The sequence below is a fragment of the Streptomyces sp. NRRL F-5122 genome, from assembly GCF_001507435.1.
Taxonomy (GTDB): Bacteria; Actinomycetota; Actinomycetes; order Streptomycetales; family Streptomycetaceae; genus Streptomyces; species Streptomyces lannensis.
This window is the reverse complement of the sequence record NZ_LMWH01000161.1, coordinates 1-55205: the sequence shown is the minus strand read 5'-3', so window position 1 is coordinate 55205 and position 55205 is coordinate 1. Positions and strand designations below refer to the sequence as shown.

At 71.3% G+C, this 55205-nt stretch carries 57 protein-coding genes (1 of these 57 running past the window's edge); 33 read left to right on the top strand and 24 right to left on the bottom strand.

Annotated features, from left to right (window positions below; all coding sequences use genetic code 11):
- The 3 genes from ADL25_RS17650 to ADL25_RS17640 all read left to right on the top strand — a co-directional run.
- Positions 1-110 carry the end of a class II aldolase/adducin family protein gene (locus ADL25_RS17650; protein ID WP_059128706.1) on the top strand. Its footprint begins 616 nt before the window's first position, so the window shows 110 of its 726 coding nt (coding positions 617-726); the start codon falls outside the window, past its left edge; it ends in the stop codon at positions 108-110.
- A gap of 105 nt (positions 111-215) precedes the next feature.
- A complete protein-coding gene (locus ADL25_RS17645) occupies positions 216-1343 on the top strand; it encodes an alpha/beta hydrolase family protein (RefSeq protein ID WP_059128705.1) in 1128 nt (375 codons plus the stop codon).
- Positions 1344-1543: 200 nt separating this feature from the next.
- The gene (locus ADL25_RS17640; RefSeq protein WP_181923017.1) at positions 1544-2953 is read left to right on the top strand and encodes a hypothetical protein; all 1410 of its coding nucleotides are present in this window, start codon (positions 1544-1546) and stop codon (positions 2951-2953) included.
- Positions 2954-2960: 7 nt separating this feature from the next.
- On the opposite strand, the gene ADL25_RS17635 is transcribed toward ADL25_RS17640, so the two are convergent.
- A complete protein-coding gene (locus ADL25_RS17635) occupies positions 2961-3374 on the bottom strand; it encodes a VOC family protein (protein WP_059128703.1) in 414 nt (137 codons plus the stop codon).
- A 427-nt stretch (positions 3375-3801) separates the two neighbouring features.
- Between ADL25_RS17635 and ADL25_RS17630 the strand changes: the two genes are divergently transcribed.
- The 8 genes from ADL25_RS17630 to amaP all read left to right on the top strand — a co-directional run bounded on the left by ADL25_RS17630 (position 3802) and on the right by amaP (position 9794).
- Positions 3802-5400 (top strand): ABC-F family ATP-binding cassette domain-containing protein, encoded by a 1599-nt coding sequence (locus ADL25_RS17630; RefSeq protein WP_059128702.1) that lies wholly within the window; start codon positions 3802-3804, stop codon positions 5398-5400.
- A gap of 370 nt (positions 5401-5770) precedes the next feature.
- On the top strand, positions 5771-5992 hold the full coding sequence (locus tag ADL25_RS17625) for a helix-turn-helix domain-containing protein (RefSeq protein ID WP_009337982.1): 222 nt from the start codon (positions 5771-5773) through the stop codon (positions 5990-5992).
- A gap of 131 nt (positions 5993-6123) precedes the next feature.
- Entirely contained in the window at positions 6124-6915 is a 792-nt protein-coding gene (locus tag ADL25_RS17620) for an enoyl-CoA hydratase/isomerase family protein (RefSeq protein WP_059128701.1), read from the top strand.
- 514 nt (positions 6916-7429) lie between these two features.
- On the top strand, positions 7430-7909 hold the full coding sequence (locus tag ADL25_RS17615) for an Asp23/Gls24 family envelope stress response protein (protein WP_059128700.1): 480 nt from the start codon (positions 7430-7432) through the stop codon (positions 7907-7909).
- A 29-nt stretch (positions 7910-7938) separates the two neighbouring features.
- A complete protein-coding gene (locus tag ADL25_RS17610; RefSeq protein WP_059128699.1) occupies positions 7939-8124 on the top strand; it encodes a hypothetical protein in 186 nt (61 codons plus the stop codon).
- Positions 8125-8127: 3 nt separating this feature from the next.
- Positions 8128-8547: an Asp23/Gls24 family envelope stress response protein gene (locus ADL25_RS17605; RefSeq protein ID WP_079050431.1), complete on the top strand. Its 420-nt coding sequence runs from the start codon at positions 8128-8130 to the stop codon at positions 8545-8547.
- Positions 8544-9209 carry a DUF6286 domain-containing protein gene (locus tag ADL25_RS17600; RefSeq protein WP_059128698.1) on the top strand — a complete coding sequence of 222 codons (666 nt, stop codon included), beginning with the start codon at positions 8544-8546 and terminating at the stop codon, positions 9207-9209. Before ADL25_RS17605 ends, ADL25_RS17600 begins: the two co-directional genes overlap by 4 nt.
- A gap of 6 nt (positions 9210-9215) precedes the next feature.
- Positions 9216-9794, top strand: a complete 579-nt coding sequence (gene amaP, locus ADL25_RS17595; protein WP_059128697.1) for an alkaline shock response membrane anchor protein AmaP — start codon at positions 9216-9218, stop codon at positions 9792-9794.
- A gap of 38 nt (positions 9795-9832) precedes the next feature.
- On the opposite strand, the gene ADL25_RS17590 is transcribed toward amaP, so the two are convergent.
- The 4 genes from ADL25_RS17590 to ADL25_RS17575 form a co-directional block, all read right to left on the bottom strand.
- Positions 9833-10588, bottom strand: coding sequence for an SDR family oxidoreductase (locus ADL25_RS17590; RefSeq protein ID WP_059128696.1), 756 nt, complete (start codon positions 10586-10588; stop codon positions 9833-9835).
- A 248-nt stretch (positions 10589-10836) separates the two neighbouring features.
- Positions 10837-11664, bottom strand: coding sequence for an SURF1 family protein (locus ADL25_RS17585; RefSeq protein WP_079050430.1), 828 nt, complete (start codon positions 11662-11664; stop codon positions 10837-10839).
- Between the two features lie 49 nt (positions 11665-11713).
- Positions 11714-11947, bottom strand: a complete 234-nt coding sequence (locus tag ADL25_RS17580; RefSeq protein WP_079050429.1) for a hypothetical protein — start codon at positions 11945-11947, stop codon at positions 11714-11716.
- Between the two features lie 120 nt (positions 11948-12067).
- Positions 12068-13042 (bottom strand): DEDDh family exonuclease, encoded by a 975-nt coding sequence (locus ADL25_RS17575; RefSeq protein WP_059128773.1) that lies wholly within the window; start codon positions 13040-13042, stop codon positions 12068-12070.
- 354 nt (positions 13043-13396) lie between these two features.
- On the opposite strand from ADL25_RS17575, the gene ADL25_RS17570 reads away from it, so the two are divergent.
- The 3 genes from ADL25_RS17570 (at position 13397) to ADL25_RS17560 (ending at position 16346) form a co-directional block, all read left to right on the top strand.
- Positions 13397-14107, top strand: a complete 711-nt coding sequence (locus ADL25_RS17570) for a VIT1/CCC1 transporter family protein (RefSeq protein WP_059128693.1) — start codon at positions 13397-13399, stop codon at positions 14105-14107.
- A 169-nt stretch (positions 14108-14276) separates the two neighbouring features.
- The gene (locus ADL25_RS17565; RefSeq protein WP_059128692.1) at positions 14277-15155 is read left to right on the top strand and encodes a sterol desaturase family protein; all 879 of its coding nucleotides are present in this window, start codon (positions 14277-14279) and stop codon (positions 15153-15155) included.
- A gap of 144 nt (positions 15156-15299) precedes the next feature.
- The gene (locus ADL25_RS17560; protein ID WP_059128691.1) at positions 15300-16346 is read left to right on the top strand and encodes a zinc-dependent alcohol dehydrogenase family protein; all 1047 of its coding nucleotides are present in this window, start codon (positions 15300-15302) and stop codon (positions 16344-16346) included.
- Here the strand turns inward: ADL25_RS17560 and ADL25_RS17555 are convergent, their stop codons facing one another.
- The 4 genes from ADL25_RS17555 to ADL25_RS17540 all read right to left on the bottom strand — a co-directional run bounded on the left by ADL25_RS17555 (position 16347) and on the right by ADL25_RS17540 (position 22110).
- Complete coding sequence (locus ADL25_RS17555) at positions 16347-17414, bottom strand: CopD family protein (RefSeq protein ID WP_079050428.1); 1068 nt, start codon at positions 17412-17414, stop codon at positions 16347-16349.
- A gap of 95 nt (positions 17415-17509) precedes the next feature.
- Entirely contained in the window at positions 17510-18907 is a 1398-nt protein-coding gene (locus tag ADL25_RS17550) for a CoA transferase (protein ID WP_059128690.1), read from the bottom strand.
- Between the two features lie 84 nt (positions 18908-18991).
- On the bottom strand, positions 18992-20512 hold the full coding sequence (locus tag ADL25_RS17545) for a S8 family peptidase (protein WP_059128689.1): 1521 nt from the start codon (positions 20510-20512) through the stop codon (positions 18992-18994).
- Positions 20513-20583: 71 nt separating this feature from the next.
- Positions 20584-22110 carry a S8 family serine peptidase gene (locus tag ADL25_RS17540; protein ID WP_059128688.1) on the bottom strand — a complete coding sequence of 509 codons (1527 nt, stop codon included), beginning with the start codon at positions 22108-22110 and terminating at the stop codon, positions 20584-20586.
- 302 nt (positions 22111-22412) lie between these two features.
- Between ADL25_RS17540 and ADL25_RS17535 the strand changes: the two genes are divergently transcribed.
- The 3 genes from ADL25_RS17535 to moaA all read left to right on the top strand — a co-directional run bounded on the left by ADL25_RS17535 (position 22413) and on the right by moaA (position 25520).
- A complete protein-coding gene (locus ADL25_RS17535) occupies positions 22413-22769 on the top strand; it encodes a DUF485 domain-containing protein (RefSeq protein ID WP_059128687.1) in 357 nt (118 codons plus the stop codon).
- On the top strand, positions 22766-24385 hold the full coding sequence (locus ADL25_RS17530; RefSeq protein ID WP_059128686.1) for a cation acetate symporter: 1620 nt from the start codon (positions 22766-22768) through the stop codon (positions 24383-24385). Before ADL25_RS17535 ends, ADL25_RS17530 begins: the two co-directional genes overlap by 4 nt.
- Positions 24386-24530: 145 nt before the next feature.
- A complete protein-coding gene (gene moaA, locus ADL25_RS17525) occupies positions 24531-25520 on the top strand; it encodes a GTP 3',8-cyclase MoaA (RefSeq protein ID WP_059128685.1) in 990 nt (329 codons plus the stop codon).
- Between the two features lies 1 nt (position 25521).
- Here moaA and ADL25_RS17520 read toward each other — a convergent pair whose 3' ends face one another.
- Both ADL25_RS17520 and ADL25_RS17515 read right to left on the bottom strand, forming a co-directional pair.
- Positions 25522-25734, bottom strand: coding sequence for a hypothetical protein (locus ADL25_RS17520; RefSeq protein ID WP_402524610.1), 213 nt, complete (start codon positions 25732-25734; stop codon positions 25522-25524).
- Positions 25735-25975: 241 nt separating this feature from the next.
- Complete coding sequence (locus ADL25_RS17515) at positions 25976-26407, bottom strand: DUF3099 domain-containing protein (RefSeq protein WP_059128683.1); 432 nt, start codon at positions 26405-26407, stop codon at positions 25976-25978.
- Positions 26408-26648: 241 nt separating this feature from the next.
- Between ADL25_RS17515 and ADL25_RS17510 the strand changes: the two genes are divergently transcribed.
- Entirely contained in the window at positions 26649-26930 is a 282-nt protein-coding gene (locus ADL25_RS17510) for a GlsB/YeaQ/YmgE family stress response membrane protein (RefSeq protein WP_059128682.1), read from the top strand.
- A 65-nt stretch (positions 26931-26995) separates the two neighbouring features.
- Here the strand turns inward: ADL25_RS17510 and tyrS are convergent, their stop codons facing one another.
- Genes tyrS through ADL25_RS17495 form a run of 3 tightly spaced genes read right to left on the bottom strand, consistent with a single transcriptional unit; the run spans position 26996 to position 31307 of the window.
- Positions 26996-28264 carry a tyrosine--tRNA ligase gene (gene tyrS, locus ADL25_RS17505; RefSeq protein ID WP_059128681.1) on the bottom strand — a complete coding sequence of 423 codons (1269 nt, stop codon included), beginning with the start codon at positions 28262-28264 and terminating at the stop codon, positions 26996-26998.
- A gap of 56 nt (positions 28265-28320) precedes the next feature.
- Positions 28321-29715 carry a TldD/PmbA family protein gene (locus ADL25_RS17500; protein WP_059128680.1) on the bottom strand — a complete coding sequence of 465 codons (1395 nt, stop codon included), beginning with the start codon at positions 29713-29715 and terminating at the stop codon, positions 28321-28323.
- Positions 29712-31307, bottom strand: a complete 1596-nt coding sequence (locus tag ADL25_RS17495; protein ID WP_416070685.1) for a TldD/PmbA family protein — start codon at positions 31305-31307, stop codon at positions 29712-29714. Before ADL25_RS17495 ends, ADL25_RS17500 begins: the two co-directional genes overlap by 4 nt.
- A gap of 229 nt (positions 31308-31536) precedes the next feature.
- Between ADL25_RS17495 and fabG the strand changes: the two genes are divergently transcribed.
- The 3 genes from fabG (at position 31537) to ADL25_RS17480 (ending at position 33593) form a co-directional block, all read left to right on the top strand.
- Positions 31537-32241, top strand: a complete 705-nt coding sequence (gene fabG, locus ADL25_RS17490) for a 3-oxoacyl-[acyl-carrier-protein] reductase (protein WP_059128679.1) — start codon at positions 31537-31539, stop codon at positions 32239-32241.
- A gap of 5 nt (positions 32242-32246) precedes the next feature.
- A complete protein-coding gene (gene fabI, locus ADL25_RS17485; protein ID WP_059128678.1) occupies positions 32247-33014 on the top strand; it encodes an enoyl-ACP reductase FabI in 768 nt (255 codons plus the stop codon).
- Positions 33015-33221: 207 nt separating this feature from the next.
- Complete coding sequence (locus ADL25_RS17480) at positions 33222-33593, top strand: hypothetical protein (RefSeq protein ID WP_059128677.1); 372 nt, start codon at positions 33222-33224, stop codon at positions 33591-33593.
- 7 nt (positions 33594-33600) lie between these two features.
- Here ADL25_RS17480 and ADL25_RS17475 read toward each other — a convergent pair whose 3' ends face one another.
- On the bottom strand, positions 33601-34290 hold the full coding sequence (locus ADL25_RS17475; RefSeq protein ID WP_059128676.1) for a FadR/GntR family transcriptional regulator: 690 nt from the start codon (positions 34288-34290) through the stop codon (positions 33601-33603).
- Positions 34291-34378: 88 nt separating this feature from the next.
- Between ADL25_RS17475 and ADL25_RS17470 the strand changes: the two genes are divergently transcribed.
- From ADL25_RS17470 to ADL25_RS17460, 4 genes are all read left to right on the top strand, one after another.
- A complete protein-coding gene (locus tag ADL25_RS17470; protein WP_079050427.1) occupies positions 34379-35719 on the top strand; it encodes a CynX/NimT family MFS transporter in 1341 nt (446 codons plus the stop codon).
- A gap of 61 nt (positions 35720-35780) precedes the next feature.
- Positions 35781-35897 (top strand): SGM_5486 family transporter-associated protein, encoded by a 117-nt coding sequence (locus ADL25_RS51550; protein ID WP_107116635.1) that lies wholly within the window; start codon positions 35781-35783, stop codon positions 35895-35897.
- A gap of 331 nt (positions 35898-36228) precedes the next feature.
- Positions 36229-36441 (top strand): hypothetical protein, encoded by a 213-nt coding sequence (locus tag ADL25_RS17465; RefSeq protein WP_059128674.1) that lies wholly within the window; start codon positions 36229-36231, stop codon positions 36439-36441.
- Between the two features lie 168 nt (positions 36442-36609).
- Complete coding sequence (locus ADL25_RS17460; protein WP_059128673.1) at positions 36610-37128, top strand: SixA phosphatase family protein; 519 nt, start codon at positions 36610-36612, stop codon at positions 37126-37128.
- An 89-nt stretch (positions 37129-37217) separates the two neighbouring features.
- Here the strand turns inward: ADL25_RS17460 and serB are convergent, their stop codons facing one another.
- On the bottom strand, positions 37218-38429 hold the full coding sequence (gene serB, locus ADL25_RS17455) for a phosphoserine phosphatase SerB (RefSeq protein ID WP_059128672.1): 1212 nt from the start codon (positions 38427-38429) through the stop codon (positions 37218-37220).
- 171 nt (positions 38430-38600) lie between these two features.
- The gene (locus ADL25_RS17450; RefSeq protein ID WP_059128671.1) at positions 38601-40358 is read right to left on the bottom strand and encodes a streptophobe family protein; all 1758 of its coding nucleotides are present in this window, start codon (positions 40356-40358) and stop codon (positions 38601-38603) included.
- 237 nt (positions 40359-40595) lie between these two features.
- Between ADL25_RS17450 and ADL25_RS17445 the strand changes: the two genes are divergently transcribed.
- Complete coding sequence (locus tag ADL25_RS17445; RefSeq protein WP_059128670.1) at positions 40596-43073, top strand: FHA domain-containing protein; 2478 nt, start codon at positions 40596-40598, stop codon at positions 43071-43073.
- 100 nt (positions 43074-43173) lie between these two features.
- Here ADL25_RS17445 and ADL25_RS17440 read toward each other — a convergent pair whose 3' ends face one another.
- The 3 genes from ADL25_RS17440 to ADL25_RS17430 form a co-directional block, all read right to left on the bottom strand.
- Complete coding sequence (locus ADL25_RS17440; protein ID WP_059128669.1) at positions 43174-43887, bottom strand: transglycosylase SLT domain-containing protein; 714 nt, start codon at positions 43885-43887, stop codon at positions 43174-43176.
- Between the two features lie 312 nt (positions 43888-44199).
- Positions 44200-45342: an S-adenosylmethionine:tRNA ribosyltransferase-isomerase gene (locus ADL25_RS17435; RefSeq protein ID WP_059128668.1), complete on the bottom strand. Its 1143-nt coding sequence runs from the start codon at positions 45340-45342 to the stop codon at positions 44200-44202.
- A complete protein-coding gene (locus ADL25_RS17430; protein WP_059128667.1) occupies positions 45339-46034 on the bottom strand; it encodes an SDR family NAD(P)-dependent oxidoreductase in 696 nt (231 codons plus the stop codon). Before ADL25_RS17430 ends, ADL25_RS17435 begins: the two co-directional genes overlap by 4 nt.
- Positions 46035-46221: 187 nt before the next feature.
- Here ADL25_RS17430 and ADL25_RS17425 point away from each other — a divergent pair, with 187 nt between their 5' ends.
- From ADL25_RS17425 to ADL25_RS17415, 3 genes are all read left to right on the top strand, one after another.
- Complete coding sequence (locus ADL25_RS17425; RefSeq protein ID WP_059128666.1) at positions 46222-47367, top strand: GAF domain-containing sensor histidine kinase; 1146 nt, start codon at positions 46222-46224, stop codon at positions 47365-47367.
- Positions 47360-48001 (top strand): response regulator, encoded by a 642-nt coding sequence (locus tag ADL25_RS17420; protein WP_059128665.1) that lies wholly within the window; start codon positions 47360-47362, stop codon positions 47999-48001. Before ADL25_RS17425 ends, ADL25_RS17420 begins: the two co-directional genes overlap by 8 nt.
- A 120-nt stretch (positions 48002-48121) precedes the next feature.
- Positions 48122-48367 carry a chaplin gene (locus tag ADL25_RS17415; RefSeq protein ID WP_059128664.1) on the top strand — a complete coding sequence of 82 codons (246 nt, stop codon included), beginning with the start codon at positions 48122-48124 and terminating at the stop codon, positions 48365-48367.
- A gap of 132 nt (positions 48368-48499) precedes the next feature.
- On the opposite strand, the gene ADL25_RS17410 is transcribed toward ADL25_RS17415, so the two are convergent.
- Positions 48500-49282, bottom strand: a complete 783-nt coding sequence (locus ADL25_RS17410; RefSeq protein ID WP_059128663.1) for a hypothetical protein — start codon at positions 49280-49282, stop codon at positions 48500-48502.
- Positions 49283-49434: 152 nt separating this feature from the next.
- Here ADL25_RS17410 and ADL25_RS17405 point away from each other — a divergent pair, with 152 nt between their 5' ends.
- The 3 genes from ADL25_RS17405 (at position 49435) to ADL25_RS17395 (ending at position 51857) form a co-directional block, all read left to right on the top strand.
- Positions 49435-50232 (top strand): ABC transporter ATP-binding protein, encoded by a 798-nt coding sequence (locus tag ADL25_RS17405; RefSeq protein WP_059128662.1) that lies wholly within the window; start codon positions 49435-49437, stop codon positions 50230-50232.
- Between the two features lie 81 nt (positions 50233-50313).
- Positions 50314-50742 carry an NfeD family protein gene (locus tag ADL25_RS17400; RefSeq protein ID WP_059128661.1) on the top strand — a complete coding sequence of 143 codons (429 nt, stop codon included), beginning with the start codon at positions 50314-50316 and terminating at the stop codon, positions 50740-50742.
- A gap of 155 nt (positions 50743-50897) precedes the next feature.
- Positions 50898-51857: an SPFH domain-containing protein gene (locus tag ADL25_RS17395; RefSeq protein ID WP_059128660.1), complete on the top strand. Its 960-nt coding sequence runs from the start codon at positions 50898-50900 to the stop codon at positions 51855-51857.
- Between the two features lie 108 nt (positions 51858-51965).
- Here the strand turns inward: ADL25_RS17395 and ADL25_RS17390 are convergent, their stop codons facing one another.
- From ADL25_RS17390 to ADL25_RS17380, 3 genes are all read right to left on the bottom strand, one after another.
- Complete coding sequence (locus ADL25_RS17390; protein WP_059128770.1) at positions 51966-52478, bottom strand: HNH endonuclease; 513 nt, start codon at positions 52476-52478, stop codon at positions 51966-51968.
- 163 nt (positions 52479-52641) lie between these two features.
- Positions 52642-53181, bottom strand: coding sequence for a YbhB/YbcL family Raf kinase inhibitor-like protein (locus tag ADL25_RS17385; protein WP_059128659.1), 540 nt, complete (start codon positions 53179-53181; stop codon positions 52642-52644).
- A gap of 45 nt (positions 53182-53226) precedes the next feature.
- Positions 53227-54012: a sporulation protein gene (locus ADL25_RS17380; protein WP_059128658.1), complete on the bottom strand. Its 786-nt coding sequence runs from the start codon at positions 54010-54012 to the stop codon at positions 53227-53229.
- Between the two features lie 206 nt (positions 54013-54218).
- Between ADL25_RS17380 and ADL25_RS17375 the strand changes: the two genes are divergently transcribed.
- Entirely contained in the window at positions 54219-54860 is a 642-nt protein-coding gene (locus tag ADL25_RS17375; RefSeq protein WP_059128657.1) for a DNA-3-methyladenine glycosylase, read from the top strand.
- Positions 54861-55205 lie beyond the last annotated feature (345 nt).

The window sequence follows — 55205 nt, the reverse complement described above, 5'->3', positions numbered from 1 at the left end:
TGTGGCTGACGGCGTCGTCGGTGCCGGGCCTGTCGCCCGCGCTGCTCACCCCCGAGCAGGTGTCCGAGGTGGCGGAGCGGTTGCGGGGGTACGGACAGGGCCGCGCGTAGCCGGCCCGGCTCGCAGTGCGGGTGCGGACCGCCGTGCGCCCCCTCGCCCACACGGGCGGAGCCGGTCCACTGGCCGGGCGTGGGCTCCACCGGGAGACTGGACGGGTGCGCACTGTCAAAGCGGCGGCCGCAGCCGTCACCGTAGCCATAGCAGCGGGCGCGGCAGGCGTCGTCGCGGGCCGCTTCGCCAGCGATGCCGCGCTCAAGGCGCCCCCGGGCCGCCCGCTGCCCACCGAACCCCGCCTCACCGTGCACTCCCTGGCGGCCGGCCGGATCGTGCTCACCCGCGATCTGGCCTCCCGGCGCCCCGGTACCTACGGCCTCTCCGGACACGACTCGCACGCGGTCGTGGGCCCCGTGCTCGAGACGGCGCCCCATTCGCCCGACAGCGTCGTCCGCCGCCTGGAACGGGTCACCCACGGCACGCTCGAACCCGGCGACAAGGCCTGGCTCACCCCGACCCTGCACATCGGCGATCCGAGGACCGCCCTCGGTCTCGATCACGCCGACGTCGACGTCCCCGGGGAACTCGGAGCCATGCCGGCCTGGTTCCTCTCGGGCATCCGGGACACGTGGGTGATCACCGTGCACGGGCTCGGTGCCACCCGGGAACACCCCATGAACGTCCTGGGATTCCTCCGGCGGCTCCGCTTCCCGGTCCTCGACATCACCTACCGCGGCGACCGCGGTGCGCCCCGGCCCCCGGACGGACTGAACCACCTCGGCGAGACCGAGTGGCGGGACGTGGACGCCGCCATCCGCTACGCCGTGCGCCACGGGGCCGAGCGCGTCGTCCTGCACGGCTGGTCCACCGGCGCCACCATGGCGCTGCGCGCCGCCACGCACTCGCCGCTGCGCGAGCGGATCTCCGGGCTCGTCCTCGACTCGCCGGTGCTCAGCTGGGAGGCCACGCTGCGCGCCCTCGCCGCGGCCCGCCGCACCCCCGGCGCCCTGCTGCCGCTGGCGGTACGCGCCGCCCAGGGCCGCACCGGTCTGTACGGCGACGGTGTCCGGGACGCCGCGGAAGCGGGCCTGCTGCGGGTGCCGACCCTGATCTTCCACGGCCCCGACGACACGGTCGCCCCCTGGGGTCCCTCACGGCGCCTCGCAGAGCGCCGCCGTGACCTGGTCACCCTGCACACCGTGCGGAACGCCCCGCACGGTGCGATGTGGAACGTGGACCCGAGGACCTACGAAGAGGCGATGCGGCGCTTCCTCACCCCGCTCATGTAGCGGGACGGCATCCGGGGCGGCCGGCTCGGCACCGTCGGGACGGCCCCGCGCCCCGCCCGCCCGGACCCTTCCGGTTAGCGCCTTTGACAAGCCCTTTCCGTATGCGCACGCCCTTTCCGGGACCCATTCGTCGGCCGGGCCTGTCGCCCGCCGTGACATTCCGTTTGGGTTTTCGGACCGTCAACCGGAAGACTGCACCCGTGACGTCCCGTACCCCGCGCGACTCCAGGCTCCGACTCGTCCGCCCGCGGCCGCTCGCCGCCGCTCCCCGGGCGGTGACCCAGCACCACTCGCGCCGCCCCGCGCCCAGGCCGCCCGAGGGCACACCTCCGCCCGCGGAACTGGCGAGGATGGCCCGCGCCCGACTGGCCGGCGCGGCCCGCGTGGCCCGCTGGGCCGACACCGCGCTCCGTCCGGGCCGCGACGGCGCGACCGCACAGGGCAGGGGCACGCTTGCGGACGCAACCGCCGAACAGGCGGCCGCCGACCTCGGTCTGACCGTCGCTCAGGCCCGTGCCGACTGGGACACCGCGCGGCTGGCGGGTCTCGTCGAGGTGCACGGCGACAGCGCCCGCCCCGGCTGGCGGCTGCGTGCCTGGAACCGCGACGACTCCGCCGTGCTGCGCGGCTGGGTCGCCCTCTTCGACGCATGGTCGCTCGCCTGTCCCGAGCCCGCGGACCGGGAGCACGCGGCCGTCGCCGAGGTCGTCTCGGCCATGCCGCAGGTGCTCTCCTTCCTGCAGCTGTCCGCGGGACCCGTCCCCGTCGAGCAGCTTCTCGACCTCCTCGGACAACGGGTCACCGAACTGCGTACCGAGCGCTGCGAGGTCCCCTACGGACCGCAGGCGGCCCCGGTGGAGGCCCCCGTCCACGCCGTCGCGGAGGACGCCGACCTCGCCCCCCTGCTCGACTGGGCCCTGGACGCGCTCGCCTATGTCGGCGCCCTCACCTGCGCCGACGGGCAGGCCACCCTCACCCCGATCGGCAGCTGGGCGGTCTGGGTCAAGCTCGAGCAGATCTGTGTCGCCGCGCAGAGCCCCGCCGGGAACATCGAGCAGAACGCCGAGGACATGCTCCGCGGCTGCGCCCAGCTCCGCCCGAACGCGGCGCGCGCGGAGTACCGCGCCTGGCTAGCGGCCCGCACCGTGGGCAGCGCCGTCACCGAACTGCTCGCGGCCGCCGGCGGTGAGGACGCCCTCCTGCGCGGCCTGGCCTTCGAGGCGCTGCGCGTGGTCGGCGCCGCCGCCGAGGCCGAGGTGCGGGCCGCGGCGGACGAGACCCCGCTGCGCCCCTATGCGCTGCTCTGGCTCGCCGAGCACGACGGCACCGATCCGGACGACGCCCACGAGGTGCTCACCCGCGAAGAGGCCACCTGGCTGTGGGTCGACACCGCCGCGGCCGTCGCCGACCACGGCGAAGCCCCGCTGCTCGTGCGCCATTTGGAGTCCGCCGTGCAGCCCACCATCCCGGCGCTCCTCGACGAGGTGCGCGCGGTCGGGCATCCCCGCACGGTGCAGGTGCTGGTCGCGCTCGCCGCCGCCCACCCGGACCCGGCGCTGGCCAAGGCCGTGCGCCGCGCCGCGTTCCAGGTCCACACGGGAGGCAGCTGACCGCCGGTCAGCCCGCTGTCTCGGGGGCGTACGTGCCGAAGCTCCAGATGTTGCCCTCGGCGTCCCGGGCCATGTAGTCCCGAGAGCCGTAGTCCTGGTCCGTCGGCGGCATCAGGATGTCCGCACCGTGCTCCACGGCCCGCTGGTGGTGTGCGTCGACATCGTCCACGACTATGTACACCCCGCAGGGGCCCGCGCCCTTCATCGCCTCGTCGAAGAGTCCTCCCCGGCCCTTGGAGCCGAGCATCACCGCGCCGTTGCCCTGGACGAGCTCGGCGTGCAGCACCGAGCCGTCCTCCCCCTCGTACACCGACAGCTCCGTGAAGCCGAACGCCTCCGTCAGCTGCCTGATCGCCGCCTTGGCGTCCGCGTACAGCAGCGTCGGGTAGATGCTCGGACGCCTGCCGTCCATGCCCGCCATTCCGATCACTCCCTCCGGTGTCCCGGCCGGAACCTCGGCCCGCCGTGCAGTCTCGCACCCGCCACGGACAACGGTCCCGGCACCGAGCGGACGGAACGAGGCACCACGGGGTCATGGGGCGCGGCCCCGGACACGTCGTGCGCCGTCCGCGAGAGACATCCTCGTACCGACCCGGGCCGCCGCGCCCGGGCGTTCCACGAACGAGGGACAGCCGGGCGGCGAACCGTTGCCACCACTGCGCTGCGCCGGACCGCACGGCCGGGCGACCGGTGAGGGCAACGAGCATCACAGTGCCGAACGTCCGCACATCGAAAAAGCGCTTGCACGACCCCGTTAGACTGGCTCCATGGCCATTCTCCTCGCGCATTAGACGGCGGGAACGCCCTCAGCCGTCCATCCCGCCCTTCCTCCGCCCTGGAGTCTGTCCGTGATCTCCGCCTCCGGTATCGAGCTGCGCGCCGGTGCCCGCATCCTCATCGAGAACGCCAGTTTCCGCGTCGCCAAGGGCGACCGCATCGGTCTGGTCGGCCGCAACGGCGCCGGCAAGACGACCCTCACGAAGGTCCTTGCCGGCGAGGGCATGCCCGCCGCGGGCACCGTCACCCGCTCCGGCGAGGTCGGCTACCTCCCGCAGGACCCGCGCACCGGCGATCTGGACGTGCTCGCCCGCGACCGCGTCCTGTCCGCGCGCGGCCTGGACGTCCTGATCCGCAAGATGCGCGAGAACGAACAGCGCATCGCCACCGGCAAGGGCTCCACCCGTGACAAGGCGATGAAGCAGTACGAGCGCCAGGAGACGGAGTTCCTCACCAAGGGCGGATACGCCGCCGAGGCCGAGGCCGCCACCATCGCCGCCGCGCTCAACCTGCCCGACCGGGTGCTGGGCCAGCCCCTGCACACGCTCTCCGGCGGTCAGCGCCGCCGTATCGAGCTGGCCCGCATCCTCTTCTCCGACGCGGACACCCTGCTGCTCGACGAGCCGACCAACCACCTCGACGCCGACTCGATCGTCTGGCTGCGCGACTACCTCAAGTCCTACCGCGGCGGCTTCATCGTCATCTCGCACGACGTCGACCTGGTCGACACGGTCGTCAACAAGGTGTTCTACCTGGACGCGAACCGATCCGCGATCGACATCTACAACATGAGCTGGCGGCTTTACCAGCAGCAGCGCGAGGCCGACGAGAAGCGCCGCAAGCGGGAGCGCGCCAACGCCGAGAAGAAGGCCGCCGCGCTCAACGCCCAGGCCGACAAGATGCGCGCCAAGGCCACCAAGACGGTCGCGGCGCAGAACATGGCCCGCCGTGCCGAGAAGCTGCTCTCCGGCCTGGACGCGGTGCGCCAGTCCGACAAGGTCGCCAAGCTTCGCTTCCCGCAGCCCGCGCCCTGCGGCAAGACCCCACTGACGGCCGAGGGCCTGTCGAAGTCGTACGGCTCCCTGGAGATCTTCACCGACGTCGACCTGGCCATCGACAAGGGCTCGAGGGTCGTCATCCTCGGCCTCAACGGCGCCGGCAAGACCACCCTGCTGCGGCTGCTGGCGGGCGCCGAGCAGCCCGACACCGGCTCCGTCGTCCCCGGTCACGGCCTCAAGCTCGGCTACTACGCGCAGGAGCACGAGACCCTCGACCCGGACCGCACGGTCCTGGAGAACATGCGCTCCGCGGCGCCCGACATGGACCTGGTCGAGGTCCGCAAGGTGCTCGGCTCGTTCCTGTTCTCCGGGGACGACGCGGACAAGCCGGCCGGTGTGCTGTCCGGCGGTGAGAAGACCCGTCTCGCCCTCGCCACCCTCGTGGTGTCGTCCGCGAACGTGCTGCTGCTGGACGAGCCGACCAACAACCTCGACCCGGCCAGCCGCGAGGAGATCCTCGGCGCGCTGCGCACCTACACCGGTGCGGTCGTCCTGGTCACGCACGACGAGGGCGCGGTCGAGGCGCTCCAGCCGGAGCGGATCATCCTGCTGCCCGACGGCGTCGAGGACCTGTGGGGCGCGGACTACGCGGACCTCGTCACCCTCGCCTGAGCACTCCCGCGCGCTGAGCCGTCAGCGCCGGTTGATCGAATGACTGATCCACTGCGTATGGATCATTCGGCCGATCCGTGATCCATCATCTGTGTGAGATCTCCTCGTACCGGGGTGTGTCATACACCGATTTCCCGGCCGAGCCCTTTCGCCTCAAGGGCTCGGCCGTTGTGCGTCGCTGACCTGGCCCTTCCCGGAAGAACCCGTTCGGCCGTACGGGCGGCGCAGGGCGGAATCCGGAATTCCACTCGTGGGGATGTGCTCCCGTCGTCAGAACCGTGTCGCACGGACCTTGCCGAATGGGTGGCCATCGCGCCTCCGAGGGGTGATCATGAGGAGACCAGAGCGCACTTCCCATGAGGAGGCACGGGTGGCCGAGACTCTGAAGAAGGGCAGCCGGGTGACCGGCGCCGCGCGCGACAAGCTCGCGGCAGACCTGAAGAAGAAGTACGACTCCGGTGCGAGCATCCGGGCGCTGGCCGAGGAGACCGGCCGCTCGTATGGCTTCGTCCACCGGATGCTCAGCGAGTCGGGCGTCACGCTTCGAGGGCGTGGCGGGGCGACGCGGGGCAAGAAGGCCACGTCGGCCTGACGCCGGGCGGCCCCTCGGATTCGATGTGGCCACCCGGTCGGTCGGTTGACCGGCTGGGTGGTTACTGTGCAGTCACTTACGGATGCCGTCGCACGGTGTCCTTTTCTGACCGCACCTATCGGAGGCGCCCCATGGCTTCGCTCGACCCGGTACTCGACAAGGACGGCGTACGGCTCACCGTAGACGAGACGATCGCCACGGTGACGCTGACCAACCCGGCCAAGCTCAACGCCCAGAGCCCCGCTCTGTGGCGGGCGTTGGCGGAGGCCGGGAGCGCGCTGCCCGGTTCGGTCCGTGTGGTCGTGCTGCGTGCCGAGGGCAAGTCGTTCTCGGCGGGGCTCGACCGACAGATGTTCACGCCCGAGGGCATCGAAGGCGAACCGTCCTTCACCGACCTCGCGCGTGGCAGCGATGCGAAGCTGGATGCCGCCATCGCCGGATTCCAGGAGGCGTTCACCTGGTGGCGGCGCAACGACATCGTGTCCATCGCCGCCGTCCAAGGGCATGCGATCGGAGCCGGGTTCCAGCTCGCCCTCGCCTGTGATCTGCGCGTCGTCGCGGACGACGTGCAGTTCGCCATGCGTGAGACGAGCCTCGGCCTGGTACCGGACCTGGCCGGCACGCATCCGCTGGTGGGCCTCGTCGGCTGTGCCCGCGCACTGGAGATCTGTGCGACGGGCCGGTTCGTGGCGGCCGAGGAGGCCGTGAGCACCGGGCTCGCGAACATCTCCGTGCCGCGCGAGCAACTCGACGACACGGTGCGGGACCTGGCGTCCGCGTTGCTGGCCGCCCCCCGGGACGCCGTGATCGAGACCAAGGCACTGCTGGTCGGGGCGTCGGGGCGGACGTACGACGAGCAGCGTGCCGCGGAGCGGGCCGCCCAGGCCCGCCGGATCCGGGACTTGGCCGGAGTGGGCGAGTAGCGGACGTCCGGGCCGTCGGGACCCGGATCGGCGCTCGGCGGCCGTCACGGGGACGGCGACCGACGGACGGCCGCACCCGGACAGCGCGGCGGGGCAGGGACGTGCCGCCCCGCTGCTCCTGGCGTGCCCGGCACACCCCTGGGTGCCCGCTCCTTGCGCGGACCGGACCACGCCCGACTCGTCGTCTGCGAGGAGCGGATCGGGTTCCAGCCGTGGCTCCGCAATTGGGCGGAGGCGGGCGGCTGCCGGGTGACCGGTTCGGCGTCCCGCGCGGTGGGGTGCCACGACCGCGCACTCCATAACGGTCCGCAACGGCCCGGCGGCAGCGTGCATTCGTACGCCGCCGGAGCCATGAGCGTGATCCGGGCCCGTCGCACGGCGGCCGCGCCGGGGCTCCCCGTCGTCACGTCCGTGCGTCCGCCGCATTGATCCAACCCGTCCCGTCCACGGGCGCAGCCGTGTCCGCGCCCTTACGGTGGGTGAGGGGAGGGCGACCGAAAGGGCACATGCGGCGATGACCGAGATGACCGAGCGTAACAGGTCGGCGGCGGCCTCCGAGGGTGCGGAGCCGATACAGACCCGCAAGCCCGCCCGGTGGGGCGGCGGCGATCCCGCCACGCGGGGAAGGACGACCATCGCCGATGGCGTGGTCGAGAAGATCGCCGCACTCGCGGCGCGCGACATGCCCGGCGTGCACGACCTGGGCGGCGGCCTGAGCCGCACCTTCGGTGCCGTCCGCGACCGGGTCCCCGGCGGCTCGAAGGCGACCCGGGGAGTGAAGGCCGAGGTCGGCGAGGTGCAGACCGCGCTCGACCTGGAGATCGTCGTCGAGTACGGGGTGTCCATCGCGGATGTGGCGCGCGCCGTGCGCGAGAACGTCATCGTGGCGGTCGAGCGGATGACCGGGCTGGAGGTCGTCGAGGTCAACATCGCGGTCGGCGATGTGAAGCTGCCCGACGAACGGGACGACGAGCTGAAGGCGCGGCTCCAGTAGCCGGGTCGCCGTGAGCTGAGGAGCGCAGCATGGGGTTGGCCGTGATCGGCATGATCGCCGGGATGGCGCTGGGCTTCGCCGGGTACTTCGGAGGCTTCGGCGCGTTCCTGCTCGTGGCGGCCCTCGGTGCCGTCGGCTTTGTCGTCGGCCGCTTCCTGGAAGGGGATCTGGACGTCGACGACTTCTTCCGCACCCGCGATGACCGGGAGCGGTGACGCGTGAGCGACCGGACCGTGGAGGGTGAGCGGAGCGGCGGGAGCCGGAGGGCGGCAAGAGCGGTGGCTCCGGCCGAGCGCGGCGCCACCGTGATCGGCGACCTGGTCGTCGCGAAGATCGCCGCACAGGCGGCGCAGGAGGCGCTCGGCACGCTGCCGCCGGAGGCCGCACCGCCGCACGCGACGGTCGTCGTACTGCACCACGCCACCGACACCGCCGGGGGAGGGGCGAGCCCGATCGGTACGGCGCGCGTCGGCATCAGCCTCGAACTGGGCTACCCCTGCGACATCGGCGGCCGGTGCGGTGCGGTGCGTCGCCGGGTCGTCGAGCGGGTAGGCGCCTTGGCGGGGATGGAGGTGCACGAGGTCGCCGTCCAGGTGGAGCGGCTGCATCCGGGCCCGGCACAGGGGAGGACGCAATGAGCGAGGCACAGGGCCGCGAGAGTACGCAGGGACTCCCGGTCATCGAGAAGGCCGCGGACGGCGGGCTGGGCCAGTCCGCGTCCGCCGCGGCGTACGAGCCCGTGGACGGTGCGCATGGAAGCGGCGGCCGCTTCTGGTCCTCGCGCCGTTTCCCGGCGGGCGTCGTGGCGCTGGTCGTACTGACCGGCGCGGTCCTGCTGCTGTACGACATCACGGCAGTGAGGGCCGACAGGTCCGCCCTGCACGCGCGCAAGGTCCTCGTACGGGAGCTCGCCGGACGGCCCCTCGACGACATCTGGGTGCTGGCCTGCGCCGCCGTGGCCGTGGTCCTCGGCCTGTGGCTGCTGGCACTCGCCGTGACGCCCGGTCTGCGCGGCGTGCTGACGATGCGTCCGCCCCACGCCGACGTGCAGGCCGGGCTGCACCGCGCCGCCGCCGCGACGGTGCTGCGCGACCGTGCCATGGAGGTGCCCGGTGTGCAGTCGGTGCGCGTCCGTGTGGGACGCGGGAGGGCGGACGTGCGGGCGGTCTCGCACTTCCGGGAGCTCGACGAGGTGCGGGCCGACCTGGACGCCGCCCTCGCCGACGCCGTGCGGGGCCTCGGGCTCGACCGCCGGCCCGGTCTGTCGGTGCATGTGCGGCGGACCGGACGGAAGGGGTGAGGCGCGGTGCTGCGGATCGTCAACCGTGTACTGATCGGGCTGGCCGGACTCGGCCTCGTCGTCCTCGGCGGTTCCGTCCTCGCCGTCGGCCTCGGGACGGCTCCGCCGTCGTGGTGGGTCCACCAGGGGCCGCACGACGTCCTGCTCAGCGATGCCGAACGGACCCGGTGGCGTCAGGAGGGCTGGTGGTGGCCGACCGTCATCGGCGCCCTCACCGTCCTTGTGCTGCTCGCCGTGTGGTGGCTGTCGGCAGTGCTCAGACGACGCCGGCTCAGCGAGGTCCTCGTCGACACCGGGGACGGTGCGGGCGCCCTGTTGCGCGGGCGGGCGATGGAGGGCGTCCTCGCCGAGGACGCGGGGCGGCTGGACGGCGTCCAGGAGGCACGGGTGCTGCTGACCGGGCGACGCAGCGCGCCTCAGGCACGGGTACGGCTCCTGCTCGAACCGTACGTGGATCCCGCGGACGCGCTGCACCGGCTCACCACCGGGTCCCTGGCCCATGCCCGCGAGTCGGCAGGACTTGCCGCACTGCCCACCGAGGTACGGCTGCGTGGAGCCAAGTACCGTGCGGGGCGCGTGAGCTGATGCCGTGAGCGGACGGGCCCAGGGACCGTGCACAGGGCTCAGAACCCGTGCAGGGCCCCGCCGTCCACCGGAACCATGATCCCGGTCAGATACGACGCCGCCGGTGAGAGCAGGAACGCGGCCGTGCGGCCGAACTCCTCCGGGGTGCCGTAGCGGCGCAGCGGGATGGAGGCCTCGTTGGCCGTCCGGGCCGCGTCCGGATCGGCGGCCAGGGCGTCCAGCTCGCGCACCCGGTCCGTGTCGATTCGGGCCGGGAGGAGCCCGACGGTGCGAATGCCGCGCGGGCCCAGCTCGTTCGCGAGGGACTTGGCGAAGCCCGCGAGTCCGGGCCGCAGACCGTTGGAGATGGTCAGGCCCTGGATGGGCTCGTACACGGAGCCGGACAGGACGAAGCCGATGACACCGCCCTCGGGCAGTTCCGCGGCGGCGGCGCGGGCCAGCCGTACCGCACCGAGGAAGACGGACTGGAAGGCGGCCGTCCACTGCTCGTCCGTGTTGTCGGCGAGCCGGCCCGGCGGCGGGCCGCCGACGCTGATCAGGACGCCGTCGAAACCGCCGAAGTGCTCACGTGCCGTGGCGATCAGCCGGGCAGGCGCCCCGGGGTCGGAGTTGTCGACGGCCACGCCCACGGCGTTGGCACCCAGTTCGGCGGCGGCATCGGCGGTCCGCTTCTCGTCGCGGCCGGTGACGACCACCTTCGCCCCGTCGGCGACGAGTTCCCGCGCGGCAGCGTTGCCCAGCCCGCGAGTGGCGCCGGTGACGACGTACACACGGTCCTTCAGTCCAAGATCCATGGCCCCTATCCTGCCGTCTCGTCACCCGGGAGGGCGAGTGCGGTACCCGACGGGCCGTGCCGGCCGGAGGACCGGGGGCGGTCCCGCAGTCCGGCACGGGGGCCGCGGGACGGGCGCGTCGCCCAGCCCCGACGTCCGCGCCCGCCCCGCAGGTTGTCCGTCTTCCCTGTTTTGTGCGTCTCGCACATCCTCCCGTCGCCCGGACCGTGTTCCTCCGGGTCGGCGGCCGGTGGCGCGCCGGGTCGAGGTCAGCCCACCGCGGCCGGTGCCGGTTCCTCGTGCCGCTCCTCGGTGCGCTTCGCCCGCTCCCCGGCCTCACGGCGGACCAGGATCGCCCAGCCGATCGGGACCGCCGCCGCGAACAGCCACCACTGGACCGCGTACGGCAGGTTGATGTCGCCGAGGCCGATCCAGCTGCTGTCCTCCTTGGGCGACGGGATCAGCTCCGGGCTGCCGCCCTTGGGGGCGGGGGAGGTCAGTTCGATGTAGCCGCCGAGCACGTCCTTGGCGGAGCCGTCGCCCTCGCCGCGCAGGAGCGTGGCGATCTGCCCGCTGTTGATCAGCATGATCTGGCGGTCCGGCAGCCCCTTGACGTTCTTGATGCCGCTCGCGGCCGTCGTCTCGTCCTGCATCAGCCGGCCGGTGACGGTGATCTCGCCCTCGGCGGGCGCGGGGATCTTCGGGAAGGCGGTCTGCGAGCCGGGGGAGGGGATCCAGCCCCGGTTGACGAGCAGAGTCCTGCCGTTGTCCAGCACGAACGGCGTCAGGACGTGGTAGCCGACCTGGTCGTCCGTGCTCGTGCGACGGCGCACCACCAGTTCGTGCGCCGTGTCGAAGCGGCCCTTCGCGGTCACCCGGCGGTAGAGGTCCTCGTGCCGGACCGAGCCGCCGACCGAGGTGAGGGACTCCGCGGACACGGGCTGCGCCGCCAGCGAGTCGTCGATCACCTTGTTCAGCGCTTGCCTGTGGTCATGGCGGTGCAGCTGCCAGACACCCAGCCTGATCATCGTCGGGATGAGCAGGAGGGCCACGAGGGTGAGGATCACCCACTGGCGGGTCAACAGGAAGCGGTACACCCCACGACCGTACAACTCGGTCGCGGGGTGCATTCAGGCGGGTACCGGCTCACACGTTGTCGACGATCCCCACCCTCCCCTCGGCGCGGGAGCAGTGGGCTCCGCAGTACCAGTGACCGTCGACCTCGACTCCCTGGCCGATGATCTGGACACGGCAGTGTTCGCAGATGGGCGCCATACGGTGGATGGCGCAGGAGAAGCAGTCGAAGACGTGCACCGCGCCCTGTGCGTGCACCTCGAAGGTCATTCCGTAGTCGTTGCCGCAAACTTCACATCTCGCCATGCGCCACAGCGTGTGCCGTCGCCGCCGTGCGGGCGAGCGGGTGCGAGGCGAGTCGCCCGGCAATCACCCGTACGTCCGTCAGCGCCGCTCCGGCGCCGGGGACCCCGCTCTCCCCGCCGTCTACGGGGCCGCGGGTTCCACGTCCCGCAGCAGCTGTCCGAAGGCGGCCTCGTCCACCACCGGCGTCCCGTACTGGCGGGCCTTGACCGTCTTCGAGGTGCCCGAGTCGGGGTCGTTGGTGACCAGCAGACTGGTGAGCCGGGACAGGCTCGTGGCCACGTGCAGGCCCGCCTCGACGGCCCGGTCCTCCAGCAGGTCCCGCTCGACCGAGGTGTCGCCGGAGAACGCCACCCGCATGCCCTGCTTGAGGCGTTCGCCGTCCTCGTAGCGCCCCGGATTGGGATAGGGGCAGGCCGGGCGCCTGCGGGAGGGGCGCCATGTGCCGGGCCGGTAGCCCACCGAGGACTGCCTGCCGATCGTCGGGGAGGCGGACCACTCGGTGAGCGGGCGGCACTCCAGCAGTGGCAGCCGAACGCCGCCCCGCGCGGCGGCGTGCAGGCTGGGCCGGAACGCCTCGGCCAGCACGCGCGCGTCGTCCAGCGCGTGGTGGGCGCGCTGCTGGACGACACCGAAGTGCGCTGCCAGCGTCTCCAGCTTGTGGTTGGCCAGCGGCAGGCCCAGCTCCTTGGAGAGCGCGATGGTGCACAGCCGCTGACGGACCGGCGCCTCGCGCTCGGCGCGCGCGTACTCGCGGGCGATCATCGACCAGTCGAAGACCGCGTTGTGCGCGACGAGGACCCGGCCGGCGAGCCGGTCGGTGAACTCGTCCGCGATGTCCCCGAAGAGCGGCGCCCCTTCGAGTGCTTCGCTGTCAAGGCCGTGGATCCACACGGGGCCCGGGTCGCGCTCCGGGTTGACCAGGGTGTACCAGTGGTCCTCGACCTCACCGCGTGCGTCCACCCGGTAGATGGCGGCCGAGATGATCCGGTCGTGCCGGGCCAGGCCGGTGGTCTCCACGTCCACGACCGCGTACCCCTCGGGATACGCGGCCGGCCAAGGGGCCGGGAACGCTGTGGTCGTACGGTCTTCGAGCATGGTCACTGAGGATACGGGGCGTGACCGACAGTCCCGAGCGCGCCCGGGTCCGGCAGTCGTGAGCGCGGCGCCCTCGCTCGGGGGCGTGCACAACGCGGCGTGCCCCCAGGTGAGTTCGCCGGGGCGTGCGACGTCGTCCGTGCCCCGCCGTGTGCGTCTCGCGCACGTTCGCCCCCCCGGGCGCGCACGAACACGGGTTCCGGTATGCCCTGTTCACGGACCCTGCCGGGGACGGCCCGGCGCTCCCGCGGGCCCCCGAGCCTGCCACGGTCTCAGGCGGGTGCGGCGAGCGGGGAGTTCCGGCGGGGAGGGTCGGTGCGGCTCGGGCCGTGCCGCAGGTGCCATCCTCCCGGTGTGACGGAACCCACGCATGACGAGGCCCACGCGGGCGCCCTCGGCTCCCGCCTGAACTGGCTGCGGGCCGCGGTCCTCGGCGCGAACGACGGCATCGTCTCCACGGCGGGGCTCGTGGTCGGCGTGGCCGGCGCGACGACGGCCCGCTCGACCCTTCTGACGGCCGGTCTGGCCGGTCTGCTGGCCGGGTCGATGTCGATGGCGGCCGGCGAGTACGTGTCGGTGTCGACCCAACGCGACTCGGAGAAGGCGGCGCTGGCCATGGAGAGGCGGGAGCTGCGTGAGCAGCCGGAGGCCGAGTTGGAGGAGCTGACGGGGCTGCTGGAGGACCGGGGCCTGTCCCGGGAGGTGGCCCGCGAGGCGGCGGTCCAGCTGACGGCGCGGGACGCGCTGCGCGCCCACGCCCGGGTGGAGCTCGGCATCGACCCCGACGCGCTCACCAACCCCTGGCACGCGGCGTCGGCGAGCTTCCTGGCGTTCACGGTGGGCGCACTGCTGCCGCTGCTGGCGATCGTGCTTCCTCCCGCCTCGCTGCGGCTCTGGGTGACGGTGCTCTCCGTCCTCGCGGCCCTGGTCGTCACCGGCTGGACCAGTGCCCGCCTCGGCGCGGCCGCGCCGAGGCGGGCCGTACTGCGGAACGTGGTGGGCGGGGCGCTGGCCATGGGGGTCACCTATGCCGCCGGGACGCTGCTGGGGGCGGCGGGGGTGTGAGGGGCACCGGGCCGAGGGCATGACGCTCCCGACAGGAGGGGACCGGTTCCCGCGATCCGCCTGTGCCCGGCCCGTGGGCGGCGGCACCGGCGGACGGCCGCGCGGATTCGCCGATACTTGTCGGTAACAACCCCTGGCCGTAGGCGGCGCGCGGTTCTACGGTGCACCCATGCCGAACCTGCCCGATGTCGTGATGTGGTCGATACCCGCCTTCGTGCTGCTCACCGCGATCGAGATGGTGAGCGTACGCATCCATCCCGACGAGGACGCGGCGGGCTATGACGCCAAGGACGCGGCGACCAGCATCGGCATGGGACTGGGCAGTCTCTTCTTCGACTTCCTGTGGAAGATACCGATCGTCGCGGTCTACGCGGCGGTCTACGCACTCACGCCGCTGCGCGTCCCCCTGCTGTGGTGGACCGTCCTCCTCATGCTCCTCGCGCAGGACTTCTTCTACTACTGGTCCCATCGCGGGCACCACGTCATCCGGATCCTGTGGGCCTGTCACGTCGTCCACCACTCGAGCCGGAAGTTCAACCTCAGCACCGCGCTGCGCCAGCCCTGGACGTCCGTCACCTCCTGGCCCTTCTACCTGCCCCTGATCGCGGCCGGAGTGCATCCGGCCGCGCTGGCGTTCTGCTCCTCCGTGAACCTGGTCTACCAGTTCTGGATCCACACCGAGCGGATCGACAGGATGCCCCGGTGGTTCGAGTTCGTGTTCAACACGCCGTCGCACCACCGGGTGCACCACGCATCCCAGGGCGGCTACCTGGACCGCAACTTCGGCGGCATCCTGATCCTCTGGGACCGGATGTTCGGCTCGTTCGTCGCCGAGACCGAGCGGCCCGTGTACGGGCTGACGAAGAACATCGGCACCCACAACCCGCTGAAGGTCGCCACCCACGAGTACGCGGCCATCGCCAGGGACGTCAGGGCGGCGGGCAGCTGGGGCGAGCGCGCCGGACGGATGTTCCGCGGGCCGGGCTGGCAGCCGGTGGCCGCGGCGCCGCTCGCGGCGGCGCGGCCCGCCGAGGAGCCCGCCGCCTGAGAGCCCGCGGCGGGCGCCGGAGCTGCGCAGACGGCGTCGGCCGGGGCCCCTCGACGAGTGACGCGCCGGCGGCGACGTACGGTGAGGTGTGCTCGACCACCCCCTGAGCACTCGTACGACCGTTCGCAGGAGAAGGACCCTCACATGCGCGCCACCACCATCCACGCCCCCTTCGACATGCGGGTGGAGGACGTGCCCGACCCCGTCGTCCAGGTGCCCACCGACGCGGTCGTGCGGGTGGTGAAGGCCTGTATCTGCGGCAGCGACCTGTGGGCGTACCGCGGTGAGTCGTCCCGGAAGCCCGGGCAGCGCATCGGGCACGAGTTCCTCGGCACGGTCGAGGAGACCGGCTCCGAGGTGACCGGCGTCCGGCGCGGCGACCTGGTCGTCGCGCCCTTCGTGTGGTCGGACGGCGTCTGCGACTACTGCCGCGAGGGGCTCACCACCTCCTGCGAGCACGGCGGCTTCTGGGGCTCGGTCGGCTCCGACGGCGGGCAGGGCGAGGCGGTGCGCGTGCCCTTCGCCGACGCCACCCTGGTCCGGCTGCCGAAGGAGGCACTCTCCGACGGCCGTCTGCTGTCCGCGCTGCTGACGCTCTCCGACGTGCTGGGCACCGGTCACCACGCCGCCCTCGGCGCGGGAGTCCGCCCCGGCGCCACCGTGGCCGTGGTCGGTGACGGGGCCGTCGGACTGTGCGCCGTCCTGGCCGCCAAGCGGCTCGGCGCCGAGCGGATCATCGCCCTGGGGCGCCATGAGGCCCGTACGGACATCGCCCGGCTCTTCGGGGCCACGGACGTCGTCGCGGAGCGCGGGGACGCGGCCGTCGAGGCCGTCCGCGAACTCACCCGCGGCCAGGGCGCGCACGCCGTCGTCGAGGCCGTCGGCACCGAGCAGTCCATGCGCACCGCAGTGAACGTCACCCGGGACGGCGGCGCCATCGGTTTTGTCGGTGTCCCGCACGGCAGCAGCACCGGACTCGACCTCGGCGTCATGTTCGACCGGAACATCGCCCTGCACGGCGGCGTGGCCCCGGTGCGCACGTACATCCCGGAGCTGCTGCCCGACATCCTCGACGGCACCATCGACCCCTCGCCGGTCTTCGACCGCACGGTCGGCCTCGAGGGCGTGCCCGACGGATACCGGGCGATGGACGAGCGCACGGCCCTCAAGGTGCTCGTCACCCAGGACTGATCAGGACCAGCGGATCGGCAACGGCAGCGCCGTCAGCAGCCCCGACACGGCGACGACCAGCCCCAGCAGCGCCACCTCGGCGCGGGCGGGGGCACAGGCGGCGAGCGGGTCGGCGGCGCGCCGCAGCCGTGTTCGCGCGATCAGTGCGAGCAGGGCGACGACGGCCACGAGCAGCACCTTGGCGAGCAGGGTGCGGCCGTAGGCCGTCGTGGTCAGCTGGTCCAGGACCGTGTGCGCGGGCATGCGGCGCAGCGAGCTCCACAGCCCCGTGGCGGTGATCAGGGCCAGCAGCACGGCCGCCCCGCGCGCATACAGTCCCAGCAGCGCTCCGCCCGCCCGGGGGGCCGCGCGCCAGTGCCGCACTGTGCGCAGGACGTGCAGCAGCCCGCCCGCCCACAGCGAGGCGCAGACGAGGTGCACGAGCGTCAGAGCCGAGCCGAGCGCGGGGGAGTGCTCCGTCGCGGGGTGGGCGCGCAGCGCCTCCGCGACGGCCACCGTGGCCGGTGGCCACATCCGGCAGGCGGGACGGCGGGAGAGAGCACACACTCCGGCCGCGAGGAACGCGTTGACCTCCAGGAGGGCCAGCAGGCCGTCACGGGTTCGGTACAGCCCGCCCGGGTCGATCTCGGAGAGCCGGTGAGGGACCAGATTGCCGGTGGCCACGACCGCGGCGAGCACCAGCGCGGCGACGAGGCCCGCGCCCGCCGCATGGGGCCCCAGGCTGCGCGGAAGGTCCGTGACCGGGGCGCCCGGCACCCTGCGGACGAGCCGGGCCACGAAGAACTCGCCGGCGGGTATGCACAGCGCCGCGAACAGCGCGGCACGCATCAGGCCGATGCCCCCGGCCCCCGGCGCGGCCGCCTCACCCGTGCCGTGCAGCGTGGCCGGGGCGCCGAGCGAAGGGATCAGGGCGGCGGCCGTCACAAGGGCGAGCAGGGCGACGGCCCGGCGGGCCGAGGGGCCGCGGGGCGGGGCGACCGCCAAGGGTATGCGGGCAGCGTCCGCCGCGTCGCCGTCCGTCCCGGCCGTGGATCCGCTCGAACTCACCTCACGATCCTCGCCAGTCATGACAGAACGGGCAACCACCCGAAAACAACTGAGGGAGCGGCATTCCGCCCCCGGTGCAGCATCACGCCACGGGCCGAGCGCACCCGGCGAGCGGCTCAGCCCCTGCCGGCAACCGGCGCCCAACGTGCCGGATCACCGCCCCACCGCCCCGGCGGTCGCGCCCAGTCCACGGGTCCGCCCGCGAACCGGATCGGCGGCAGGGCGTACCGCAGCCGGCCGAGTGCGCCGGTGGTCTCGGTCAGCCAGGGGTCCGGGCCCTCGTACGGAGCGTGCGCGTGCCCGGCCTCCCGTGCGGTCCCGCCCGTCAGCCAGGCCGCCGTCCGGGCCAGCGCCAGCCGCACGACGCGGCTGCCGCCCTGCTCCGTCTGCTCGGTGAGGGACCTCAGCACCGCCGCGGCCAGCAGATACCCCGTGCCGTGGTCCAGGGCCTGGGCGGGCAACGCCCCGGGTCGTTCGGCCTCCCCCTCGGCCGCCGCGATCCCGGTGGCGACCTGGACCAGGCTGTCGAAGCCCCGCCGCTCACCCCATGGCCCGTAGGCGCCCCACGCGGACAACTGCGCCACCACAAGACCGGGCCGCCGCCCGGCCAGTTCCTCGGCGGCCAGCCCCCAGCGGTCCAGCGCGCCGGGCCGATAGCCCGTGACCACCACGTCCGCTGTCGCCAGCAGATCCTCGAGGGTCCGCCGGTCCGCGGCCGCCGTCAGGTCGAGCGTGGCGGACCGCTTTCCGAAGTCCATGTCGGCGTGCTGGTCGGGGAGTTCGGGCAGACGCGGGCTGTCGATCCGCAGCACGTCGGCGCCCAGCAGCGCCAGGGTGCGGGTGGCGACGGGGCCTGCGATGACCCGGGTGAGGTCCAGGACGCGGATGCCCGCCGCGGCCCGCAGGGGTTCACCGGCGAGTGGCAGAAGCGGACGGCCGGGCGCCGTGCCGAGCCGTTCGCGCTCCACCAGCGGGTGTGCGGCGAGGGCGCGTCCCTGCCGGTGGGCGGCCCACTCCTCGGGCGTGCGCAGCGCGACGGCGAGCCCTCCGGCCGCGTACACGCTCTCCTCCACCTCCACGGCCGACCGCTCGCCGAGCGCGGCGGCCACGCTGTCCGCGGAGGCCCCGGCCGTCAGGCCGAGGGCGGCGAGCAGCCTCTTTCGGTGGTGGGGATAGTTCGCGTGGGTGCGCACCCAGCCGTCCGCGGTGCGCCAGAAACGGGAGAGCGGTGCGAAGGAGACCGGTTCGCGGCCGTCCACCCGAAGGTGCCGTTCGCTGCGGAAGGCGGTGGCGACCGCGCCGTCGTCCACCCGGACCTCGGGCACGGAGGACAGTCCGGCCCGCCGTGCCCCCCACTCGGCCGCGGCCAGCGCACACGCCCCGACACAGGCCCGTGCCACCTCCCGCACGGGCAGGCGCGAGGGCAGCGCCCCGTCCCGCACGACGGCCGAGACCTTCGGCACCAGTGCGGGGTCGCCGCCCAGCGCCGCCCATGCCACGTCCATGTCCGTCATGGGGGCACTATGCAGCGTGTACCGGATCAACATGGGGGAGGGGCCCGGCGGAGCCCCTCCCTGTGCGGCCTCACACCGGAACGGCTACCGGGTCACGGCCTTCAGCGCGTTGACGGTGCCCCACCCGTAGAACCCGTTGTGGTTCTTCGACCCCTTGCACACGGCGTCGATCTTGCCGTCCGAGTCGATGTCGTACGGGTCCGTGCACGGCGTGGCGTCGGCCTCGGCGTACAGCAGCGCCTTGACGAGGGCGGCGGGTGCGTGCGGGTGTGTCGACTTGATGAGGGCTGCCACCCCCACGACGTGCGGGGTCGCCATCGACGTACCCGCCATGTAGCCCCACTTGCCACCCGGCAGCGGGCCGAGGATCAGACCACTGGTGGCCGGCGGGGCGGGGGTCTGGTAGGCCGTGGAGTCGCCGCCTGGAGCGGCCACGTCAATGACGCCGAGGCCGTAGTTGGAGAACGAGGACTTGATGCCCTTCGCCCCGGTCGCGGAGACGGTGACCACGCCCGGCAGCTGGGTCGGGATGTCGAAGCACTCGTGCGGGTCGACCACCCGGTCGCTGGGCGTTCCGTCGTTCGGGGAGACCGGGTCGGTGATCGAGTCCGCGTCCAGGTCGTAGCTCTCGTTGCCCGCGGCGGCGACATTGACGGTGCCCTTGCGCTCCGCGTACTGCGAGGCGCGGGTGATGGCGTCGACGAGCGCCCTCTGGTCCGGGTCGCCGGTGCAGTTGAAGTACCAGGGGTCGGTGTAGTAGCTGTTGTTGGTGACGTCGACGTGGTGCTCGGCCGCCCAGACGAAACCGCAGACCACGGCCTCGGTGTAGAAGTAGCCCGCCGTCGTGGCGACCTTGATGCCGGCGACCTTCACGCCGGGCGCGACACCGGTGATGCCGACGCCGTTCTTGGCGCCCGCGATCTCACCGGCGACATGTGTGCCGTGCGGGCTCTCCGCCGCGCTCGGCCGCCAGGCTCCGTCGGCCGTGTCGGGCTTGCCGGACACGCAGTTGACCGAGGCGCCGCGGTCGAAGTTGGGTGCTATGTCCGGGTGGGTGTCGTCCACCCCCGTGTCGATGACGGCCACGGTGACGTCGCGGCTGCCGAGCGTCTTCTCGTGCGCCTTGTCCGCCTTGATGGCGGGCAGGTCCCACTGCAACGGCTCCAGCGGGTCCTGTCCGCCGGCCGCCCGGGCGCCCGCCACCTCCTCGGAGGTGAGCACCTTGGGCGTTCCGACATCGGTGGTCGACTGCGCGGGAAGGGGCGCGTTGCGGGTGGCACCCGCCGACTGCACTCCGGGCACCCTGCGCAGGGTCCTGGCGAAGTCGGGGTTCGAGGAGTGGACCACGATCACGCCGATCTTGTCGTACGCGACCACGATCGTGCCGCCCGCCTCGGCGACGGCCCGCTTCACATGCGACGAGACGCCGTGCCCGGGGCGGACGTTGACGACATAGCTGAGCGGGACGGTCTCGGCCGCCGTGGCTCTGGGGGCCGTCTCCGCAGCGGACGCGGTGACGTTGGGCAGGAAGGCAAGGGCGGTCGCCGTAGCCATCCCGAGGGGAAGGGCGACCAGACGGCGGGAGCGCTTCAGAGGTGCGGTCATGATGTCTCCAATTCCGTTCGCGGTATGAGCGGTTCGATCCGGGCCGTGCGTCAACAGGCGGTTCAGAACGGCTACTTGACCGCTCGCAGCGCGTTGACGATGCCGAAGCCGTAGAAGCCGTTCACACGCTTGCCGCCCACACAGGTAGCGTCCGCGACCCCGTCGCCGTCACCGTCGTAGGGAGCCGTGGGGCAGCCGGGGTTGTCCGCCTGCGCCTTCAGCAGCGCCGTGAGGACGGCGGGGCCGGCCCAGGGGTGCGCGGACTTCAGCAGCGCCGCCACGCCGGCGACGTGCGGGGACGCCATGGATGTGCCCTGCAGGAAGCCGTACTGGCCGTTCGGCATCGTGGACAGGACGCGGCCGTTCTTCGAGGGCGTGTCCGGGATCTGGAACTTGTCGCCGCCCGGCGCCACGACGTCGATCACGCCGTCGCCATAGCTGGAGTAGTACGACTTGGCCTTGGTGACGCCGGTCGCGCCGACCGTCACGACGCCCGGCAACTGCGTCGGTACGTCGAAGCACTCGTGCGGGTCGACGGTGCGGGTGACCGCGGTCGAGTCGTCGGGACTGGAGGCGTCGACGAGGGCGTGGGAGTCGAGGTCGTCGTTGGAGTTGCCCGCCGACGCGACGTTGAGGGTCCCCTTGCGCTGGGCGTACCGCTGGGCCCGGTCGACCGCGTCGACGATGGCCCGCTGGTCGGGGTCGTCCATGCAGTTGTACAGCCACGGGTCCACGTAGTAGCTGTTGTTCGTGACCTCCACGCCGTGGTCGGCGGCGAACACGAACGCACAGACGACGCTCTCGGGGTAGAAGAGCTCGCTGACCGGGTCGGCGACCTTGATGGCGGAGACCTTGACGCCCGGGGCGACGCCGGCGACGCCGATCCCGTTGCGGGCCGCGGCGATCTCTCCGGCGACATGGGTGCCGTGGTAGTGGTCCGGGTTCGCGGGGCGCCAGGCGCCGTACGAGGTGTCCGCCTTGCCGCCGACGCAGTTCGCGGACTGCGCCGCGGAGAAGTTCGGGGCGAGATCGGGGTGGGTGTCGTCGACGCCCGTGTCGATGACGGCGACCGTGACGCTCCGGCTGCCCGGGTCGATCTTCGCGGCCCTGTCGGCGCCGATCGCCCGCAGGTCCCACTGGTCGGCCTCGAGGGGCTCGCCCTCGCCCGCGGCAGCCGAGGTACTCCGGGCCTTCGCCGCCTGGGCCTTCGTCAGATACTGCGCGGCGCCCTCTTCCGTCGTTCCCGCCGGGGTCAGCGGCGCGGTCCGGGTCGCACCCGCGGACTGCACCCCGCGGACCGCGCGCAGGGTCTGTGCGAACTCGGGGTTCGAGGAGTGGACGACGATCACGCCGATCCTGTCGTACGTCACCACGACCGTGCCGCCGGCCGCGGTGATGGCCCGCTGTACCGCGGAGATCGTGTGACGGTCCGTCCTGGTGTTGACGACGTAGGCGAGTTCGGGGCCGGCGGCGGCCCGCACGGTGGTGGTGCGCGGGGCGGCCGACGCGGCACCCGGCAGGAAGCCCAGTGAGGCGGTGAGCGACAGCACGACCGGTACGGCGAGTGCGAGCCGGCGTCTGGAACGCAGATGAGCCATGGGATCTCCACATCATCCGGAACGTGAACATGCCGGGACACGGGTGGTGTCCGGCAGGTACATGACGGGTGGTGCAGTGGCGAAGCTATCCGCCGTCGCGGCTCGTCAGCAATGACTTCCGGGAACGAGGTACGAAAGAAGTAAAGAGAAGTTGAACCGGCCCACCCCCGGCGCCGTGAGCCTGTGCAGGGAGCTCCAGGACGATCGGCGCCCCCTGCCGGATCACGAGACGGAGCGCTACGGTCGCACTCGGCTATGTGATCCACATCACTGTGATCGCACCCGTAACGCGAGGAGACTCCGTGGCCACAGACGCACCTCCCCCCTCGAGGGCCGGACACGAACTGCCGTCCACCGAGGAGTTCAGGGCGGTCCAGGAAGGCGCCGAGTTCGGCGAACTGCGCCGCTCCCACCGCTCGTTCGCCTTCCCGCTGACCGTGGCGTTCATCGCCTGGTACCTGGTCTACGTCCTGCTGTCCAACTACGCGGGCGGATTCATGGGCACCAAGCTCTTCGGCAACATCAACGTCGCCCTGGTGCTCGGCCTCGCCCAGTTCCTCACCACGTTCCTGATCGCGTGGTGGTACTCGCGGCACGCCGCCGCCAAGCTCGACCCCAAGGCCGCGGCCATCAAGTCCCGGATGGAGCACGACGCATGAGCCCCACACTCGTCATGGCCGCCGGTGAGGCGAGCGAGCACCGGCCGCTGATCATCACCCTGTTCGCGGTGTTCGTCGCCGCGACCCTCGTCATCACCGTGTGGGCGGGCCGCCAGACCAAGAACGCCGTCGACTTCTACGCGGGCGGCCGCCAGTTCACCGCCTTCCAGAACGGCCTGGCCGTCTCCGGCGACTACATGTCCGCCGCGTCCTTCCTCGGTATCGCGGGCGCGATCGCCCTCGCCGGCTACGACGGCTTCCTGTACTCCATCGGGTTCCTGGTCGCCTGGCTGGTGGCCCTGCTCCTGGTCGCCGAGCCGCTGCGCAACTCCGGCCGCTACACCATGGGCGACGTACTGGCCTACCGCATGCGGCAGCGTCCGGTCCGCACCGCGGCCGGCACCTCCACGATCGTCGTGTCGATCTTCTATCTGCTGGCCCAGATGGCGGGTGCGGGCGTCCTGGTCTCGCTGCTGCTCGGCATCACCAGCGACGGCGGCAAGGTCGGCATCGTCGCACTCGTCGGCGTCCTGATGATCGTGTACGTCACCATCGGCGGCATGAAGGGCACCACCTGGGTGCAGATGGTCAAGGCGGTCCTGCTGATCGCGGGCGCGCTGCTGCTGACCTTCCTGGTGCTGCTGAAGTTCAACTTCAACCTCTCGGACCTGCTCGGCAAGGCCGCCAGCAACAGCGGCAAGGGCGCGGCCTTCCTGGAGCCCGGTCTCAAATACGGTGCCACCGGCACGACCAAGCTCGACTTCATCTCCCTGGGCATCGCCCTGGTCCTCGGCACCGCCGGCCTGCCGCACATCCTGATCCGCTTCTACACGGTGCCCACCGCCAAGGCCGCCCGGAAGTCGGTGAACTGGGCGATCGGCCTCATCGGCGCCTTCTACCTGATGACGCTCGCCCTCGGCTTCGGGGCCGCGGCCCTGATCAAGCCGGACGAGATCATCGCCTCCAACAAGGCGGGCAACACGGCCGCGCCCCTGCTCGCCCTGCATCTGGGCGGCGTCGACTCCAGTTGGGGCGCGATCCTGCTGGCCAGCATCTCCGCGGTCGCCTTCGCCACGATCCTCGCAGTCGTCGCGGGACTGACCCTGGCCTCGTCCTCGTCGTTCGCGCACGACATCTACGCCAACGTCATCAAGAAGGGGAAGGCCGACGAGAAGCAGGAGTTGAACGCGGCGCGCTGGGCGACGGTCGGCATCGGCGCCGTGTCCATCGTCCTCGGTGCCCTCGCCCGCGATCTGAACGTGGCGGGACTGGTCGCCCTGGCCTTCGCCGTCGCCGCCTCCGCCAACCTCCCGACCATCCTCTACAGCCTGTTCTGGAAGCGCTTCACCACCAGCGGCGCCCTGTGGTCGATCTACGGCGGCCTGGTCACCGCCGTCGGCCTGGTGCTGTTCTCGCCGGTGGTGTCCGGCAAGGAGACGTCGATGTTCCCGGACGTCGACTTCCATTGGTTCCCGCTGGAGAACCCGGGCATCATCTCGATCCCGGTCGGCTTCCTGCTGGGCATTCTCGGCACGTATCTGTCGAAGGAGGAGCCGGACGCGGGCAAGTACGCGGAGTTGGAGGTCCGCTCCCTGACCGGCACCGGAGCGCACTGACCGCACCGTGACGCGGCCGCGTCGTAGGGATCTACGACGCGGCCGCGTCATGTCCGGTGAATCCGGTCGCTGCTGATGTCGGCGGGGTCACGTAGGCTCGCATGTAACGAGAAGTGTGTGATCCGCGACGAGGGAGGGGGCTCACGTGCTCATCGACACCTACGGCCGGGTTGCCACCGATCTGCGGGTCTCGCTGACCGACCGGTGCAATCTGAGGTGCACGTACTGCATGCCCGAGGAGGGCCTGCAGTGGCTGGCCAAGCCCGACCTGCTCAGTGACGACGAGATCGTGCGCCTGATCGACATCGCGGTCACCTCCCTCGGTATCGAGGAGGTCCGCTTCACGGGTGGCGAGCCGCTGCTGCGCCCCGGGCTGGTCGGCATCGTGGAGAGGATCGCCGGGCTGGCCTCCCGCCCCCGGATGTCCCTCACCACGAACGGCATCGGCCTCAAGCGCACGGCCGCGGCACTGAAGGCGGCGGGCCTGGACCGGGTGAACGTCTCCCTGGACACCCTGCGCCCCGATGTCTTCAAGGCCCTCACACGCCGGGACCGGCACAAGGACGTCATCGAGGGGCTGCGGGCCGCCCATGACGCGGGCCTGACCCCGGTCAAGGTCAACACCGTCCTGATGCCCGGGCTGAACCACGACGAGGCCCCGGACCTGCTGGCCTGGGCGGTCGAACACGGCTATGAACTGCGCTTCATCGAGCAGATGCCGCTGGACGCCCAGCACGGATGGAAGCGCGAGGGCATGGTCACCGCGGCCGACATCCTGGCCTCGCTCCGCACCCGCTTCGAACTGACCCCCGAGGGCGACCGGGAGCGCGGTTCCGCCCCGGCCGAGCGCTGGATCGTGGACGGCGGCCCGCACCGTGTCGGTGTGATCGCCTCGGTCACGCGCCCGTTCTGCGCGGCCTGCGACCGTACCCGGCTGACGGCCGACGGCCAGATACGGACATGCCTGTTCGCCACCGAGGAGACCGACCTGCGGGAGGCCCTGCGCTCCGGGGCCCCCGACGAGGAGATCGCCCGTGTCTGGCGGCTCGCGATGTGGGGCAAGAAGGCCGGTTCCGGGCTGGACGACCCGTCGTTCCTGCAGCCCGAGCGGCCGATGTCGGCGATCGGCGGCTGATTCAGCCCGCGTGCGAGTCGGTGTTGTGGGACTCCCAGTCCTCGAGTCGCACAACGTCCTTCAGGAATCCCCGTACGCCGAGGAATTGCGACAGGTGCTCGCGGTGCTCGTCGCACGCGAGCCATGTCTTGCGGCGCTCGGGCGTGTGCAGCTTCGGGTTGTTCCAGGCGAGCACCCATACGGCGTCCGCACGGCAGCCCTTGGCGGAACACATGGGCGAATCGGGGTCAGGTCCCATCACACCCATGACCCTAGCGCGCCGGGAAAAGGCGACGCCGAGCAGCCACGGGGGGAGCTGCCCGGCGTCGGTCCGTCGCTCCGACGGGGGATGCGGAGCGCATAGGGAGTATGTCACGGGTGACCCGCCGCCCGGCACTGGAACTACATGATTGATCTGAGCTTTTCCTGAGCTTGGCAGGGGGTGCGATTCCGCCCGGGAAGGGCCCTCCGGCGGCTCAGGCCCGCTCGTGCGGCTCGCTTCGGACACCCGCTGTGAAGTCGGCCTCGACGCCATCCTGGAGAGGGTCTGCGGCGTCGTGCCCACGACCGGAATCCTCCGGTTGCGAGGATTCCTCGTTCTGCGAGGGGGCGATCATCGGACGCATGGGCGCACTGACGAAAGTCGACGGGAGCGACGGTGCGTTCTCCCGTCCGGCGTTGGCGATGACGACGGCGACATAGGGGAGGACGGCCCCCAGGATCAGCGCGACGACGGCGACCGGCCTGGAGACGTTCCACAGCGTGGCCGCGAGGATCACCGACACCGTGCGCACGCTCATCGAGATGATGTAGCGGCGCTGCCGGGCGCGCACGTCGTCCGCAAGACCCTGCCGGGCACCGGTGATCCGGAATACCGGGGCGTGACCGCCGTTGTTCAGCTTCCGCATGTTCCACCACCCGCCTGCCCCGGGCTCTCCCCGGCCCGAACCTGGTCCGCCCCGGGCCAGCGGCCGGGTCCGGACACCGACAACGTTACGCCGCGGCTGCGTCGCATTCGAGACCGGGGCGCCTGCTGTCCCGCTGACGGCACCGCGCAGTCCCGCGGACGGGGGTATCCGACATGCGCCGTACGGCGCACGGTCCGACACTGGGCGTAATGCTCACGTCGAGCCGTACGAGGAGGCAGCCATGGGCTGGTTGTGGGCGATCATCGTCGGATTCGTGCTGGGCCTGCTGGCCAAGCTCATCCTGCCGGGCAAACAGCACAGCCCGCTGTGGCTGACCACCCTCATGGGCCTGATCGGCGGCATCATCGGCAACGCGATCGCCCGGTCCATCGGCATCGCGGAGACCCGCGGCATCGACTGGGGCCGCCACGGCCTCCAGCTCGCAGCGGCGATCGTCCTCGTGTTCCTGGGCGAGATGGCGTACACCACGATGAAGGGGAGCCGGCACAGGGAGCGGGCCTGACGCCACCGGGGGAGGGGGCGGTCCCGACGGGACCGCCCCCTCCCCCCGTGGCGTACGGGCGCGGATCAGGCGCTCGTGACCTCCACCGCGGCGAGGTTCTTCTTGCCGCGCCGCAGCACCAGCCAGCGGCCGTGGAGCAGGTCCTCCCCGGCGGGGACGGCGTCCTCGGCGGCCACCTTGACGTTGTTCACGTAGGCGCCGCCCTCCTTCACCGTGCGCCGCGCGGCCGACTTGCTGGCCACCAGGCCGACCTCGGCGAACAGGTCCACGACCGGCCCGAGCTCGGCGACCCGGACGTACGGCAGCTCGGACAGGGCCGCGGCCAGCGTGCTCTCGTCGAGCTCGGCCAGCTCGCCCTGCCCGAAGAGGGCCTTGGACGCCGCGATGACGGCGTCCGTCTGATCGGCACCGTGCACCAGCGTGGTCAGCTCCTCGGCCAGCGCACGCTGCGCGGCACGGGCCTGGGGCCGCTCCAGGGTCTGCTGCTCCAGTTCCTCGATCTCGGCGTGGGACCTGAAGCTGAAGATGCGCAGGAACTTCGAGATGTCCCGGTCGTCGGCGTTCAGCCAGAACTGGTAGAAGGCGTACGGCGTGGTCAGCTCCGGGTCGAGCCAGACCGTGCCGGACTCCGTCTTGCCGAACTTGGTGCCGTCCGCCTTGGTGATCAGCGGGGTGGCCAGGGCGTGCACCGCGACGTGCGGCTCGACCTTGTGGATCAGGTCAGCACCCGCGGTGAGGTTGCCCCACTGGTCGCTGCCGCCGGTCTGCAGCGTGCAGCCGTACCGGCGGTACAGCTCCAGGAAGTCCATGCCCTGCAGGATCTGGTAGCTGAACTCCGTGTAGCTGATGCCCGCGTCCGAGTGCAGCCGCCGGGCGACGGCCTCCTTCGTGATCATCTTGTTGACCCGGAAGTGCTTGCCGATGTCCCGCAGGAAGTCGATGGCCGACAGCCCCTGCGTCCAGTCGAGGTTGTTCACCATGGTCGCGGCGTTCGGCCCCTCGAAGTCGAGGAACTTCTCGATCTGGCCGCGCAGCCGCGCCACCCAGCCGGCCACCACCTCGGGGTCGTTCAGCGTGCGCTCCGCGGTCGGCTTGGGGTCGCCGATCAGGCCCGTCGCACCCCCGACCAGGCCCAGCGGGCGGTTGCCGGCCTGCTGGATGCGGCGCATCGTCAGGATCTGCACGAGGTTGCCGAGGTGCAGGCTGGGCGCGGTCGGGTCGAAGCCGCAATAGAACGTGACGGGACCGTCCGCGAACGCCTTGCGCAATGCGTCCTCGTCCGTGGAGAGGGCGATCAGCCCGCGCCACTTCAGTTCGTCGACGATGTCCGTCACGGTTCTCGTGTCTCCTTGGATGATCCTCGGCGGTCTGGTGACAGCCGAATACGAGGTTATACGCCCTGACTGACTGAACTCATGTTGAAATCGGGCACCCGCACCGGGGGCATCGCGGCGCGGGTGAACCAGTCGCTCCATTCGCGCGGCAGGGTCTTCTCCGTGCGCCCCGCCTCCGTCGCCCGGCCCAGCAGGTCGACCGGGGACTCGTTGAAGCGGAAGTTGTTGACCTCGCCCGCGACCTCGCCGTTCTCCACGAGGTAGACGCCGTCCCGGGTCAGGCCGGTGAGCAGCAGCGTCGCCGGGTCCACCTCGCGGATGTACCACAGGCAGGTCAGCAGCAGCCCGCGCTCGGTGTTCGCGACCATCTCCTCCAGGGACCGGTCGGAGCCCCCGTCGAGGATCAGGTTCCCGATCGACGGTGTGACCGGAAGGCCGGTCAGGCCCGCGCTGTGCCGCGTGGCCGTCAGGTGCTTCAGCTCGCCGCCGCGGATCCACTCGGTGGCCTCGAGCGGCAGTCCGTTGTCGAACACCGATGCGTCGTCGCCGGAGGCGTGCGCGACGACGAAGGGCGCCGTCTCCAGGCCGGGCTCATGGGGATCGCTGCGCAGCGTCAGCGGCAGCTCGGAGAGCCTCTCGCCGACGCGTGTGCCGCCACCGGTCCGGCTGAACACCGTGCGGCCCTCGGCCGCGTCCCGGGCCGCCGCGGACCACATCTGGTAGATCAGCAGGTCGGCGACGGCGGTCGGGGGCAGCAGCGTCTCGTACCGGCCCGCGGGCAGCTCGATCCTGCGCTCCGCCCACCCCAGCCGCCGGGCCAGCTCCGCGTCCATCGCCGCCGGGTCGACGTCCTTGAAGTCGCGGGTCGAGCGGCCGGCCCAGGCCGAGCGCGTACGGTCCGGGGACTTGGCGTTGAGCTCCAGGGTGCCGTTGGGCTGGTCGTGGCGCAGGCGCAGTCCGGCAGACGTGGCGAGGTAGGTGGAGACGAGCTCGTGGTTGGCGAAGCCGTACAGCTCACGGCCGCCGGCACGCGCGCGTGCGAACGACTCGCCCAGCGCCGGGGCGAAGTCGGTGAAGACGGCGGACGAGGTCTCGGCGGGGGCGTCCGTGAAGTCCGGGGACTCGGGCACCCCCGTCACCAGCGGATTCGCGTCCTCCGCCGGTCCGGCGCCGTGTGCGGCGGCCTCCGCGGCCCGTACCAGGGACTCCAGCTCGCCCGCGGTGACGGCGGAACGGGAGACGACACCGGACGCGGTGCCCTCCTTGCCGTCGACGGTCGCGATGACGGTGAGGGTGCGTCCGCGGGTCACCCCGTTCGTGGTGAGCGCGTTGCCCGCCCAGCGCAGATTGGCGGTGGAGTGCTCGTCGGCGATGACGACGCACCCGTCCGCGCGGGACAGTTCGAGGGTGCGCTCGACGATCTCGTGCGGCTTGTCGGTACGGGCGGTCATCGTCCGGCCTCCTGCGTGGTGTTCAGAATGTTGACGCCCTTGAAGAGGGCCGACGGGCAGCCGTGCGAGACGGCCGCGACCTGGCCGGGCTGGGCCTTGCCGCAGTTGAAGGCACCGCCGAGGACATAGGTCTGCGGACCGCCGACGGCCGTCATGGAACCCCAGAAGTCGGTGGTCGTCGCCTGGTAGGCGACGTCGCGCAGCTGACCCGTGATGCGACCGTTCTCGATCTTGAAGAACCGCTGACCGGTGAACTGGAAGTTGTAGCGCTGCATGTCGATGGACCAGGAGCGGTCCCCGACGACGTAGATGCCGCGGTCCACGCCACCGATCAGATCCTCGGTGGACAGCCCGCCCGGATCCGGCTGAAGCGAGACGTTGGCCATGCGCTGTACCGGCACGTGCCCGGGCGAGTCGGCGTACGCGCAGCCGTTGGACCGCTCGAACCCGGTCAGCCTCGCGATGCGGCGGTCCAGCTGGTACCCCACCAGCGTCCCGTCCTTGACCAGGTCCCAGGACTGTCCCTCGACGCCCTCGTCGTCGTATCCGATCGTCGCGAGGCCGTGCTCGGCGGTGCGGTCACCGGTGACGTTCATCAGCTCGGAGCCGTACTTGAGCTTGCCCAGCTTGTCGAACGTGGCGAAGGAGGTGCCCGCGTAGGCGGCCTCGTAGCCGAGCGCCCGGTCCAGCTCGGTGGCGTGCCCGATGGACTCGTGAATGGTCAGCCACAGGTTGGACGGGTCGACCACCAGGTCGTACACACCCGCCTCGACGCTCGGCGCACGCATCTTCTCGGCGAGCAGCGCGGGGATCCGCTCCAGTTCCGAGTCCCAGTCCCAGCCGGTGCCCGTCAGGTACTCCCAGCCGCGGCCGACCGGCGGCGCGAGGGTGCGCATGGAGTCGAACTCGCCGGTCGACTCGTCGACCGAGACCGCGGTGAGCTGCGGATGCAGCCGTACGCGCTGCTGTGTGGTCACGGTCCCGGCGGTGTCGGCATAGAACTTGTTCTCATGGACGGTGAGCAGCGAGGCGTCGACGTGGTTGACGCCGTCGGCCGCCAGCAGGCGTGCGCTGAACTCCGCCAGCAGCCCGGTCTTCTCCTCGTCGGGCACGGTGAAGGGGTCGATGTCGTACGACGAGACCCATGTCTTCTCGGCGTGCACGGGCTCCGCCGCCAGCTCCACCCTCCCCCACTGCCCGGAAGGCGTGGGCGGTGCCCCCGAGCCGGACCCCGCCGCCCTGATCACCTGGGCCGACAGCTTCGCCATCGCCACCGCCTGGGAGGCGACCTTGGCCGCCGCGTCCGGCGTCAGATCCACACCCGAGGCGAAGCCCCAGGTCCCGCCGTGCACGACCCGTACCGCGTAGCCCAGGTCGGTGGTGTCCGACGACCCGGAGGGCCTGCCGTCCCGCAACCGCCAGGCGGCGCTGCGCACCCGCTCGAACCGGAAGTCCGCGTGCTCGGCCCCGAGCGAGCGCGCACGTGCCAGCGCGGCGTCGGCCAGGGCCCGCAGCGGCAGTGCCGTGAAGGCTTCGTCGATGGAATGAGGCACCGAGGTCTCCCTGCTGTCGTGGCCTGTCGGTCCGATCATGTCGCGCGAGCGGGCGCCCGGACCACACTTTTCCGCCGCGCGGCCGGACCTTTGCGGTCGGCGACGGGTCCCGGGCGGCCCGGCGGCCCCGCTTCTGTAGGGATCCGACAGCGACTCCCGTATGTCACTGTCGGTGCCCGCTTCTCCGCACGGCGGCCCGGCCAGATAGGTTTTCGACGAAGGCGCATGTCTTTCAGGGGTTACAGACCGCTATCGAAAGGGTGATCCGTTGAGCCGCTCGGTTCTCGTCACTGGAGGCAACCGGGGCATCGGCCTCGCCATCGCCCGCGCGTTCGCCGACGCCGGCGACAAGGTCGCGATCACATACCGCTCGGGGGAGCCGCCGGCCGGCTTCCTGGCGGTCAAGTGCGACATCACCGACACCGAGCAGGTGGAGCAGGCCTACAAGGAGATCGAGGCCGAGCACGGCCCGGTCGAGGTCCTGGTCGCCAACGCCGGTGTCACCAAGGACCAGCTTCTGATGCGGATGTCGGAGGAGGACTTCACCTCGGTCCTCGACACCAACCTCACCGGCACCTTCCGTGTCGTCAAGCGCGCCAACCGCGCCATGCTGCGGGCCAAGAAGGGCCGCGTGGTGCTCGTCTCGTCGGTCGTGGGGCTGCTGGGCTCCGCCGGGCAGGCGAACTACGCCGCCTCAAAGGCCGGCCTGGTCGGATTCGCCCGTTCCCTCGCCCGTGAACTGGGCTCGCGCAACATCACCTTCAACGTCGTCGCTCCCGGCTTCGTCGACACGGACATGACCAAGGTGCTCACCGACGAGCAGCGCCAGAACATCGTGTCGCAGGTGCCGCTCGGCCGGTACGCGAAGCCGGAGGAGATCGCCGCGACGGTGCGGTTCCTCGCCTCCGACGACGCCTCGTACATCACTGGAGCCGTCATCCCCGTTGACGGCGGACTGGGAATGGGTCACTGATCACCATGAGCGGAATTCTCGAGGGCAAGCGCGTCCTGATCTCCGGTGTGCTGATGGAGTCCTCCATCGCCTTCCACGCCGCGAAGCTGGCCCAGGAGCAGGGCGCCGAGATCATCCTGACCGCGTTCCCGCGGCCGACGCTGACCGAGCGCATCGCCAAGAAGCTCCCGAAGCCCACCAAGGTCATCGAGCTGGACGTGACCAACGACGAGCACCTCGGCCGCCTGGCCGACATCGTCGGCGAGGAGCTGGGCGGTCTCGACGGCGTCGTGCACTCCATCGGCTTCGCCCCGCAGGACGCCCTCGGCGGCAACTTCCTGAACACGCCGTTCGAGTCCGTGGCCACCGCCATGCACGTCTCGGCGTACTCCCTGAAGTCGCTGACCATGGCCTGCCTGCCGCTGATGCAGAACGGCGGCTCGGTCGTCGGCCTCACCTTCGACGCGCAGTACGCGTGGCCGCAGTACGACTGGATGGGCCCGGCCAAGGCCGCCCTGGAGGCCACCAGCCGCTACATCGCGCGTGACCTGGGCAAGCAGAACATCCGCTGCAACCTGATCTCCGCGGGCCCGCTCGGCTCCATGGCTGCCAAGTCCATCCCGGGCTTCGGCGAGCTGGCCTCCGTGTGGGACAACCGCTCCCCGCTGGAGTGGGACCTCAAGGACCCGGAGCCGGCCGGCCGGGGCATCGTCGCCCTGCTCAGCGACTGGTTCCCGAAGACCACCGGCGAGATCATCCACGTGGACGGCGGTCTGCACGCCATCGGCGCCTGAGCCTTTCCGAGGCCGGACGGCCGAGCGCGCGAGCGCTCGCGTACCGCGACGGGCCTCCCGGCGTACCGGGCCGACGCCCCGCTCCCCGCAAGCGCGGGGAGCGGGGCGTCGCCCGTTCGGAGCAACTGACACGGGCCCACGGGCCGTGCAGCACGCACGCTGGGAGTACGCACCGCCCCGCAGGCGAACGGCCCAGGAGGTCCCCTTGTGCGTCTGTCCCGCCGCTCCGCTCCGGCCTTCCTCGCCCTCGCGCTGCTGACGGTTCTGCCGTACGACTCCCTGCCACCGGCCGGTGTGGTGCAGGCCGGTCCGCACACGGACGTGACCACGGGGAAGAGCGCCGACCCGCAGCCGTTCGGTGCCGAGTGCCGCGTCGGCGTCATCGGCTCCGACGTCGTGGCCTACTGCCACAACCCCTTTCCCGACACCGACCACGTCAGTCTGCACATCGAGTGCGACCGCTGGTGGGACATCGACACCGACACCGCCCCGGTGGAGGCCGGGCCCGCGATGACGGTACGGCTGAGCGGACGCTGCTGGCAGAACGTGCGCTCGGCGTGGGTCGGGCACGCCCGGTGAGCGGCGGTCAGCGGGAAGCGGGCCCCGGGCGCCCCGGACGGCACACGAACGGATAGCTCGCGGCCTCCGACGCAGCCGTGGCCGCGTCGCCCGTCCGGACGGCGTCCACCAGCCGTGTGTGGTCCATGTAGGTCTCCGGCGTCAGCTCCTCGCCGACGTCGTCGCGCAGCCAGTCCCGCAGCACCTCGACGAGATCCGCGTACATCGCCGTCATCACGTCGTTGTGGGACGCGGCCACCACCGCCATGTGGAAGGTGGCGTCGGCGGTCACGAACGCCTCGGTGTCCCCGGACTCCCAGGCCTCCTGGCGGCGTACGAGGAGGGCGTCGAGTTGCTTGAGGTCGCGTTCGGTCCGCCGCTCGGCGGCCAGTTTTGCGGCTCCCGACTCCAGGGTGGAGCGGAGTTCGGCGATGTGGCCCCGGTCGGCGTCGGCGAACCGCCGGTGCATCACGCCGGCGAGTTCGCTGGTCGCCACCACATAGGTGCCCGACCCCTGGCGGATGTCCAGCAGACCGTTGTGCGCCAGTGCGCGGACCGCCTCGCGCACCGTGTTGCGGGCCACCCCGAGCTGCTCGACCAGTTCGGGCTCGGTGGGGATGCGGGAGCCCACCGGCCATTCCCCCGAGGTGATCTGGTTCCGCAGCGCGGCGATGACCTGCTCGGCCAGCGCGGATCGGCGGGGGTGGCTCAGCGGCATGACGGTCCTTCGTGCGGGCCTGGTGGCGAGGCCGGAGGATCCGGAGCGTAACGCAGCGGGAGTGGACAGCCAATCATCCCATCATTCTATGATGTCTCCCATGGCTAGTGAGCAGACCGGAACGACGACGCCCGCACCGACGCGCGGCCCGGCCCGAACGGCGACGGGAACCACGAAGACGGCGAGCGGGAGCGGGACGTCCGCCCCGCGGGCGTGGACACTGCGCATCCTGGTCGTCGGCATCGTGCTCACCGCGCTCAACCTGCGGCCCGCCATCACCAGCCTCGGCGCCCTCCTGGAGGAGGTGCGCGACGGCCTCGGCATGAGCGGCGGCGTGGCGGGACTGCTCACCTCGGTGCCCCCGCTCTGCTTCGGTGTCTTCGGGATCATGGCGCCGCGGCTGGCCCGCCGCTTCGGACCGGGTGCCGTGGTCTGCGCCGGAATGGCCGCGATCACCGCGGGGCTGCTTCTGCGCCCCTACCTCGGCGGCACGGCCGGCTTCCTGGTCGGCAGTGCGCTCGCGCTGATGGGCATCGCGGTCAGCAACGTTCTGATGCCTGTGATCGTCAAGCGCTGGTTCCCCGACCGGGTGGGCTCCATGACCGGCCTGTACTCCATGGCGCTCGCCCTCGGCACCGCCTCCGCCGCGGCGGTCACCGTGCCCCTGACGGACGCGCTGGGCGGCAGCTGGCGCATCGGGCTCGCGGTCTGGGCGGCGCTCTCGGCCGTCGCGGTCCTGCCGTGGATCCCCTTCGTGCGGCCCGCGGGCACCGCTCCCGCGGACGATGCCGCTCCCGCCGCCGCGTCCGGCCGGGGCGAGCCCGACGACGGACTGCGGATCGTCCGCAGCCGAACCGCATGGGCGCTGGCCGTCTTCTTCGGTCTCCAGGCGACGGCCGCCTACATCACGATGGGCTGGATGGCACAGATCTTCCGCGACGCCGGGGTGGCCGCGGGCACGGCCGGTGTGCTCCTCGCCGTCACGATGGTGATGGGTGTCCCGCTCGCCTTCGTCATCCCGCGGCTGGCGTCGCGGCTACCGCACCAGGGCCCGATCGTGATCGCCCTCGGCGTGTGCGGTCTCGCCGGATACGCGGGCCTGTACTGGGCCCCGGCGGGCGGCGCCTGGGCGTGGGCGGTGCTGCTGGGCGTCTCCAACTGCGCCTTCCCGCTGGCGCTGACCATGGTGGGCATGCGCGCCCGCACGAGCGCGGGGGTGGCCAAGCTGTCGGCCTTCGCGCAGAGCACCGGGTATCTGCTGTCGATCCCCGGACCGCTGCTGGTCGGAGTTCTCTACCAGAGCAGCGGCGGCTGGGGCCTGCCGCTCGCACTCATGGCGGGGCTGATGGTGCCGCAGATCGTGGTGGGGGTCCTGGCGGGCCGCAACGGCACGGTGGAGGACGAGATGGCGGGGGCGCCGGGACGGTGAAACCGCGGCCGGCGCCGACCCCGCCGGAACCCCGGCGGCCCGGAAGTGCGAGACTGACCGCATGCCCGTGCTCGACCCGAACCCCAAGAACGGCCAGAAGAAGATGCTGCTCGTCTTCGGCACGTTCTTCGCCATCTTCGTGATCATCGCCGTCATCGCGACGATCGCATCGCCCTGACCGAGGACGTCGACCGGGCGCCGGCCCGCCGGCGGCGCCGAGGGGCCCCGAGTCGTACCACCCAAGGTGCCGGCCGACCGTGACGGACGGGTGCCCGGTGTCCGTGCACCCCGCTGTGCCACGGTGTTCACACCGCTCAGCCGTGTAGGGGGCACCGGGCCGGGTGCGTGCTCCCGGGCCGGGGGTGGGGCTGGCCCCACCATCCCCTAGGGGGCCAGTGTCAGGGGCAAGTGGGTGGATCACCGGATGGGTTGAGGGCCGATGAGTCCCTACCTTCGAGGTGTGGCCGCGAGGGGCGGACCACGGGACCCGAAGACCCACGGAGGCAGGCATGTCGGCCCCTACGCACTTCCGGCCCGGCCCGGCGACCACGGGCGGCGTCGACATCAGGCTGCCCTGGTGGGCCCTCGCACTGCCCACGCTGGCCTTCATCGTCCTGCTGGCGCTCATCCTCAACCCGTCCGACGCTAGCGGCGGCGGCGACCCCGCCCTCGGGCACCTCGTCGAGCGCGTCCAGCACAGCGTGACGCACCACGTGTCGTGACGGAGCCCCACCGAGGGGCACCGGCGGCACCGACCGCCCGCCGTCGCCGGTGTCGTCCTGCCAGGTGAGCGCGGCCGGGCGACCGAATCGGCCACCCGGACGCGGGCGCGCGGCCGGCGCCGTCAACTCCCTGCGCTCCCTGGCCTGTTTCATGCGAAGCTGGGACCCATGAGCTCCGCAGAACCCCGCAGGATTGTCCTCCTCCGGCATGCGAAGGCCGACTGGCCGCAGGTGCCCGACCACGAGCGCCCGCTCGCTGACCGGGGCCGCAAGGACGCGCCCGTCGCCGGACGCAAGCTGGCCGACACCGGCATCCCCTTCGATCTGGCCCTCTGCTCCACCGCGATCCGCACGCGCGAGACCTGGAAGCTCGCGGTCCAGGAGCTTCCGCACCGGCCGAAAACCGTCTATGAGGACCGGGTCTACGAGGCCTCGCCCGGCGAGCTGATCGCCTTGCTCGACGAGACGTCCGACGACGTCCGGAACGTGATCCTGATCGGCCACAACCCGGGTATCCAGGGTCTCGCCGAGGTCCTCGCCGGGACGGCCCACAAGGAGGCCCGCGAGCACATGGACCGACGCGGATTCCCGGCCGCCGCCTTCGCGGTGCTCGGTTTCGACGCCGAGTGGAAGTCGCTCGAGCCGGGCACGGCCACGCTGATCGACTTCTGGTCGCCGAGCGACTGACCTCTACGGAACGTCGGCGGTGGCCCCGGCCTCCACGCAGGTTCCGGGGCCACCGCCGACGTAGAGGCACATGCCGGTGAGGCGCGCGGTCAGTGAGGGTCGTCCTGCGTGTCCGCCGCCTCCACCTCTTCGCGGGTGACGCCCAGCAGATAGAGGACGGTGTCCAGGAAGGGGAAGTTCACCGCGGTGTGCGCGGCCTGCCGCACGACGGGCTTGGCGTTGAAGGCGACGCCCAGACCGGCCGCGTTCAGCATGTCGAGGTCGTTGGCCCCGTCACCGATCGCCACGGTCTGCGCCAGCGGTACACCCGCTTCGGCGGCGAACCGGCGCAGCAACCGTGCCTTGCCCGCCCGGTCCACGATGTCGCCGACGACCTTGCCCGTCAGCCTCCCGTCGACGATCTCCAGCGTGTTGGCCTGCGCGAAGTCGAGCCCGAGCCGCTCCTTCAGATCGTCCGTGACCTGGGTGAACCCGCCCGAGACGACCCCCACCTGGAAGCCGAGCCGCTTCAGCGTACGGATCAGGGTGCGCGCGCCCGGAGTGAGCCGGATCTCGGCGCGGACCTTGTCGACCACCGACGCGTCCAGCCCCTTGAGCAGAGCCACGCGCGCGTGCAGCGACTGCTCGAAGTCCAGTTCGCCGCGCATGGCGGCCGCCGTCACCTCGGCGACCTCCGCCTCACAGCCGGCGTGCGCCGCGAACAGCTCGATGACCTCGTCCTGGATGAGCGTCGAGTCCACGTCCATGACGACCAGACGTTGCGCGCGACGGTGCAGACCCGCCGCAACGACCGCGATGTCGACGCCGAGCGCCGCGGCGTCGGTCACGAGCGCGGTGCGCAGCGGCTCGGTCTCCACGCCGGACACGGCGAACTCGACGGCCGTCACGGGGTACTTGGCGAGCCGGAAGATACGGTCGATGTTGCCGCCGGTCGCGGCGATCCGGGCGGCGATGGCCGCCGTCGACTCCGCGGTGAGCGGGTGGCCGAGCACAGTGACCAGGGAGCGTCCGAGGCCCCGCGGACGGTTGTCGCCGATGCCGGAGATGATCTCCGCCTGCATCTTCACGGACTCCGCCCAGCTGTGGACGGTCGCCCGCAGATCACCCTCGAGCCCGGACGGGGGCACGGTCACGAGTGCGCACAGCACCATCCGGCCCCGGGTGACCACCTGCTCGATGTCGACGACGTCGACGCTGTAGGCGGCCAGAGTGTCGAACAAGCCTGCGGTCAGGCCCGGCCGGTCCTTGCCGAAGATCTTGACAAGGAGCGTGGGGGCATCGGAGGTCTGCGAAGCGCTCATGGTGCTTCCCACCGTATCCGTCACCCAGTGCCTTCCGCGTTTCCGGTCCGACCAGCGGACGGGGAACAGTGCATGGCCGGCGGATGACGTACGCCTTGAGCGGCGGAGACAGGCGCGCGGAGGTCCGCAGGGGCGACACGGCGGCCGGGCACGGGCGTGCCGCCGGTCGGGTCAGCCGCGTCCTTTCGGTCCCCTGGGCGGGTGCGGTGGAGGCGGCGGGGGCGGACCGTCGTCCGAGGACGAACGTGTCCGCCGGGGACGAGGCGGCGGGAGCCTGGGTGGCGGTTCGATCGGCCGGGCCACCGTGGGGGCGCCGTACACGTCCCCGGTCGCGGACGACGGCCCGCCCGAAGGGGGCCGCGCGTCCTGCGGCTCACGCAGTTCCTCGGGCAGCCGCAGATAGGGATTGGTGTCGGGGTTGGGCGGGCGATGCGGCCTGCCGGGTACGTAGGGGCCCGCGCCGTGCGGCACCGTCGGCGAGGGCGCGGTCGCCGCTCGTCCCGCGGCGGCCCGCGCCAGGGGCGCCGCCCGGCTGCCCGCGGCCCCCGCCGCGTACGCGAGCAGCGCTCCCGCCGCTCCGGCTGCGGCGCCCCAGACCGCACCCAGCAGCAGGGCCACGCCGAGATGCCCGTGCAACTCGATGCCGGCGCCGAACGCGTCGAATCCGAACACGGACAGCGAGGCGTCCACCGACACATCCGTCAGCCACGCCAGCAGCGGCAGTGCCAGGGCCGTCACGACGCCGAGCCGAAGTGCGCAGCGTGCTGCGAGGCCGAGCGGACCGTGGCCGCCTGCGACGGACGGAGCCCGGCCCCGTACGACCGCGGCATCACCGGCTCGTACGAGCGGCGTACGCACTGCGGTCAGCACGCCCGCGAAGAGCATCATGAGCGCCGCGGCGAGGGCGAGCAGCCATACCTTGCCGTCCAGTTCGGCCAGGCGACCCAGGGTGACCGGCTGGTCCGTGCGCACGGTCAGCAGCCGGTCCAGCGGGTCGGGCAGCAGCTTCGCCAGCTCGCCCGTGGCCCTGCCGTCCCACGGTACGAACAGGCCGACCGGGACGCCCAGCCACACCCCGTTGGGCGCGCCGAGCAGTGCGGCTCCCGCGATCCGCCCCGGATGGTCGTCGCCGATCGCCGCGTACGCCGCCGCCGCGAGGCCGGCGACCACCGCCACGAGCACCACGGTCACCAGCGCGGACACGGCCGGACGCACCATACGGTGCACCCCCTCCCAGCCGCGGGGGAGCGGAGTGCGCCGGGAGGCGAGCAGGGCGATCACGAGGACGCCTGCGGCCCATGCCGCACCCCCGAGCAATGTGGGCACCGTGTCGACGGTGAAGCCGACCGCGGCCTTCGCCTCGACGAGGTCGCCGATCCGGCTCGGCAGCAGGCCCCCGATGTCGCCGAGCCCGGGGATGTCGACGCCTTTGCCACCGCCCGTGCCGGGCAGTCGGTTCAGTCCGAGCGCGTCCCCGTCGATGGTGATGACGTCGTGGCCGGCCCAGGCGAGACCGCCCAGCATCGCCACGAAGAGCACGACCACCGTGCCCGCCCGGGCGAGGAGTTCGGCCGGTGAGACCACAACTCCGGCCGTGCGCAGGGAGCGCAGGAAGAACCAGCACAGCAGCAGTGCGCCCACCAGCCCCACACCCAGGGGCGTGATGTCCATGGCGGTGGTCGTCTCGGCCCCCTTGAGGCCGAACGCGGACACGTCCCCGGACGGCTTGACCGACCCGTTCGCGCCCAGTGCGACCACGGCCGCGGTCATCGGGCCGAGCGAACCCGCCGTATCGGCCTGCAGCAGATGCAGACCGAGTGCCGCGGTTCCCGCCATGCCGATCAGCGCCCAGCTCACGGAGGCGATCGCGGACAGCAGTACGTCCGTCCACGGCACCCGCCGGCCGTTCTCCGCGGTGTCGATGCTCATGCAGGCCCCCCGGTCCGCGCCGCGGCGTCCCCGCGGATGCCCCCTCGAGGGGGATTACCACTCTCCGGGTCGGTCCGACCGCCGTCAACGGGACACGTCCCCAAGGGTGTGGGCAGCTCGTCGCAAGGTCCGACTTTCGGTCGGAGGGCTGAGCCTGAAATAGTTCCCCACGATGTTCGACATCCCTAGACTCCCTGTGATGGGGGCAACTCGGGGGACAACTCAGTGGGGCATGGAGTGCCTGAACTCGTACTCGAATTGAACGGACGCACCTGGACGCTCGACGCGTCCAGGCGATACACCCTCGGACGCGATCCGCAGGGGGACATCGTGCTCGAGGACGCCAGGGTTTCCTGGCGCCACGCCACGATCGGCTGGGACGGGCGCAGTTGGGTCATCGAGGACCACGGCAGCACCAACGGCACGTTCGTGCAGGGCCGGCGGGTGCACCAGCAGGAGATCGGTCCGGGCTCGTCGTTGTATCTGGGCAACGCGACCGACGGACCGCGGCTGAACCTGTCCGGTGCGGCGGCCGCCGTCACCACCCCGCAGGCCCAGCCCCAGCAGCAGCCGCATGCGGCCCAGGGCGGGGGCGCCGGCTGGGCACAGCATTCGCCGCAGCAGGCCGCCGCGCAGATTCCGCAGCAGCAGGGCCCCGGTGGTGGCGCGGGGGCGCCACCGGTCTACGGCGACCGCAGCCCGACCACGTTCCACCAGCTCGCCCTGGGCCGTGTGATGCGCATCGGCCGTGCGCTGGAGAACGAACTGGTCGTCTCCGACCTCCAGGTCTCGCGTCATCACGCCGAGTTCCACGCCATGCCCGACGGCCGTTTCGAGATCCGCGACCTGGGCTCGCACAACGGCACGTTCGTCAACGGCATGCCGATCGGCAAGGGCAGTTCGGCGCTGCTCGGCCCGAACGACATCGTCGGCGTCGGCCACTCGACGTTCCGTCTGGTCGGCGACCGGCTCGAGGAGTTCGTCGACACCGGTGAGGTCTCCTTCTCCGCCCGTCACCTGACCGTCACCGTCGACGGCGGCAAGCAGATCCTGAAGGACGTCTCCTTCGGTGTGCCGGAGAAGTCGCTGATCGCGGTCATCGGCCCGTCCGGCTCCGGCAAGTCGACGCTGCTGAAGGCGCTCACCGGTTACCGGCCCGCCAACCAGGGCGACGTCCTCTACGACAACCGGAACCTGTACAAGCAGTTCGCCGAGCTCCGCCAGCGCATCGGGCTGGTCCCGCAGGACGACATCCTGCACAAGGAGCTGTCGGTCAAGAAGGCGCTCAAGTACGCGGCCAAGCTGCGCTTCCCCGCCGACACCACCGGCGCCGAGCGTGAGGCGCGCATCGACGAGGTGCTGCGCGAGCTGAAGCTCGACGTCCACAAGGAGAAGAAGGTCACCTCCCTCTCCGGTGGGCAGCGCAAGCGCGTCTCGGTGGCCCTCGAACTGCTCACCAAACCGTCGCTGATCTTCCTGGACGAGCCGACCTCGGGCCTCGACCCGGGCATGGACCGTGACGTGATGCAGCTGCTGCGCGGGCTGGCCGACGACGGCCGCACCGTGCTCGTCGTCACGCACTCGGTGGCCGAGCTGGCGCTGTGCGACAAGCTCCTGGTGATGGCGCCGGGCGGCGCGGTCGCCTACTTCGGACCGCCGGAGGAGGCGCTGAACTTCTTCGGCTACGAGACGTGGGCCGATGTGTTCTCCGCCTTCGAGAACTACCGCGACTACGACTGGGCGGGCCGCTGGAAGGGCTCGCAGCACTACCAGATGTACGCCGCGGACATCGACGCAGTCGCCCCGCAGTCGGTGCACATGCCGCCGCCGCAGGCGATCAAGCCGCCCAAGCCGCAGGGCTGGTTCTCCCAGCTCGGCACCCTCGTGCGGCGGTACGTCTCGGTCATCGCCTCGGACAAGGGCTTCCTGGCGCTCACGGTGATCCTGCCGGCGGTGCTCGGCGCGGTCAGCCTGCTCATCGACAGCGACAAGGGCCTGCTGGTCAACCCGGTCAGCCCGAAGACCGGCGTGCCCGTCCCGAACGGCACGGCCACCACGGTCCTGCTGATCCTCGCGGTCGGCGCGTGCTTCGCGGGCGCCGCCAACTCCGTCCGCGAGCTGATCAAGGAACGGGTCATCTACGAGCGGGAACGCGCCACCGGCCTGTCCCGCTCCGCGTATCTGATGTCGAAGGTGTTCGTCCTCGGCGCGGTCACCGTGCTGCAGGGCCTCATGGTCGGCCTGATCGGCTTCTCCAGCCGCGAGATCCCCGAGGAAGGCGTCGTCCTCGGCGGCTCCACGCTGTTCGAGCTGTGCCTGCCGGTCATGGCACTGGGCTTCACGTCGATGATGTTCGGCCTCGTCATCTCCGCGCTGGTGAAGACCGCGGAGAAGACGATGCCGCTGCTGGTGATGTTCGCCATCATCCAGGTGGTCTTCACGGGCTGTCTGTTCACCCTGAACGGCGCGGTCGGTGTGAACCAGGTCTCGTATCTGATGCCGTCCCGCTGGGCGGTGGGCGCCGCGGGAGCGACGCTGGACTTCAACAACATCGCCCCGAACACGGACGACCCGACGAACACGGACCCGCTGTGGAACCACACGGCAGGGGCCTGGAGCATGGACATGGTCGCCCTGATCGCCATCGGTGTGATCTGCGGCATCCTCGTGGCCCGCTTCCTGCGCCGGCACGAGCCCGAGGTCATGCGGAAGTAGTCGCTTGTGGAGCACACGCTCCCGGAGCACGCGGAAGGGCGGCACCCGTCAGGGGGTGCCGCCCTTTCTTCTGCTCAGCGGGAAGAGGTCCGCGCAGGCCTCAGTACGCGCTGTTGACGTTGTCCATCGAGCCGTAGCGGTGCGCCGCGTAGTTGCAGGCCGCGGTGATGTTCGCGACCGGGTCGTAGATGTTCCACGACGTGCCGGACACGTGGTAGGTGCGGAAGGTCGGGTCGATCACCTGGAGCAGCCCCTTGGAGGGGATGCCGTTGCGGGCGTTGATGTCCCAGTTGTTGATGGCCGCCGGGTTGCCCGAGGACTCCCGCATGATGTTGCGGTACAGACCGTTGTACGAGCCGGGGATGCCCTTCTGGGCCATGATGTCGAGCGACTGGCGGATCCAGCCGTCGAGGTTGTTGTTGTACGACCTCGGGGCCGACTGCCGGACCGGCGCGCGCTCGGCGGAGCGGCTCGCGGCCTGCTCGGCGCCGCGCTGCTGCGTCGCCTTCTCGGCGCTCAGCTTCTTGGCGGCCTGGTCGGCGGCCTGCTTCTTCGCCGCTATGGCCTCCGCCTTCAGCATGGAGGCGGCCTTCTGGTCGGTGACGTTGACCTTGATGTTCTTGACCGGCTGGTTACCGATGTTCACCGGAGCCGAGGCGACGGCCGCAGCCTCGTGAGTCGTGGTCTGCGCCTCGCTGGGCGTGGCGGTGATCGCGAGGGTGGCGACACCCAGGCCGGCGCAGCAGGCGGCGGACAGCTTCTGCGTCTTGGTCAGCGATCGGGCACGACTACGAATGTTGGTGATCTGGGGCATGTGTGAGTGACCTCTTCGAGTTGCGCGGAGGTCGCTCTGGTGCCGGTGGAATCGGATGTTTCCAGCACAAGCGCCGCGGGTAAGGGCCCGCAGCGCCGAGCGACGGAAGCAATTCTTAGCGGCCGCAAAATGCCTAGGCAAAGGTGTGACGTACTATCCCGGATAGTGCGCACAGGAAGGGCAAAACGGTACAGATCGCCCCGTCTTCCCCGTTCAAAAGGGACCCGTTGGTGTCCTATGTCCCTTCGTATGTGACGTGGGCCCTATGTGCGTCCTCACATGGAGCGCGGCCCTTCTTCACCGGTAGTTGCTCTAGCAATTCGTAGCGTGATGCGAATTCGGGGGCAGCATGAGGTGGCTGTCACCGAACTCGTGCCACAGGTACCGCCCGGCGAGCGCCGCCGCGTAGGCACGGTCGACGGCCGCCCGTCCGGCCACGGCCTCGAGCATCAGCAGATGGGACGCCTCCGGCTCGTGAAGCCCGGTCAGCAGACCGTCGACCACCCGCACCCCGCGCTCGGGCGTCACCACCAGATCGGTCCAGCCCTCCCGCGCCCGTACGGCACCGTCGCTGTCGACGGCCGACTCCACGGCCCGTACGGCCGTGGTCCCGATCGCTATCACCCGCCCGCACCCGCCTTCCGGGGCGGACCCCTCGCGCCCTCCCCGATCCGCGTGCACGGCGTTGATCAACCGCGCCGACGCCTCCGGCACCGCGAAGCGCTCCGGGTACGGCGGCTCGTGCGCCTCCGCCGACGCCACCCCCGTGTGCAGCGTGATCGGTGCGAACTGCACCCCCCGGCTCACCAGCTCCGCCACCGTCCGCGAGGTGAAGGGCCGCGCCGCACTCGGCATCTCCGCGCTGCCCGTGCCCTCGGCCGACGGGAGGGCGAACACCGTCTGGTACGCGGACAGCGGCTGGTCCCGCTCGGTGTACGAGTACCGGATGGGGCGCCCGTGGCGGCCCAGCACCTCCACCGGGTCGCCCCCGGACGGGGTGGCCCACCACAGCCTCTCGCTCCGGCCGGACAACGGCTCCCGGAGCACGAGCCGCACGCCGCCCGGCAGCCGCACCTCGGTTCCCGCGGGCCCGCCGGCCCGGGCGCGTGTGGTGCCCCGCTCGTCCGGGTCCCGCAGTTCCACGGCCCACCGCCCGTCGTCCCCGCGCGTGGAGAAGTGCACCACCACCGGCGCGTCCCCGACCCGCCCGTCCACCGCGGCCGCCAGCGTGGGGGAGGTGTTGACGACGAGCAGGTCCCCGGCCCGCAGCAGCAGCGGCAGCTCCGTGAACCCGTGATGCGTCACCTCCGTACCGTGCGAGACCAGCAGCCGCACGCAGTCCCGGTCCAGTCCCGGCCCGCGCTGCTCGGCCGGTACCCGCGCGGACAACTCCTCGGGGACCTTCCCGAAGGCGCGGACGCGTTCGGCCGCGGGCACCCCCGTCACCGCCCTCACCGCCCCTCCAGCAGCGAGGGGGCACCGTAGCGGCCGCTCGCCGGCCGCTCGTCCAGCAGCCGCAGGAAGGCGGGCACCACGGACCGCGGCGCCGGACGCGGATCGTCGTCGTCCGGCACGGCCGCCGTATAGAGGTCGGTGGCCATGTCCCCCGGGTCCACCGCCCACACCCACAGGTCCGGTTCCTCCACGGCGAGGACCGCCGCCAGATGGTCCAGTGCCGCCTTCGACGCCCCGTAACCGCCCCATGTCTCGTACGCCTCGGCCGCCGCGTCGGAGCTGATCGCGATCACCGTGCCGGTGCTCGACGCCCGCAGCAGCGGCAGCGCCTCCTGGACGAGGCCCAGCGCGGCGACCACGTTCACCTCCAGCGCCCGCCGCAGCCCGTCCGGGGCCAGATCCTCCAGCCGCACCAGCGGCTCCGCGCCCAGCGCGCTCGCGTTGCTCACCAGCAGATCGACGCCGCCCAGCGCGCGGGCCGCCGCCACCAGAGCGGCCCGGTGCGCGGCGTCCGTCACATCCCCGGGCAGGGCCTCCACCCGCGTCCCGTACGACGCCAGGTCCTTGGCCGTCTGGGCGAGCACCGACTCGGTCCTCGCGTTCAGCACCAGGTCCCAGCCGCGCTCCGCCAATGCCGTGCCGAGCTCCCTGCCGAGCCCTTTCGAAGCCCCCGTGATGATCGCAACCGGCATGACTACCGTCCCCTCTGTGCCCGACCGCCGGTGATCGGCGGTGGACTCAACGTAGGAACGGCACCTCCCCGGCCGCCTCGGACGCGGGCCGCAACGACCGGGGGCCCTTCGCCCTAGGCCCATCGGACCAGCCGGGGCCCGCACAGGTCGGATACGCACGGTCACACCCCACGGGTACGGTGAGGTCATGAGCCATGGACCCCGGTCGGGCCTGTACGCGGTGAGCTCCGCGCTGTTGGCCATGAGCAGGCACCTCGAGGTGCGCGACGTCCTGAAGACGATCGTCGCCTCGGCCCGTGAGCTGCTCGACGCGGAGTACGCGGCGCTCGGCGTCCCGGACGATCACGGGGGCTTCGCCCAGTTCGTGGTGGACGGCGTCACCGACGAGCAGTGGAAGGCCATCGGCCCGCTCCCGCGCCAGCACGGCATCCTCGCGGCGATGCTGCACGAGGCGAAGCCCGAGCGGCTCGCCGACGTCCGCCGTGACCCCCGCTTCGAGGGGTGGCCCAGCGCCCACCCCGAGATGTCCGACTTCCTCGGCCTGCCCATCCGTGACGGCGACGAGGTCATCGGCGCGCTCTTCCTCGCCAACAAGAGGTGCCCGAAGCCGGAGGGCGGCTGCGGATTCACCGAGGACGACGAGGAACTGCTATCGATCCTCGCCCAGCACGCGGCGATCGCCCTGACCAACGCACGTCTGTATGAGCGCAGCAGGGAGCTGACCATCGCCGAGGAGCGCTCCCGGCTGGCCCACGAGCTGCACGACGCGGTCAGCCAGAAGCTCTTCTCGCTGCGGCTCACCGCCCAGGCGGCGGCCGCCCTGATCGACCGCGACCCCGGCCGCGCCAAGGGCGAGCTCCAGCAGGTGGCCGTGCTCGCCGCGGAGGCCGCCGACGAACTGCGCGCCGCGGTCGTCGAACTGCGCCCCGCCGCCCTGGACGAGGACGGCCTGGTCGCCACCCTGCGCACCCAGATACAGGTACTCGACCGCGCCCACACCGCGCGCGTGACCTTCACCGGCCGCGGTGTCCGGGCCCTGCCGGCCGCCCAGGAGGAGGCGCTGCTGCGCGTCGCCCAGGAGGCGCTGCACAACGCCCTGCGGCACTCCGGTGCCCGGCGGGTCGACGTGACGCTGGAGAAGTGCGGTCCCGGCGCCGTGCTGAGGGTCACGGACGACGGCGACGGGTTCGAGCCCACCGCGGTCCGACGCGCGGGACGCCACCTCGGACTGGTCTCCATGCGGGACCGGGCGGGCGGCGTGGGAGGAAGGCTGACCGTGGAATCGGCGCCCGGGAAGGGCACCACGATCGAGATGGAGGTCCCTGGTGGCTGACGCAATCAAGGTGCTGCTCGTCGACGACCACCAGGTGGTCCGCCGGGGGCTGCGCACCTTCCTCGAGGTGCAGGACGACATCGAGGTCGTCGGAGAGGCGTCCGACGGCGCCGAGGGCGTGGCCCGCGCACAGGAGCTGAAGCCCGACGTCGTCCTGATGGACGTCAAGATGCCGGGCGTCGACGGCATCGACGCGCTGCGCAGGCTCCGCGAGCTCGACAACCCCGCGCGTGTGCTCATCGTCACCAGCTTCACCGAGCAGCGCACGGTCGTACCCGCCCTGCGCGCGGGCGCCGCCGGATACGTCTACAAGGACGTGGACCCCGACGCGCTCGCCGGAGCCATCCGCTCGGTGCACGCGGGCCACATCCTCCTGCAACCGGAGGTCGCGGGTGCTCTGCTGTCCCAGGAGGAGAGCCATTCGGGCCAGGGAAGGACAGGTTCGCTGACCGAACGCGAGCGGGAGGTGCTGGGGCTGATCGCGGACGGCCGCTCGAACCGGGAGATCGCCCGTGCGCTGGTGCTCTCGGAGAAGACGGTGAAGACCCACGTCTCGAACATCCTGATGAAGCTCGACCTCGCGGACCGCACCCAGGCAGCGCTCTGGGCGGTGCGCCATGGTGTAAACGGCTGACCAGATCTTCATACCGTCGGGTGTACGTCCCTCGGACGGCGCAACCTCGGTGGATCTCCACCGTTCTCCAAGGCGTGCTGCGGCGCCTGCCGCAGTGACCGTAAGGAGAGGGCTCAGACAGTGAAGAACCTGAAGAAGACCGTTGCCGTCACGATGGTGGCTGGTGGTCTGGTCGCCGCCAGTGCCGGTCTGGCCTCCGCCACCGACGGGGCGCACGCCCACGGCAAGGCCAAGAGCTCCCCGGGTGTCGTCTCGGGCAACGTCATCCAGGCCCCGATCCACATCCCCGTGAACGCGGTCGGCAACAGCGTGAACGTGATCGGCCTTCTGAACCCGGCCTTCGGCAACCTGGGCATCAACCACTGACATCTCTGAGGGGTCCCCTCGGCACCGGCCTCCCGGGACTGCCCGGGAGGCCGCTCGTATGTGTGACGCAGTGATGTGGACGGCTCGGACGGCGGGCCGCCTCGGGGGGCCGGGAAACGCCGGGACCCCCGCTCACCGCATCTCGCGCTGCTCCACGACGGCGTTGTACGCGGCCACCTGCGCCCGCCGGGCCGTTCGCTCCACCGGACGGAGAGCCTCGGTCCTCGCCGCCATTTCGGAGGCGGTCACCGCGCCCCCGTGCCCGTTCTCGTACGCCACCGAGATCAGCAGCCCCACCCGCCGGGCGAGCTCCAGCACCCGCACCGCACGCGGCGGATACCCCGGTGCGAGGACCTGCCCGCCGCGCTCGGCCCGTGCCCGGTACGCGTCGATCGCCGCCTCCGCCACCGGCCCCGATCCGGCCACGTCCAGCCGAGACAGCACCTCGGTCGCCTCCCGCAGCGCCTCCGCGAGCTCCCGCTCGGCCTCGCCGAGCGACGGCACATCGGCGGGCGGTGCCTCCCGCACAGGCAGGCAGTGCCAGAGAACCTCGACATGGACGTCACCGTCCGGCCCTGCCCGGTGGATCTCCGGCACCAGGCCGAACGCGGCGCCGTGGCACAGCACCGCCTCCTCGGCCTCCAGCGCGCGGGCGTTGAACTCCGGCGGGCCGCTCAGGCCCAGCGGGTGCCCCGGCGCGGGCAGCGCGACGCGAAGTCCGGACGTCCCGAGCGCCCGCAGACGCCCCAGTGCGAACGTGAGGCCGACGGGGCCCGGCTCACCCGGCAGTCCCTCGACCCGGTGCGAGGCATCGTCCTCGACGATGGCCGCGGCGGCGTCGTCCGGTGACACAAGTCCGGCCAAAAGGGCATTTCCCCAAGCGGCCAGTCGTCCTGAGCGTGGTTCCGAGAGCATGCCCCCACCCTAAGGACCCGACCTATGGAATGGTCCGGGCGGCAGGTGGCGTAGATTTCTTGGGGGGCTGCGCCCACTGGCGTGGCGGTCCACGCCCACAGGCGTACGCGAGAGCCGACACTGGCCGAAATGCAAGGGGAGACAACGCGCTCATGAGCGATGTTCTGGAGCTGGAGGACGTATCCGTGGTCCGCGAGGGCCGCGCTCTGGTGGACCAGGTCTCCTGGTCGGTCAAGGAGGGTGAGCGCTGGGTCATTCTCGGCCCGAACGGCGCCGGCAAGACGACCCTCCTGAACGTCGCCTCGAGCTACCTCTACCCCAGCAAGGGCACCGCCACCATCCTCGGCGAGACCCTGGGCAGGCCCGGCACCGACGTCTTCGAGCTCCGCCCGCGCATCGGTGTCGCCGGCGTCGCCATGACGGAGAAGCTCCCCAAGCGCCAGACCGTTCTGCAGACCGTGCTCACCGCCGCCTACGGCATGACGGCTGGCTGGCAGGAGGAGTACGACGAGGTCGACGAGCAGCGTGCCCGCGCGTTCCTCGACCGCCTCGGCATGAGCGAGTACCACGACCGGAAGTTCGGCACGCTGTCCGAGGGCGAGCGCAAGCGCACCCTCATCGCCCGGGCCCTGATGACCGACCCCGAGCTGCTGCTCCTCGACGAGCCCGCCGCCGGGCTCGACCTCGGCGGCCGCGAGGACCTCGTACGCCGTCTCGGCCGCCTGGCCCGTGACCCGATCGCGCCCTCCATGATCATGGTCACGCACCACGTGGAGGAGATCGCCCCCGGCTTCACCCACGTTCTGATGATCCGTCAGGGCAAGGTGCTCGCCGCCGGCCCGCTGGAGCTCGAGCTGACCTCGCGCAACCTCTCCCTGTGCTTCGGCCTCCCGCTCGTCGTCGAGCAGGTCGGCGAACGCTGGACGGCCCAGGGGCTGCCCCTTTCCTGACGCTCCGAAACCCCGCGAGGAGCCTGGTCCCACCCCTTCTGCGCCCTGTGCGCGACCGGGCCCCCGGCCTACCATGACCATGTGAACATCGACGCCTGGGTGTGGTGGCTGATCGGCGCGGCGGGACTCGGTATCGGGCTCGTGATCACCGCGATGCCGGAGCTCGGAATGCTCGCGGTGGGAGCCGTCGCGGCCGCCGTGGTCGCTGGTCTCGGCGGCCACGCCGTGATGCAGGTCGCGGTCTTCGCCGTCGTCTCGGTCGCACTCATCGCCGTCGTCCGGCCCATCGCCGCGAGGCATCGCTCGCAGCGCCCCCAACTCGCCACCGGAGTAGAGGCGTTGAAGGGCAAGCAGGCGGTCGTGCTGGAACGGGTCGACGGTTCCGGCGGCAGGATCAAGCTCGCCGGCGAGGTCTGGTCCGCGCGCGCCCTCAACTCCGAACTCGCCTATGAAGTAGGTCAGGAAGTGGACGTCGTGGACATCGAGGGCGCCACGGCCATCGTGTTGTGACCTCGGGGGACTCAACTGAACGGAACGGCACACGAGTCGGGCGAGGGTCTGTCAGACTCGACCGGCAAGATCTTCAACAACCATAAGATCTTCCACAGGGCGCCGAGGCGGAGAAGACGGGGCGTCGAGGCGAAGAAGGGGTACGGGGAATCACGATGGAACCGATCATCATCGTCCTGATCATTCTGGTGGTGTTGGTCTTCATCGCCCTGATCAAGACGATCCAGGTCATCCCACAGGCGAGCGCGGCCATCGTCGAACGCTTCGGCCGCTACACCCGGACGCTGAACGCCGGCCTGAACATCGTGGTCCCGTTCATCGACTCCATCCGCAACCGCATCGACCTGCGCGAGCAGGTCGTGCCGTTCCCCCCGCAGCCGGTGATCACCCAGGACAACCTGGTCGTGAACATCGACACCGTCATCTACTACCAGGTGACCGACGCCCGCGCCGCCACCTACGAGGTCGCCAGCTACATCCAGGCCATCGAGCAGCTCACCGTCACGACGCTCCGCAACATCATCGGTGGCATGGACCTGGAGCGCACGCTGACCTCCCGCGAGGAGATCAACGCGGCCCTGCGCGGCGTCCTGGACGAGGCCACGGGCAAGTGGGGCATCCGCGTCAACCGTGTCGAGCTGAAGGCCATCGAGCCCCCGACCTCCATCCAGGACTCGATGGAGAAGCAGATGCGCGCCGACCGTGACAAGCGCGCGGCGATCCTCACCGCCGAAGGTACGCGACAGGCCGCCATCCTCACCGCCGAGGGCGAGAAGCAGTCCCAGATCCTGCGCGCCGAGGGTGAGGCCAAGGCCGCGGCGCTGCGGGCCGAGGGTGAGGCCCAGGCGATCCGTACGGTCTTCGAGTCCATCCACGCCGGCGACCCCGACCAGAAGCTGCTCTCGTACCAGTACCTCCAGATGCTCCCGAAGATCGCGGAGGGCGACGCCAACAAGCTCTGGATCGTTCCGAGCGAGATCGGCGACGCGTTGAAGGGGCTGTCCGGCGCCATCGGCAACTTCGGCCCGATGGTCGGCGGTTCGGGTGGAACCGGTGGCTCGGGCTCCACCGGCAACAACGGCTCGGACCGCCGCGAGAAGCCGTCGATCGACTGACGCGGTGCCCACAGGGCACGCAGAGGGGCCCGCCTCCTTGGAGGCGGGCCCCTCTCATCTCTGCTCACCCATGTGCCGGACGGCCTGCGAAGGGCCGGCGGACACCACCTAGGCAGCCGGAGCCGGCTGCGCCAGCCACTCCGGCAGCGCCTTGAAGTCGTCCTGCCCCAGCGCCAGCAGCATGGCGTCCGCCGGTGTCGGCTCGAAGGGCTGCCGCAGCAGGGGCATCCCGGCCTCCTCCGGCGTACGGTTCGCCTTGCGGTGGTTGTCCTCGGCGCACGAGGCCACGGTGTTGAGCCAGCTGTCCGCACCACCCTGCGACCGCGGCACCACATGGTCCACGGTCGTCGCCCTCCGGCCGCAGTACGCGCACCGGTGCCGGTCCCGCACCAGAACACCCCGCCTCGACCACGGAGCTTGTCTTCGGAACGGCACCCTTACGTATCTGCAGAGCCTGATGACGCGGGGGGCAGGTATGTCCACGTCGGCCCCGCGCATGCGGAGTTCGGGGTGGGCCTGCTCGACGACGGCCTTGTCCTGCAGCACCAGAACGACGGCTCGATTCAGCGTCACCGTCGACAGCGGCTCGAAGCTCGCGTTCAGAACCAGCGTGTCACGCATCCAGCCCACCTCCCGTGTGCATCCGCCCACCCCCTGGCGGGCTTGGATCAACTCTGTACGGGCGCGCCGAGATGGACAACGCAATAAAAAATGCCCGCCTCCGATCACTTCCATGACCGGAGGCGGGCAAACGTTCAATGAACGTCAGGGTTCGATTCGCGCGTCAGCCGGCAGCCGGATTCTCGTACTCACCGATGAGGTGGGCGCGCGCCAGCGTGTGGAATCGCAGGTTGAAGCCGACCACGGCGGGAGAGGCGTCCGAATCCGGACCGAGCTTCTCCTGGTCGACGGCGTACACCGTGAACACATACCGGTGCGGGCCGTCCCCGGGCGGCGGCGCGGCACCGCCGAAGTCCTTCGTCCCGTAGTCGTTGCGTGCGTGGACGGCACCCTCGGGCAGTCCCTCGAACTTCCCGCTGCCGGCAGCCGTGGGCAGCTCGGTCACCGAGACGGGGATGTCGAACAGGACCCAGTGCCAGAACCCGCTCCCCGTGGGGGCATCGGGGTCGTAGCAGGTCACGGCGAAGCTCTTGGTCTCCGGCGGGAAGCCCTCCCAGCGCAGTTGCGGCGAGGTGTTCCCGGCCGCCTGGACCTGAGCGTCGTTGAGCGTCGCACCCGGCTCGACGTCCTCGCTCGTCACCGTGAACGCCGGCACGGGCGGATGGAAGTCATGCGGCAGCGGCCGCCTCTTGGCCTCGGTCACCTCGGCACCTCCAAGTCAGTGGATCAACCGATTCCAGTGCAGAGCCTAGAACCAACTGCGCTTGCTTCCGACCTCGGCCAGCCACTGGTGCAGGTAGGCGGTCCAGTCCGTGGCGTGGAAATCGTGCAGGCCGACCTGGAAGGAGCGGAAGGAGTCGCTGCCCTCACTGAAAAGGCCCGGCTTCTTGTCCATCTCCATGATGACGTCCATCGCGTGCTCGTCGGCGACGAAGCTCAGCTCCACCTGGTTGAGACCGCGGTACTGCGACGGCGGAAAGAACTCGATCTCCTGGTAGAACGGCAGGCGCTGACGCGTACCGCGGATGTGACCGCGCTCCATGTCGGCGTTCTTGAAGCGGAAGCCCAGCTGGATGAAGGCGTCCAGGATGGCCTTCTGCGCCGGCAGCGGATGCACGTTGATCGGGTCCAGGTCACCGGAGTCCAGGGCCCGAGCGATCTCCAGCTCGGTCGTCACACCGATGTGCATGCCACGCAGTGCCTGACCGTCGATCATGGTGATCGGCGTCTCCCACGGGATCTCGAGCCCGAACGGCACTGCGTGCACGGCCCCTGCCTGGAGCTCGAAGGCGCCGCCGAGCCGCACCTTGGTGAACTCGATGTCCTGCTTGTACTCCGTGTCGTCGTGCCCCTCGACCTCGACCCGGGCCTGCAGACCGACGTTCAGGCCCTCGATCGCCTGATTCACGGACCCGCCCTGGATCCGCACCTCGCCCTGGACGACGCCGCCCGGTACGACATTGGTCTCCGTGAGCACCGTCTCGACCGAAGCCCCGCCGGCTCCCATGCTCGCGAGCAGCCGCTTGAACCCCATGAATCATCCCTCCCAGGCAACGCCTGTCTCCGTCGCCCCGTCCCGGTCGCGTGGTCCCCGAGGGGCCGCGCGTCCTCCCGTCCGGGGATCCTTGATCTCTAGATACGCGATCCGGCCCGGAACCGGTTCCGTGACCTCACCCTTCTAAGGGGGAGGACTCTTGGCCAGCCCGTGACACGCACACGTCTGGACTACCCTCGTACGGCGTGATCGCGACCCCAGACCGTACGCCCCTCCCCAGAGAGTTCTTCGACCGGCCTGTGCTGGAGGTCGCCCCCGACCTCCTGGGGCGCCTCATCGTCCGCAGCACGCCTGACGGACCGATCGAACTGCGCCTGACGGAGGTGGAGGCCTACGACGGCCCGAACGACCCGGGCTCCCACGCATATCGGGGGCGCACCGCCCGCAACGAAGTGATGTTCGGTCCGCCCGGACACGTGTACGTCTACTTCACCTACGGCATGTGGTTCTGCATGAACCTGGTGTGCGGTCCGCCGGGCCGGGCGAGCGGTGTCCTGCTGCGGGCCGGTGAGATCACCGACGGAGCGGAGCTCGCCCGCACCCGTCGACTCTCGGCCCGCAACGACAAGGAACTGGCCAAAGGCCCGGCACGTCTGGCGACCGCCCTGGGCGTGGACCGGAGCCTGGACGGCACGGACGCGTGCACCGGGGGAGAGACACCGTTGCGGGCCCTCACCGGCACTGCGGTGCCCTCGGACCAGGTACGCAGCGGTCCGCGCACCGGTGTCGCCGGCGACGGTGCCGTCCACCCGTGGCGCTTCTGGATCGCCAACGACCCGACGGTGAGCCCCTATCGGGCCCACACACCTCGGCGCCGGCGAAGTTGACGCGTCCCTGGGGGACGCGTAATGTAGCCCGAGCCGCTTGAACCGGGTACGGCGTCAGCCAGCAGCCGGAAGCGGCCACCCCACTACTCATGTGATTCCCTGCAAAGGGCGATTTCGGTATGCCCGCATGCCCGAATTCGAACTCGCGAACTCGATTATGAGTTGCAGCGGGAATCGGCTAACGTAGTGAATGTCGAAAGGCGCAAGGCGAAAAGCCGGAGCCCAAGGCGAATCCCGCCGACCGGGAATCGGATCGTGAAATGGTCTGATAGAGTCGGAAACACCGAAGGGAAGCGCCCGGAGGAAAGCCCGGAAGGGTGAGTACGAAGGAAGCGTCCGTTCCTT

Bases quoted from the DNA above. Each gene is read 5' to 3' on its own strand.
- ADL25_RS17495 (WP_416070685.1), bottom strand. From the start codon at position 31,307: ATGATCGGACCGACAGGCCACGACAGCAGGGAGACCTCGGTGCCTCAT.
- ADL25_RS17635 (WP_059128703.1), bottom strand. From the start codon at position 3,374: ATGGCGGGCATGGACGGCAGGCGTCCGAGCATCTACCCGACGCTGCTG.
- ADL25_RS17450 (WP_059128671.1), bottom strand. From the start codon at position 40,358: ATGAGCATCGACACCGCGGAGAACGGCCGGCGGGTGCCGTGGACGGAC.
- ADL25_RS17510 (WP_059128682.1), top strand. From the start codon at position 26,649: ATGGGCTGGTTGTGGGCGATCATCGTCGGATTCGTGCTGGGCCTGCTG.
- ADL25_RS17470 (WP_079050427.1), top strand. From the start codon at position 34,379: ATGATGTCTCCCATGGCTAGTGAGCAGACCGGAACGACGACGCCCGCA.
- ADL25_RS17380 (WP_059128658.1), bottom strand. From the start codon at position 54,012: ATGGGGTTCAAGCGGCTGCTCGCGAGCATGGGAGCCGGCGGGGCTTCG.
- ADL25_RS17555 (WP_079050428.1), bottom strand. From the start codon at position 17,414: ATGACTGGCGAGGATCGTGAGGTGAGTTCGAGCGGATCCACGGCCGGG.
- ADL25_RS17600 (WP_059128698.1), top strand. From the start codon at position 8,544: ATGAGCGAGGCACAGGGCCGCGAGAGTACGCAGGGACTCCCGGTCATC.
- ADL25_RS17560 (WP_059128691.1), top strand. From the start codon at position 15,300: ATGCGCGCCACCACCATCCACGCCCCCTTCGACATGCGGGTGGAGGAC.
- ADL25_RS17545 (WP_059128689.1), bottom strand. From the start codon at position 20,512: ATGACCGCACCTCTGAAGCGCTCCCGCCGTCTGGTCGCCCTTCCCCTC.
- ADL25_RS17530 (WP_059128686.1), top strand. From the start codon at position 22,766: ATGAGCCCCACACTCGTCATGGCCGCCGGTGAGGCGAGCGAGCACCGG.
- ADL25_RS17610 (WP_059128699.1), top strand. From the start codon at position 7,939: ATGGGGTTGGCCGTGATCGGCATGATCGCCGGGATGGCGCTGGGCTTC.
- serB (WP_059128672.1), bottom strand. From the start codon at position 38,429: ATGAGCGCTTCGCAGACCTCCGATGCCCCCACGCTCCTTGTCAAGATC.
- fabI (WP_059128678.1), top strand. From the start codon at position 32,247: ATGAGCGGAATTCTCGAGGGCAAGCGCGTCCTGATCTCCGGTGTGCTG.
- ADL25_RS17590 (WP_059128696.1), bottom strand. From the start codon at position 10,588: ATGGATCTTGGACTGAAGGACCGTGTGTACGTCGTCACCGGCGCCACT.
- ADL25_RS17395 (WP_059128660.1), top strand. From the start codon at position 50,898: ATGGAACCGATCATCATCGTCCTGATCATTCTGGTGGTGTTGGTCTTC.
- ADL25_RS17465 (WP_059128674.1), top strand. From the start codon at position 36,229: ATGTCGGCCCCTACGCACTTCCGGCCCGGCCCGGCGACCACGGGCGGC.
- ADL25_RS17500 (WP_059128680.1), bottom strand. From the start codon at position 29,715: ATGACCGCCCGTACCGACAAGCCGCACGAGATCGTCGAGCGCACCCTC.
- ADL25_RS17565 (WP_059128692.1), top strand. From the start codon at position 14,277: ATGCCGAACCTGCCCGATGTCGTGATGTGGTCGATACCCGCCTTCGTG.
- ADL25_RS17440 (WP_059128669.1), bottom strand. From the start codon at position 43,887: ATGCCCCAGATCACCAACATTCGTAGTCGTGCCCGATCGCTGACCAAG.
- ADL25_RS17410 (WP_059128663.1), bottom strand. From the start codon at position 49,282: ATGCTCTCGGAACCACGCTCAGGACGACTGGCCGCTTGGGGAAATGCC.
- ADL25_RS17425 (WP_059128666.1), top strand. From the start codon at position 46,222: ATGAGCCATGGACCCCGGTCGGGCCTGTACGCGGTGAGCTCCGCGCTG.
- ADL25_RS17615 (WP_059128700.1), top strand. From the start codon at position 7,430: ATGACCGAGATGACCGAGCGTAACAGGTCGGCGGCGGCCTCCGAGGGT.
- ADL25_RS17460 (WP_059128673.1), top strand. From the start codon at position 36,610: ATGAGCTCCGCAGAACCCCGCAGGATTGTCCTCCTCCGGCATGCGAAG.
- ADL25_RS17430 (WP_059128667.1), bottom strand. From the start codon at position 46,034: ATGCCGGTTGCGATCATCACGGGGGCTTCGAAAGGGCTCGGCAGGGAG.
- ADL25_RS17405 (WP_059128662.1), top strand. From the start codon at position 49,435: ATGAGCGATGTTCTGGAGCTGGAGGACGTATCCGTGGTCCGCGAGGGC.
- ADL25_RS17575 (WP_059128773.1), bottom strand. From the start codon at position 13,042: ATGCTCGAAGACCGTACGACCACAGCGTTCCCGGCCCCTTGGCCGGCC.
- ADL25_RS17550 (WP_059128690.1), bottom strand. From the start codon at position 18,907: ATGACGGACATGGACGTGGCATGGGCGGCGCTGGGCGGCGACCCCGCA.
- ADL25_RS17390 (WP_059128770.1), bottom strand. From the start codon at position 52,478: ATGCGTGACACGCTGGTTCTGAACGCGAGCTTCGAGCCGCTGTCGACG.
- ADL25_RS17580 (WP_079050429.1), bottom strand. From the start codon at position 11,947: ATGGCGAGATGTGAAGTTTGCGGCAACGACTACGGAATGACCTTCGAG.
- ADL25_RS51550 (WP_107116635.1), top strand. From the start codon at position 35,781: ATGCCCGTGCTCGACCCGAACCCCAAGAACGGCCAGAAGAAGATGCTG.
- ADL25_RS17515 (WP_059128683.1), bottom strand. From the start codon at position 26,407: ATGCGGAAGCTGAACAACGGCGGTCACGCCCCGGTATTCCGGATCACC.
- ADL25_RS17520 (WP_402524610.1), bottom strand. From the start codon at position 25,734: ATGTGTTCCGCCAAGGGCTGCCGTGCGGACGCCGTATGGGTGCTCGCC.
- ADL25_RS17475 (WP_059128676.1), bottom strand. From the start codon at position 34,290: ATGCCGCTGAGCCACCCCCGCCGATCCGCGCTGGCCGAGCAGGTCATC.
- ADL25_RS17620 (WP_059128701.1), top strand. From the start codon at position 6,124: ATGGCTTCGCTCGACCCGGTACTCGACAAGGACGGCGTACGGCTCACC.
- ADL25_RS17540 (WP_059128688.1), bottom strand. From the start codon at position 22,110: ATGGCTCATCTGCGTTCCAGACGCCGGCTCGCACTCGCCGTACCGGTC.